The following is a 57,069-nucleotide window of genomic DNA, read 5'->3' as shown; positions in this document are numbered from 1 at the left end:
GGCATCAACTTTCACATGTTCCAGCCGAACGCGGCGCAGGTGGTTGATCTCGCGATCAAGCATCGGCTGCGCGCGGTGAGCTACGGCCGCGGACCCGACGCGAAAACGATCCGCCGGTTCAAGGATGCGGGCGTGATGTGCATCCCGACCGTCGGCGCGCCGAAGCATGCGGCCAAAGCGGTCGAACTGGGCGCCGATGCGGTCACGGTCCAGGGCGCCGAAGGCGGGGGCCACACCGGTTCGATGCCGACTACCTTGTTGCTGCCGCGCGTGCTCGACGCGGTCGGCGTGCCGGTGATCGCAGCAGGCGGTTTCTTCGATGGACGCGGTCTTGCGGCGGCGCTGGGTTATGGCGCTGCCGGCATCGCGATGGGCACGCGCTTTCTGATGGCCGAGGAGTCGCCCGTGCCGCGCGCGACGCTCGAGCGTTATGTCGCTGTCGCGGACCCGGCGCAGATCCGCGTGTCGGCGGCACTCGACGGGCTGCCGCAACGGATGATCGACAACCCCTATCTGCTGCGTCTCGAAGCCTTCGGGCCGCTGCGTCGGACCCTGTTTGCGCTGCGCACTGCCGACGCCTGGCGGCGTCAGAGCGGCATGAGTTTCGCGCAGATGCTCGGACTCGGTCTGAAGGCTTTGGGTGAGCACGACTATACGGCGAGCCAGACGCTGATGGCGGCGAATGCGCCGTTCCTGATCCAGCGCGCGATTGTCGACGGCATGCCGGACGAAGGCGTGTTGCCTAGCGGACAGGTCGCGGCCGTGATCGGCGCGATCGAACCGTGCGAGACGTTGATCGCCCGCATCATCGACGAAGCCGTGGCGCGGCTTGACGCGCTCGCGGCGTTGCGAACGATACCTGCATGCCCGAATAAAAATCAACGGTAGTACTAAGCACGTAATCAACTTCATCCATCAGGGACGGGACCATGACAGAACCACTCAACCGCGTGCGCCAGCTGCCGTTCAGGATCGAACGGGAACACGGGATCGGCGAACTGGTGATCGACCAGCCTCCCGTGAATGCACTCGATTCTTGCGGCTGGCAACAACTGGCCGACGCCATCGATGAACTGGGCCGCGACGAGTCGGTGCACGTCATCGTGTTGCGCGGCGAAGGGCGGGGCTTTTGCGCGGGCGTCGATATCAAGGAACTGGCGGCACACCCGGAGCGGATCGTCACGGTCAATGCAGGCAACTACGCTACGTTTCGCGCAGTGCACCGCAATCCGAAGCCGGTGATCGTCGCGGTGCACGGCTTCGTGCTGGGTGGAGGCATTGGTATTTGCGGCGCAGCGGACGTGATCGTCGCGTCTGAATGTGCCCGCTTCGGTGTGCCGGAAATCGATCGCGGCGCGATGGGCGGTGGCGCGCACCTGCAACGGATGTTCGGCGTACAGAAAGTACGCGCGATGTATTTCACCGGCGACATGGTGGACGCGGCAGAAGCGTATCGCCTCGGCGCCGTCGAACGGGTCGTGCCGCGCGCGCAGTTGCGCGACGCCGCACTGGAGATGGCCCGCAAGATCGCGGCGAAGAGCCCGGCCATGCTGCAGCTCGCCAAAGAAGCGCTGAACGGCGTCGAAGACGGCGACCTCGAGGACAAATACCGCTGGGAGCAGGGTTTCACGCTGCAGGCCTACATGACGAACGACTCGGCCGAAGCGCGCTCGGCGTTCGTCGAAAAGCGTGACGCGCATTTCGACGCGCCGTTTGAGGCTCCATTAAACACCGCCGCCGTGGGGCACGCATGAAGCTCGACTACACGCAGGCACAACGCGCGTTCCGTGCCGAGATCCGCCACTGGCTCGCCGAACACATGCCGTGCGAGCCGCTGCCGAGCTTCGACACCGAGGCAGGCTTCGCCGCGCATCGCGCGTGGGAACGCACGCTGCACTCCGGCCGCTGGAGCATGGTCACGTGGCCGCGCGAGCTGGGCGGACGCGGCTGCGATCTGATCGAGTGGCTGATCTTCGAGGAAGAGTACTGGCGCGCAGATGCGCCGATGCGCGTCAACCAGAACGGCATCTTCCTGCTTGGCCCGACGCTGATGGATTTTGGCACCGATGCGCAAAAAGCCCGTTTCCTGCCTGCGATGGCCGCAGGCGAGCACGTGTGGGCGCAGGGCTGGTCGGAGCCCAATGCCGGCTCCGACATGGCGGCGATTCGCGCCAGCGCGATCCGCACCAAAGGCGGGTCCGGCGACGAATACATCCTGAACGGTCAGAAAATCTGGTCGACCCGCGCCGTCTGGGCCGACTGGTTGTTCGGTCTTTTTCGCAGCGATCCGCAATCGGTGCGTCATCACGGCCTGAGCTTCCTGATGGTGCCGTTGTCGACGCCGGGTATCACCGTGCGCCCGATTCGTCAATTGAACGGTCACACTGGTTTTGCGGAGATTTTCTTCGACGACGTGCGAGTACCCGTGGACAACCGTCTCGCGGGTGAAGGCATGGGCTGGCAGGTCGCGATGGCAACCGCCGGCTTCGAGCGAGGCCTGATGTTGCGCTCGCCCGCACGCTTCCAGCGCACCGCTGAGTTGTTGCGCGATCTGTACCTCGCGCACCGCGCCGATGCCGACCGCGATCCGGGGCTGCGCGAACGCGTGACCGGCGCGTGGATGGACGCGCAAGCCTACGCACTCGCCACTTATGCCACCGCGAGCCGCCTGCAGAAGGGCGGTCACGTAGGCGCGGAGTCGAGCACTAACAAGGTGTTCTGGTCCGAACTCGATCTGCGCATGCATCACACCGCACTCGACATTCTCGGCGCGCGCTCGGAAGTCGTACCGCGCAGCCCGATACAACACACGACGCTCGGCAATTGGCTCGACGGTTTCCTGTTCGCGCAGGCTGGCCCGATCTACGCAGGCACCAACGAGATCCAGCGGAACATCATCGCCGAACGGATGCTCGGGATGCCGCGCTCGTGAAGCGCGCATCCGGATGAATAGCGGTTTCAACGTTAGAGGCCGCACGGGACCGTACGGGACCACACGCAAGCAGTCAAAGGATTGAGCGAGAAACTATGGATTTCGTATTCAACGAAGACCAGGAAGCGCTGGCGAGCACGGTCAAGCGGTTCCTGATGACCGAGATGACGCCGGAGCTGATTCGCGAACTGTGGGCCACGCCGACGGGACGCTCGGAGCCCATGTGGGCGATGTTCGCAGCGCAGGGGCTGACAGCCGTGTCCGTGCCGGAAAGTCACGACGGCATGGGCCTGTCGGAGATCGAGTGGGCGTTGCTCGCGCAGACCTACGGTTATTTCGCCGGGCCCGAGCCGCTGCTCGATACCGCACTGGTTGCGGTTGGCATGCTCGACAGCTTGCCGGCGAGCGCGTGGCGCGATGCGCTGTTGCGTGATATTGCAGCGGGCGCGGCGCGGGTGGCGATCGCGCATCCGGTGAATCCCTATGTCAGCGACGCGCACGTGGCGCAGGTGCTGCTGTGCGAACGGGAGGGCGAACTGCACCGGCTCGCGCCGCACGCGTGCACCTGGCAGGCGGTTGAAAGTATCGACCCGTCGCGGCGGCTGTTCGAACTCGAATGGCAAGCGTCGGCGAGCACACGGGTTGCATCGGCAGATGAAGCCGCACCGCTCTTTGCCCGGGCACTGGATCAGGGCGCGTTTGCCGTTGCCGCGCAATTGCTCGGCTTGACGCAGCGGGTTCTTGACGTCGCGATCGACTACAGCGCGCAACGCAAGCAGTTCGGCAAGCCTGTCGGCTCGTATCAGGCAGTGAAGCACTTGCTCGCCGATGTCGCGATCCACTATGAATTTGCGCGGCCGGTGGTGTATCGGGCCGCGTGTGCGATTGCCGCCAACGACCCGCATCGCGCGCTCTACGCCTCGCACGCGAAACTCGCCGCGACCGCTGCGGCGCAGCTCGCCGCCCGTCATGCGATGCAGGTTCACGGGGCGATCGGCTACACGTGGGAACTGGATCTGCAGATTTTCATGAAACGCATCTGGGCGCTCTCAGGCAGTTGGGGCGACACCACGTTTCACAAGGCTCGGGTAGCAGACACGTTAATCGAGGCCCGCGCACCGATCGGCCCGGCCCGTACTTTCGAACTGGAATAATCATCATGAAACAGGCCTATATCGTCGATGCATTGCGCACGCCGACCGGACGCCGCAAGGGCGGTCTCGCCCACGCGCACGCAGCCGACCTCGGCGGCTTCGTGTTGAAAGAACTGGTCGCGCGCAACAGCATTCCCGCGCACGAATACGACGACGTGATCTTCGGTTGCGTCGATACGATCGGTCCGCTTGCGGGCAATATCGCCCGCACTTGCTGGCTCGCAGCGGGCTTACCGCTGAACGTGCCCGGTGTGACGGTGGACCGGCAATGCGGTTCTTCGCAACAGGCCGTGCACTTCGCGGCGCAGGCGGTAATGAGCGGCACGCAGCACGTCGTGATCGCAGGGGGCGTGCAGACCATGACGCAGATCCCGATCTCGTCAGCCATGACGGCGGCCGAACCGCTTGGTTTTATCGACCCGTTCTCCGGCAGCATAGGCTGGCGCGGGCGCTTTGGCGACGCGCCGGTTTCGCAGTTCCATGCGGCGCAGCGGATCGCGGATCGCTGGAACCTGTCACGCGAAGCGATGGAGCAGTACGCGCTGGAGAGCCACCGTCGCGCACTCGCGGCGATCGAAGGCGGCTATTTCGCCCGCGAGATCGTGCCGTTCGCCGGAGTAACCCATGACGAAACGCCGCGCCCCGACACAACACTCGCGAAGATGGCGACGCTCCAGCCGCTGGTGCCTGGCGGCGCATTGACGGCTGCGGTCTCGAGCCAGACGTGCGATGCGGCGGCCGCGCTGCTGATCGTGTCCGAAGACGCATTAGGACGCTATGGTCTGACGCCGCGCGCCCGCATCCATCACCTGAGCGTGCTCGGCGACGACCCGTTGTGGATGCTGACCGCGCCGATCCCCGCGACGCAGCACGCAATGCGCCGGGCGGGCCTCGCACTGGCCGACATCGATGTTGTGGAACTCAACGAAGCGTTTGCGTCGGTCGCGCTGGCGTGGCTTGCCGAGACCCGTTATCCGCACGAAAAAACCAACCCGAACGGCGGTGCGATTGCGCTTGGGCACCCGCTCGGCGCCACCGGCGCGCGCCTGATGACGACGCTGCTGCACGAACTGGAACGCACGCAAGGCCGCTACGGCTTGCAGGCGATGTGCGAAGGCGGCGGTCTCGCCAACGTCACGATCATCGAGCGCCTGTGAGCGCATCACTGTCAGCGGGCACTTTCAACAAGCATTTTTCAACGAGGTAGGCATGGGAATCTGCAACGACCGCACCGTGATCATAACCGGCGCGGGGGGCGGTCTCGGTCGCAATTATGCGCTGGCGTTCGCCGCCGAGGGCGCGGCGGTAGTGGTCAATGATATCCGTCACGAAGCAGCGCAGGCCGTTTGCGATGAGATCGCAGCAGCAGGCGGCAGGGCGCTCGCCAACACGAACGACATCACGCGTATCGATACCGCGCAGCGCATTGTCGACGCCGCGCACGAGGCGTTCGGCGAGATTCATGTGCTGGTGAACAACGCCGGTATTTGCCGGGACCGCATGTTCACGAGCATGACCGAAAGCGATTGGGACGACGTGATGAACGTGCATCTGCGCGGACACTTCTGCCTGGCGCAACTGCTTGCGCGTGAATGGCGCGACGCGTCGAAGGCGGGACGAACGGTGGATGCACGCATCGTCAATACAAGTTCGGGCGCCGGCTTGCAAGGCTCGATCGGGCAGGCGAACTATGGCGCAGCTAAGGCAGGCATCGCCGCGCTCACGCTGATGCAAGCGGCGGAACTGTCCCGCTACGGTGTGCGCGTGAATGCGCTGGCACCAGCAGCGCGCACATCGATGACTGAAGGCGTGTTTGCCGAGATGATGAAAAAACCTGCGGACGGCTTCGATTACTTCGATCCGGCCAACGTCGCGCCGCTTGTCGTGTGGCTTGGTAGCGTGCAGTCGAGCGCCGTGACGGGGCAGGTGTTTGAAGTAGCGGGCGGCATGATCGCGATCGCCGAAGGGTGGCGCACCGGGCCTTGCGTCGACAAGGGCGCCCGCTGGAACGCAGCCGACGTAGGCGGCGCGGTGGCGGAACTGATCGCGCAGAGGCGGCCTGCTCAGCAGGTCTACGGAAGCTGATGCGATGAACCTCGCGCTCTCGGAAGAACAAACCATGATTCGCGACGCCGCGGCCGAGGTGCTGGCCGAGCGCAGCGCATCGGCTGCGGTGCGGCATGCGATCGAACATACCGCGGGACGCGACGAAGTCCTGTGGCGCACGCTTGGCGGGGAACTCGGGTGGTGCGGGCTGGGCGTGCCGGAAGCGGCGGGCGGCGCCGGACTTGGCGCGCTGGAACTGGTTCTGCTGATGGAGCAGATGGGCCGGCGCCTCGTTTGCGTGCCTTATTTCAGCACGGTGTGCCTCGCAGGTGCAGCGCTCGCGCAATGCGAATCCGGGCAGGCCGACGCGCGGCTTACGCGGATCGCGGAGGGCAAGGTGAGCGCGACTTTGGCTCTGCACGCGACAGTACGCTTTGAACTGCGTTCGCACCTGTCGGACGCGGTGCCGGTGCTCGCAGTGCAAACCGCCAACGGATATGTTCTTTCGGGCACGCTGGATCAGGTATTCGATGGCGCAACCGCCGACCTGTTGATCGTGCCCGCGCGGATTGCCAACGGGGCACAAGCCGAAGCGCAAGCCGTGGCGCTGTTCGAGATCGATGTGACGTCAACCGGACTCATTCGCACGCCGCTGGTCACGCTCGATGCGACGCGTCCGCTGGCGCGAGTCGAACTGCACGCCGTGGAGGCGCCATGGAGCGCGGTTCTTGCAACCGGCCGCAAGGCTGAACTTTTACTGTCTCGCACCGCGTGGTTCGCCGCACTCGCGCTGGCCGCCGAACAGCTCGGCGGCGCTCAGCACTGTCTCGACCTGACGCTCGCCTATGCCGCCGAGCGCGTGCAGTTTGGCCGCACGATCGCCTCGTTCCAGGCGGTCAAGCATCGCTGCGCGCAAATGATGGTGGAGATCGAGGCAACCCGTTCTGCAGTGTTCGGCGCGGCACGGGCATGGGACGACTCGGGTTGCTCGACCGGCACTGTGCCGAGAGACGTGCTCGCCGACATTGCCACCGCCAAGGCCACGGCTAACGACACGTTCCGCTTTTGCGCGCAGGAAGCGATTCAATTGCACGGTGGCGTCGGCTTCACGTGGGAGTACGACCCGCAGCTTTACTTCAAACGTGCGCAGGCATCCAGCGCGCAATTCGGCTCGACATCGCAACTGCTGTCGATGCTGGCGGAGCAAGTGATCGATCGCACCGCGCCGCGCGCTGACGCATCAATGCTGGAAGGAGCCGCGCGATGAACAGCGAAACACGTGAACAGCAACTACGTATCCAAGTCTCCGGCTGGATGAAGACACACCTCGCGGGCGAGTTCGCGTGCCTGAAATATCGCGGCGGTCCCGGCGACGAAGAAGCCTACCCGGCGCTGCGCAAGGCATGGGAACGCGAACTGGCCGCTGGTGGCTGGACCGGCCTCGGCTGGCCCGCGGAGGCGGGTGGCCGCGCATTGCCCGTGGCGGAGCAGGTGATTTTTCACGAAGAATATGCGCGCGCCGGCGGTCCGGGGCGCATGGGCCATATCGGCGAAGGGTTGCTCGGCCCGACGTTGATCGCATGCGGCACGCGGTCGCAACGCGAGCGCTTTCTGCCCGGCATTCTGGCGGGCACGCAGTTCTGGTGCCAAGGCTACTCGGAACCGGGCGCCGGCTCCGATCTCGCCAACGTCCGCACACGCGCTGTACGCGAAGCCGACGGTGCATGGCGCGTAGCCGGCCAGAAAGTCTGGACTTCGCTCGCGCACGATTCCGAGTGGATCTTCGTGATTGCGCGCACCGATCCGGAATCGCGCGGCAATCGCGGACTGTCGTTTCTGCTGATGCCGCTCGACCAGCCGGGCATCGAGATCCGGCCGATCAAACAATTGAACGGCGGCGCGGAATTCAACGAGGTGTTCTTCGATGGCGCGCTCGCAGCGGCGGACGATCTGGTCGGCGCACCCGGTGACGGCTGGCGCATCGCGATGACCTTGCTTGGCTTCGAGCGCGGCATGTCAACGCTAGGCCAGCAGATGCAGTTCATTCGCGAACTCGACTGGGTGATCGACACTGCGCACGAAGCTGGCGTCGCCGACGACCCGGCGATCCGTCAGCGCATCGCCCGGGCATGGGCCGGACTGCGAGTGATGCGCTACAACGCGCTGCGCATGCTGGCTGGCGCCGACGACGCGAGCGCCGCATTGAGCCGTGAGGCGCTGATCTACAAATACTACTGGTCGAACTGGCACCGCGATCTGGGCCAACTGGCGATGGACGTGCTCGGCCCGAGCGCGAACATTGTCGACACCACCGATGAAAAGCGTACGCGTCTGCAAGGCGTGTTTCTGTTTTCGCGCGCCGACACGATCTACGCCGGCACTAACGAGATTCAACTGAACATCATGGCCGAGCGCGGGCTCGGCATGCCCAGGGAACCCCGAGGAACCTTATGAACGACCCCCAAACGGTGAATAGTGCGCCTGCGTATGTGCCAGGCCATCAGTTGCTGGCTGACAAAGCAGTGCTGATCACGGCGGCAGCCGGCGTGGGTATCGGCTTTGCCGCAGCGAAGCGTTGCGCGGAAGAAGGCTGCCGGGCGCTGTTTATCTCCGACATCCACGAAAGGCGCCTCGCGCAAGCGGTCGACGCGCTTCGTGCGGAAACCGGCCTGCAAGAAATCCACGGGCGCCTGTGCAACGTGTCGGTCGAGGAAGAGGTGCGTGCGCTGGTTGCCGATGCCGAGCAAAAGACCGGAGGCGTCGACGTGCTGATCAACAACGCCGGACTTGGCGGCGCGTGCCGCATCGTCGAAATGGACGATGCGCAATGGTCCCGGGTGATCGACATTAGCCTCACGGGCACCTTCCGCATGATGCGCGCGATGTTGCCGCACATGCAGCAGCGCGGCCGTGGCGTGATCGTCAACAACGCGTCGGTGCTCGGCTGGCGCGCGCAGGCGGAACAGGCGCACTACGCGGCGGCGAAAGCCGGTGTGATGGCGCTCACGCGTTGCACCGCGCTCGAAGCGGCGCCTTATGGCGTGCGGGTCAATGCAGTAGCGCCCAGCATTGCTCTGCACGATTTTCTGAAGAAGTCGGCTTCGGCCGATCTGCTCGATCAACTGGCGTCGCGCGAAGCATTCGGCCGCGCCGCTGAAGTCTGGGAGGTCGCTAACGTGATGGTGTTTCTGGCAAGCGACTACGCGTCGTATATGACCGGCGAAGTGCTGTCGGTGAGCAGTCAGCACGCGTGATGGAACGCCTCATTGCTGACTCGCAGGAGAGCGTCGAACACAGCGCGACAGAGAGCGCGGCACCTGCGCGCGTGTTCGCTCATCCGGACCAATTGATTGCCGCCGCCGGTGAGCGCCTTGGCGAAAGTGCGTGGATGGTCGTCGATCAGGCGCGCATCAACCGGTTCGCCGATGCGACGCTCGATCATCAATGGGTCCACGTCGATAGCGCGCGCGCGCAGCACGGCCCGTTCGGCGCGTGTATCGCGCATGGCTTTCTCACCCTTTCGCTCGTCAATTTCTTCCTGCCGCAGATCGTGCGGATCGACGGCGCGCGGTTGGGCGTCAACTACGGTTGCGACAAGATCCGCTTTCCGGCGCCGGTGCGCGTCGGCGCGCAGTTGCGCGGCGTCGCGCAACTGCTGCGCGCCGAAGCGATCGACGGCGGTGTGCAGGCGTGGATTCGCGTGAGCGTCGAGATCCACGGCGAGAACAAACCCGGTTGCGTGGCCGACACGATCAGCCGATATTACCTGTAGAACTACTAAAGGATTGACTAATGAACGAAGCGGTCATCGTCTCGGTTGCGCGCACACCGATCGGCAAAGCGTACCGGGGCGTGTTCAACGACACTGAAGCGCCGGCCTTGGGCGGCCATGTAGTGCGTGCCGCCGTCGAGCGTGCGCAGCTCCTCCCCGCCGACATCGACGACGTGTTGATGGGCTGCGCCGCGCAGCAGGGCACGCAAGGCTACAACATTGGCCGCCTTGCGGCGATCGCGGCGGGTTTGCCCGCATCGGTGGCGGGTATGGCGATGGACCGGATGTGTTCATCGGGCTTGATGACAATTGCCAGCGCGGCGCAGAGCGTGATGTGCGGCGATGCGCGCATTGTCGTGGCGGGCGGTGTCGAGTCGATCACGCTGACGCAAAACAAGCACAAGAACGCGTACCGCGCGCGCTCGGACGCGGTGCTCACGCATCAGCCGGCGGCGTACATGGCGATGATCGAGACGGCGGAAGTGGTGTCGCGCCGCTATGGCATCTCGCGTGCGGCCCAGGACGAATACGCGTTGCAAAGCCAGCAGCGCACGGCGGCGGCGCAGGCGGCAGGGCGCTTTGACGAAGAGATCGTGCCATTCGATGCACAGCGTGCGCTGTTCGATAAGGAAGGCACGCCGGTGGGCAGCGAAAGCGTGCGTGCCACGCGCGACGAATGCAACCGTGCGGACACGACGGCTGCGAGCCTCGCTGCACTGAAACCTGTGTGGGGCGGCGGTGAAGCGGTGGCTCAAGGCGAGTTCATTACAGCGGGCAATGCGTCGCAACTGTCGGACGGCGCGGCTGCGGTGGTGGTCATGAGCGCCGCTGAGGCAAAACAGCGAGGGCTTGCGCCGCTTGGTATCTATCGCGGCCTCGCGATGGCCGGCTGCGAAGCGGACGAAATGGGCATCGGCCCCGCGCTTGCCGTGCCGAAGCTGCTGGCACGCCATCGCCTGACGACGAACGACATCGGCCTGTGGGAGATGAATGAGGCATTCGCTTGCCAGGTCATCTACTGTCGCGACCAGCTCGGCATTCCCGCGGATCGCCTGAACGTCGACGGCGGTGCGATCGCCGTCGGCCACCCGTTCGGCATGTCGGGTACGCGAATGACGATGCATGGCTTGCTTGAGGCGAGGCGGCGTGGCGTGCGTTATGTGGTCGTGACCATGTGTATCGGCGGTGGCATGGGCGCCGCCGCACTCTTCGAAGCAGCGGCTTAGACCGCGGACGGAGGAGACAACCATGAAAACAACGATTCCCGGTTTGCTGATGTCGGCAGCGGTCCTGGGTGCGGCGCTGTTTGCGTTCGCGCCGCGTCCGCTGCCTGCATTCGCCGCGACGACCATTCAGGCTAACCATCTGCAGATCAACGGTCTGGCCAAGGCGGGCACGCGGCTTGTGGCGGTCGGCGAGCGCGGTGTTGTCCTGCTGAGCGACGACGCAGGCGCTTCGTGGCGGCGCGCAGCCGTTTCGCCCGACGAAGCATCAACACTCACGGAAGTGTTTTTTGTGTCGCCGCGTATCGGCGTTGCGGTCGGCCATGACGGCTGGATCGTGCGTACCGTTGATGGCGGTGAGCACTGGACCGAAGTGCATTTCGAACGTAAGCGTTCAGACCCGTTGCTGTCGGTATGGGGCAATGCGGACGGGCAAGTATTTGTCACGGGCAGCTTCGGACAACTGTTCGAATCGCGCGATGCCGGTGCAACGTGGACTGAAACCAAGACCCCGGCGGGCGATCGTCATTTGAACGCGATCACGGGCGACGGACATGGGCGTCTTCTGATCGCGGGCGAAACCGGCACGCTGCTGCGCTCAACCGATGGGGGCGCCACCTGGCAGAAACGCCCGGTGCCGTACGAAGGGTCGCTATTCGGTGCGCTGATGCTCGCCGACGGCGACTGGCTCGTGTACGGGATGCGCGGCAACGTGCTGCGCAGCACGGATCAGGGGGACACGTGGACTCACATCGATAGCCGCGTCGGGACGTCGTACTTCGGTGCGACCCAGCTTGCCGACGGCGAGCTGGTGCTGGTCGGACAGGGCGGTGCGATCGTGACGTCGCGCGACGGCGGGCAAACCTTCGCGGTGCGCAAGGTGGGCGGTGTGCAGAGTCTTGCCGCCGTGCTCGATGCGGGGCACGGCGAACTGGCGCTTGGCGGCGAGGCAGGAGTGGCCTTGTTGCCGCTCACGCCGACGGCGGTTCCTACGCTGCCTACGCCTGCCGCGCATGGCGTTGCGCCCTCCTGAGACTGTGCTGCTTGCCCCAGCCGATCTTCCGCGGTGCATCGTAGCCTTTGCTTCGCTACGTGTGCCGCGCTCCCGTTGCCTTGTCGTGAGACGCCCATGAACGCTTCGCCCCGTCCTTCGCTTTCCCCCGCTCGGCCCACCCGTTTGTCACGCTTCGTCGAGCGAAGCGCTGACGCCATCATGCGCTATCGGCGCATTCTGCTGGTGCTTTGTCTGGCGCTGACCGTCGCCCTGGGCTGCTCTGCGACGCGGCTTCGCCTCGACCCCGGGTTCAACAAGATGATCCCGATGCAGCACCCGTACATGCAGGTGTTCAACCGCTACGCGAGCGCGTTTCCCGGCGCGAATACGATTCTCGTGAGTCTGCGCTGGAAGGGCCACGGCGATATCTACAACCAGGCGTTCATGGACGACCTGCGCCACGCGACCGACGATGTGTTCTTCATCCCCGGCGTGAATCGCTCGCGCGTGTTTTCGCTATTCACGCCGAACGTGCGTTACACCGAAGTGACCGAAGCCGGTTTTCGCGGTGATGTCGTGGTGCCCGGACAGTTCAGCAGCGCGAATCCCGACGATCTGGCAAAGGTGCGCCGTAACGTCGCGAGGTCAGGACAGATCGGGCGTCTGGTCGGAAACGATCTGCACTCCGCACTGATCCGCGCGGAGCTGCGTGAGACCGATCCCGCCACCGGTAAACATCTGGACTATGGCGCGGTAGCCCGGCAACTGGAGCAGATTCGCGCACGTTATTCGAATCAAGAGGTCGAGGTCGACATCATCGGCTTCTCGAAGCTCGTGGGCGACGTTGAGGCGGGCATCAGCGGCGTGGTCGGCTTCTTTGCGCTCGCGTTCCTGATCACCGCGGCGCTGCTGTTCGCCTACACGCGTTCGGCGAAGACCACCGCGCTCGCGCTGTTCGTCGCATTGCTGCCGGTGGTGTGGCTGCTCGGGGCGTTGCCGATCATTGGTCTGGGCATCGATCCGTTGTCAATACTCGTACCGTTCCTGATTTTCTCGATCGGCGTGTCGCACGCGGTGCAGATGACCAATGCGTGGAAGCAAGCGCTCGTGACCGGCATGTCGTCTACCGATGCCGCGCGTGACGCATTCCGCAACCTGTTCGTGCCCGGTACCGTGGCGCTGCTGACGAACGCGCTGGGGTTCATGGTGATCATGCGCATCCAGATCGAGATCGTGCGTGAACTGGGCGTCACCGCCTGCCTCGGCGTGCTGTTGATGATCGTCACTAACAAGGTGTTTCTGCCAATCCTGCTGTCGTACACCCGTCTTGAAGCGGGCACGCTGGCACGCGCGCAGCGCCAAGCTGCGGTGGGCGGCAGCCGGGTGTGGACGCGCATCGCGACCTTTGCCCGGCCTGCGCCTGCACTAGGCGTATTCGCGATTACGCTGGTGCTGCTCGCATTCGGCGCGAAAGCGTCGCGCAACCTGCAGATCGGCGATATTGGCTCGGGCGCGCCGGAATTACGCAGCACGTCGCGCTATAACCTCGACAATGCGCGCATCACGAGCCAGTACAACATCGGCGTGGATGCGTTGGCGGTGATCGTGGAGACCACGGGTTTCGACGATGCCTGCCTGCACTATCCGGTCATGAGCGCGATCGAGCGCTTCGAGATGGAGATGCGGGGCGTGGCTGGCGTGCAGTCGGTGGTGAGCGTACCGTCGCTCGCAAAGATATCTATTGCCGCGTTCAACGAAGGCAATCCGCGCTGGGGCGCGCTGCCGCGCTCGAGCGACGGCCTCACGCAAGGCGCGAGCGCGTTCGATCCCGATAATGGCATGAACACTGAGAACTGCCAGGCGATCCAGGTGCTGATCTATACGGCGAATCACGAAGGCAAAACGATCGCGCACATTGTCGACGAGATCAAAAGGCTGTCCGCCGAGAACCGTACGCCGAACGTCGCATTCAAGCTCGCAGGCGGCAACGTTGGCGTGATGGCGGCAACCAACGAGGCGGTAGGAGACGCCGAGGTGGCAATGCTGCTGTCCATCTTCGCCGCTATTACGCTGCTGTGTCTCGTGACGTTCCGCTCGTGGCGGGCGGTGCTGTGCATCGTGGTGCCGCTGACGGTCGTGTCAATTCTGTGTAACGCGGTGATGGCTTCGCTCGGCATCGGCCTGAAGGTGGCGACGTTGCCGGTCATCACACTCGGCGTCGGGGTGGGTGTCGACTACGGCATCTATCTTTATGAACGTCTTCAGCATGAAGTGCGCTCGGGCGCCAGCTTGCCCGACGCGTTTGCCGCGGCGATGCGCCAGCGCGGCACGGCGGCGCTGTTTACTGCGGTGACGATGTTCATCGGCGTGGGGACGTGGGCGTTCTCCGCGTTGAAGTTTCAGGTTGATATGGGCGTACTGCTCGCGTTCATGTTCCTCGTCAACCTGTTCGGCGCGGTGTTCCTGCTGCCGGCGCTTGCCGCGTGGCTCGGTGTCGAGCGGGCAGAGCGGGCAGGGCGGCGCGCAGGCGGGCGTGTAAGCGTTACACCGGCCACGGCAGTTATGCGTGGCGCGGTTCCGGGGGCTAACGACCAGGCCACCGAGCCGGCCACGCTGGAACATGGCAATCCGGTGCGTTAGCACCTAGTCCGTCAGGACGATGAACAGGGCGCGGGCCGCGTCTATCGTCAGGCATGAAACATCGGCAATACCGACAGCGGCGGCCATCACAAAGATCCGCCGCTTTTTCCATTGGAGGAGAGAAGACATGTCCGCACGTCCCTACAAGATCGAATCGCAGCCGCTCGTGCAGCGCTATGCGCGCGGCTGGCACTGCCTCGGGCTCGCCAGCGACTACAAGGATGGCAAGCCCCATACGCTGAATATCTTCGGACGTCGTCTTGCCGCGTTCATGGATTCGCACGGACGCGTCAACGTGGTGGACGGCTACTGTCCGCACATGGGTGCCGATCTGAGCACCGGGCGCGTGGATGGCGATACGCTCGTGTGTCCGTTTCACGGCTGGCAATGGGACGGTGACGGCAACTGCCAATCCATTCCGTACTGCAAACGGATTCCGCAGAAAGCGAAAATCGGTACGTGGCATACGAGAGAGCAGAACCAGTTGCTGTTTATCTGGCACGACTCTGAAGGTAATCCGCCGCCCGACGAAGTGGCGATTCCGCGCATCGATGCGTGTTTTGGAAGCGAATGGTCCAACTGGGTGGTCGACAAGATGGTAATCGGCACCAACTGCCGCGAGCTGGTCGACAACATCTCGGATATGGCGCACTTCGCGACCGTGCACGGCGCGCCGGTCGATTACTTCGCGAACCTGTTCGAGGCGCACAAGGCGACGCAACTGCTGGTGGGCCGCAGTGAACGCCTGGGCGGCGATGAACTGATCGCGCTGTCGACGTATTTTGGTCCGGCGTACCACATCACCGAAATGACAGGGCAAAGCGGCGGTCATCCGATTCACTCGATTCTGCTGAACAGCCATGTGCCGATCGATATAAACAGCTTTGAGCTGCGCTATGGGGTGATGGTCAAGAAGATTCCGGGGCTGTCCGACGAGCAGAACATGGAAATCGCGCGTGCGTATTCAAAGCAGGCACAGGCCGCGTTTTATGAGGACGTTGCGATCTGGGACACCAAGACGCGGATCGACAACCCGTTGCTGTGCGAAGGCGATGGTCCGCTGTATCAGATGCGTGACTGGTATTCGCAGTTTTATCTCGATACCGCCGAAATCCGGCCGGCGAGTACGGTACGCAGAGTGTTTGAAATCAAGGTCCGCGATAGCGGGACGCCGCCGGCGCTGCATCACGTGTTTGAAGGGTAAGGGGGGAAGCGGTGGATCCACCGCTTCGCACAGGCTCGCGATCCGGTCCCTGGCTAGGGCTGCGCCGCGGCCCCGCCCACCGTAGCTGTCCCGGGACCCAGATAGTTCCGTCGAATCCGCTCGACATCAATGTGCAGCACATCGGCCAGATAGTGTTGCATGCCACCGTATTGCTGATCGATCACCTGCATCGCCGCGCCGATGTAGTCCGGATCGACCGCCAGCAGCGGCGCCACCACATCGGGCACCACGCCGATCTTCTGCAACTGCGCGGTGGCCTGTGCATTGCCCGCCGCGTTAAACCGATTTGATTCGAGATAGTTCGCTATCACGCTTGCCCGATCCACCCCGAGCGCCGAGAGCAGCAGCACCGTTGCAAATCCCGTGCGGTCCTTGCCCGCGGTGCAGTGGTACAGCATCGTCTTGTCGTCTTCTGCAAGCTTGAGAAAGCGGGTGAACTGCGCCTGGTAGGTGCCTGGAAATTGCCGGTAAAGCTCGATCATGAACTGATGCATCTGCGCGGGCGTCGAGCGCTTGAGCATCGGCACGATCGCGCCGGGCGACAGATTTCCCGCCAGCACCGGATCGGCTTGCCAAGGGAACAGGGCGGCAAACGCCTGCTCGGCAGGTTGCTTTTCGCTGTCTGCGCGGAAGTCGAGCACGACATCGAGATGCATCGTCTGAAGTCTTGCAATGTCCGACGGCGTGGCGAACGCGGGGTTACCGCTTCGATACAGGCGTCCGGGCACAATGCGTCGGCCGTCCTCAGTCGTCAAACCGCCGAGATCGCGCGTGTTCTGCACGCGTTCGAGCGGGACATACTGGTCAGTAGTGAGCGGCGTAAGCGGCGTGAGGGTTTGCGCGCCGACGGCGACACTGGTGGCGCTGGCAGCGCTCAGCAGCATGCCCGCCGCCAGTGTTCGGGAAAAGGAAAGTCGCACGGGTGAAAGATCCTCCAACGTTAAAACGATCAAACAAAAACAGCGGGCCGTGCAGCTTACGCCACGCCCGCTGTTCAGAAGTGCGCACTATGTCACGCCACAACAGCACGCGCCTTGAGCAAGGTCAGCGCTGTGTCCTCGATCATATCTTCCTGACCACCCACGAGCCGCTGCCGACCTAGTTCAACAAGGATGTCGCGCGCCGGGATCTTGTACTTCGCTTCCGCGCGTTTCGCAAACAGCAGGAATGACGAATAGACGCCCGCGTAGCCCAGTGTCAGTGCATCGCGATCGATGCGGATAGGCGTGTCCATGATAGGCGTCACGAGGTCTTCGGCAACATCGGAAATCTTGAAGACATCGACACCGGTCTGAATGCCCATGCGTTCACACACTGCAATGAACACTTCCATTGGCGTATTGCCCGCGCCTGCGCCCAAACCCGCAGCGGCGGCATCGATGCGGTTCGCGCCCGCGGCGATGGCGGCTACCGAATTGGCCACGCCCATGGCGAGATTATGGTGCCCATGAAAACCGACCTCGGTATCAGGCTTGAGCTTGTCACGCACAAGCGCAATTCGCGCCGTTACATCGTCGGGCAACATATAGCCGGCCGAATCGGTGATGTAGATGCAGTTCGCTCCGTACGACTCCATCAGTCTCGCTTGTTGGAGAAGCTGATCGGGTGGCGACATATGCGCCATCATCAGGAAGCCCACCGTATCCATGCCCAGCTTGCGAGCGAGACCAATATGCTGCTCGGACACGTCCGCTTCGGTGCAGTGCGTCGCGACGCGGATCGTGTGCACGCCGAGTTCATGCGCCATGTGCAGATGATCGACCGTGCCAATGCCAGGTATCAGCAGCGCGGACACTTTTGCATGGTCGAGCTCGGCCAGGACTGCGCTCAGATACGCTTCGTCGGTATGCGCGGGAAAGCCGTAGTTCACCGACGCGCCGCCCAGTCCGTCGCCGTGTGTGACCTCGATCAGCGGCACGCCCGCTGCGTCGAGTCCGCGGGCAATCGAGCGCATCTGTTCGAGTGAGATCTGGTGACGCTTCGGGTGCATGCCGTCGCGCAGGGTCATGTCATGCACGGTGATGCGGGTTCCAGCAAGAGACATGGTCGACTCCTTCATGCCGTCGCTCGCGCGGCGGCGAGCATCTGTTGGGCAAAGACTTCAGCGGTGCGGGCTGCGGCCGCAGTCATGATGTCGAGGTTGCCGGCGTATTTCGGCAGATAGTCACCGAGCCCTTCGACCTCCATGAACACCGACACGCGCCTGCCATCGAATACCGGTCCGTTCTTGAGCGTATAGCCGGGCACGTACTGCCGCACCTCGTCGACCATCGCGTGCACCGACGCGGTAATCGCGTCAATGTCCAGATCGGCTTCGGTCAGGCAGTGGATCGTGTCGCGCATGATGAGCGGCGGCTCGGCGGGATTGATGACAATGATCGCTTTGCCGACCTGTGCACCGCCGATCTGCTCGATTGCCAGCGCCGTGGTGCGCGTAAATTCGTCGATGTTCTTGCGCGTGCCGGGGCCGACCGAGCGCGACGATACCGTCGCCACGATCTCGCCATACACGACCCGCTGCACGCGCGATACCGCATGAACCATCGGAATGGTTGCCTGACCGCCGCACGTGACCATGTTGACGTTCATCGCGTTCTGGCCGACCTGCGCGCCAAGATTGACGGGCGGCACGCAGAACGGTCCTATTGCTGCCGGCGTCAGATCGATCACGCGCACGCCGCGCGCGGTCAGTTTGTCGGAGTGCTCGCGATGCACATAAGCGGAGGTTGCATCGAAGGCTATCCGGATGTCGTCGACTTCGATATGCGCCAACAGGCCGTCGATACCCTCAGCGGTGGTCTTCAGGCCCAATTCACGCGCTCGTGCGAGGCCGTCCGAGGCCGGATCGACGCCGACCATCCAGACCGGCTCGAGCACCGTGCTGCGGCGCAGTTTGTAAAGCAGATCGGTGCCGATATTGCCCGGTCCGATCAACGCGCATTTGATCTTGCTCATTGAAAGCTTCCTTATAGTCAGTCTGCCAGACGGTGAAATGGTCGGATACTTAGGATTACTTAGACAAAATTAACCGAACAGCCGCCGATACCTTCGATATGCATCTGCAAATGGTCGCCACCGGCAACGGGAATCAATGCCGCGAGCGAGCCCGACAACACGATTTCGCCGGCCAGGAGCGGCACGCCCAGCTCGCCGAGCGTATTCGCGAGCCAGGCGACCGCGTCGGCCGGATGCCCCAACGCTGCCGCGCCGATGCCTTCGGCCACACGCTTGCCGTTCTGGTCGATCGTCATGCGGCACGCGGCGAGGTCGAGCGTGTCGGGTGCAACGCGCGCTTCGCCGAGCACATAGACGCCGCACGACGCGTTGTCAGCCACCGTGTCTCCAATGCGGATCGCCCAGTCGCGAATCCGTGAATCGACGATTTCGAAGCACGCGCCGACCGCTTCGGTGGCGGCGAGCACGTCGGCGCGATCAATGCCGGGCCCGCGCAGATCGAGCTTCAAATAGAAGACGATCTCGCCTTCGGCGCGTGGCTGGATCAGCGTTGAGACAGAGACGTCCGCGCCGGCTTCGTAGTGCATGCCGGAGAGCAGGATGCCGAAATCGGGTTGACGGACATCGAGCATGTCCTGCACGGCCTGGCTCGTGACGCCGATCTTCTTGCCCACCACGGTTTCGCCTGCAGCGATGCGGCGGGCAACGAAACGTTGCTGCACGCCATAAGCGTCCGCGAGCGAAAAGCCGTCAAAGCCGTCTTTGCGCGCGGAGAAGGGGGGAATCGGCGCGCGGTCGCGCCAGGCGTTGTAAAGCTCGTCGCCGAGGAGGGTGTGAAGAGTCGAAGTCATGGCAGACGTAAGGGGTGAGTGAAGAGTGCATAAAGGGTGCATGAAAGTCCGGAACGCGGTGGGTCATGCGCCTGCGTGAGCGCGCATGACCTGGTTTCAGACGCACAACGTAAATCAGTTACCTGCGCCGCGAATCGCATCCGGCGAGAAATACGCCTCCGTCAATTGCGAGCCGCGCGTGAGCACCGGCATGGGTTCCTGATTCGCGAGACGGTCCGCGTAATACGCGCCGGAGATCAGGTCGTGATAGAACACGGCGGTCGAGTAGAACGATTTCGCGTCATACGCATAGAGCGTTGGCGCAAGGTTGGTGCGCCACAGCGTGCCGCGTGCGTCGTAGTTGTCTGCGGCAACCGCGTTCCATGTGTCCTCGTCGAGATACAGCACACGTTTGGCGTACTGATGGCGATAGCCCTGCTTGAGCGTCGCCTGCAGCACCCACACGCGATGGAGCTCGAAGCGCATGTACTGGGTGTTTTCGTGACCCTTCGTCAGCAGATCGGTGTACTTGATCGATGGGTCCATCAGCTTGTAGTTGTCGTACGGCACATAAACTTCGCGCTTGCCGACGATCTTCCAGTCGTAGCGTTCACCCGAACCATTGAAGAGCCGGTCGTCATCGACCGTGCGAAAGCCACCGGGACCTTCCGGTTGATCGAAGCCAAATTCAGGCGCCTGCCGCACGCGCCGAGTGCCCGGGTTATAGGACCAGGTACGGCGCGTGTCGGAGCCTTCCTGATCCCACATCTCGAAGCCGGTGATGATCGTGCCGCGATCGGACAGCGGTAGCATGGTCGTCTGGCGGAAGAAGCTCTTCGCGTTCAATGCGCTCTTTGGATCGAAGCGATCGGCACTGCGTGGCCCGTAGATCGCGTACTGCACCTTGCCCCACGCGATATTGCCGTCCGGGTAGACAACGGCCTGATCATAGGTAGCGGTCTCGCCCTCGATCGCCGACGCGAAACGCAGATTCCACATCGCTTCGACCCCGCTTTTCGGCACCGGGAACGGCGTGACGGGCGGGAAATCCTTCAGGCCGTTCTGGTCCTTTGTCATCGTCGTGCCTGGCGCATACAGGCGGATATCCTTGTAGACGTCCTCGCCGTAGCGGAAATCGCGGTGACTCGGGTAGACCGGAATCGTGAACGTGTCCGGGTACTTCTTCAGCAGCGCTTTCTCGCCGTCAGTCAGGCGCGCGTCGTACTGCTGCATGTTCGCTGCGGTGATGACGAAGAGCGGCTGTTCGCTCGCATACGGGTCGGGGAAGCGCTGGCCCTGCTTGTAGTCGACGCCGGGCGGCGTGCCGAACCATTTGCCGCTCCATGCCGGGATGGTCCCGTCGGCGTTGCCCGCACGCTCGGCGCCCATCGGCGTGAGCGGACCTTCGAGCTTGGCCAGGTCCTCGGGGCTGGTTTTGGCGAACGATGCGATGGCGAGCGCGGCACCTGCCGTGAACACGCAGACACGTAATGCTGGATGGAAAATTCCACTCATGACCAAATCCTCTTGCAGTAAAAGACGGCTGATTCAAAGGGCGATGCGTTTGGGTACTCCGCGTACGAGGCGTACGAGGTGCACGAATTGCACGAATTGCACGAAGCGTCAGAACGAATAGGTCGCGGTGGCGAGCACATAGTCGCGATCCGCGAGCGGACGGTTCGTCGGGTCAGGTGTACCGAGGAATTTCGCGTAGACGAGCGCGAGCTTGAGGTTGCTGAGACGGGTGAAATTGACGCCGACTGTGACCCGGTGGTCACCCACGCCGGTCATCGAGCCGAGGCCGCCCGCGAGTGCGGACTTGCCGGTGAAATCGTCTGCATAGGTCAGGGGCACATCGAGGTCCCAACCGTTAAAGACGTTCTTGTAGCTGAGCGTCCACGCGACCTCGAACGCGGCCGAATTGCGGGTGTTGGTCAGTTGCGCCGATCCCATCTCCGGCGTGATGTTGCCGGCATGCACGTATGAAATTTCGCCGACGAGCGTCTGCGACGCAGCCAGGAAAGTGGGCCCAAGCGAATAGATCGCCGACAGGTTCGACTGCCACACGTCACCGCGTGTAGCGGTGGGGCCGGCCGGGGTGTTCACGAGCACGGCGGCGCCTTGCCGGTAGGACGTTTCGCCGGCGACGTTGACGCCGTTCAGATCTGTCGAGAAGCTCAGGCCGGTAAGCTTGATGTTGTCGAAGTACTTCTCCTGGTATTGCAGTGTCGGGAAATAGGTCGTCACGACATTGGGGTTCATGTCGTTGTAGTGCAGGTAGTACGCACCGACCTCAGTGTCGCCGAACACGCGCCAGCGCGCGCCCAGACCCCATTGGCCGCTGTTGCCGGGGCGGATGTCGTTGCCCTGCGGAATGTGGATGCCGCCCGGTCCGATGATGTATTCGGCGCCGGGGCCGACCACGTCCGTATAGCTCATGTAGCTGCCCGGCGCAGTCAGGTCGTTTGGCTCGAAGGCGAACTGGTAATAGCCGAGCAGACTGAAATTAGGTGCGATCTGCCATTGCGTCGAAATTTGCGGAACTGGCAAGAGGATGTCTTTCACTTCGGCACCGGCGACGAACGATTTAGTCGCATCAGCCGGGCCTTGCGCGCCGGCAATGTTCGGGAAGAACACGCTCTCGCCCCACGCAACCACCTGGTCGCCGACCTTCACGTTCAGACTGGTGCCGCCGAACCGGAACGTGTTGTATGCATACGCGGCCAGCAACTGGGTGTGGCCGCCGGACCAGTATTGCGCCTGCTCGGTGAAGTCGTTGTAGGTGCCCCCGTGGTTCACGGTGCCCGGCGCGTTGTTGTAGTTCGAATGCTGATAGGCCTGATCGTAAAAGGTATCCGCACGCACGAAGACACCCCAGTCGTCGTGCTTGAGATTCACTTCGCCAAGCAGGCTGACCTGATTTTCGATTAGTTTGTTCTTTGCGAAGTTACGGTCGCCGTCGTCGCCGTTGATGTTTTCCGGCGTCAGCAGATTGCCGCTCGGCGCACGCGTGCGCATGCCCAGGCCGTAGCCGAGCGTGAAGGTGTAGTCGAGCGTAGTGTCGACGCCGAGATTGATGGTGTCGCCGGCGCAGGCCGGTGACGCAAGCGTCGCCGCGCCTACCGCCGTTACCGCGAGCACGGCGAGCCTGCATGCCGCGCACATCGTGCGCAGTGCCGGCGCGCGCTCTTGTGTTCCGCTGATCTGCATCCTGTCTCCTCTGGTCACGTCCGAATTTGTTGTGATCAGAGGTTAGGGGGCGCGTGCGGCGCGAGAATCGTCAAAACGGACTAGTCGATTGCCCTAAGACACGACACAAGCGGGCGGCACGGGTTGGGGCTTCGTTGTGAATGCTTCATGGAGATTGGTTGCTGCCAGGAACGCAGGCACTTCGCCGCCGCCTTCGAGTACGAGATTGCTGCCCGATGCATAAGCCGCATGCGGCGAAGCGAGGAACAGGCACGCGGAGGCAATGTCGTCCGGCGTCGCGAGCCGGCCTGCCGGGATCGTCTTGGTGATGGCCTGGATCGCGTTGGCGTCTTCGGATTCGCCGAGATGACCGCTTGTGGCCGCATCCGTTTGCACGAGGCTTGGACTCACCGCGCACACGCGTACCTTGGGCGCCCATTCGACCGCGAGCGAGCGCACCGCGTTAAGGATGCCCGCCTTTGCCGCACCGTATGCCGCTGTTCCCGGCGACGCACGTAAGCCGCTGATGCTGCCGATAAACAGCAGCACGCCGCCTGTTGCCTGTCGTTGCATCAACGCGTTAGCGCGCTGCGCGAGCTGCAGCGGTGCGAGCAGATTGAGGCGAATCACGGCTTCGGTAAAGCGCGGCGACGCATGCGCAGCGAGAGCGAATGGCGCACCGCCAGCGTTGTTCACCACCACGTCGAGCCGGCCCGTTTCGCGTTCGATGGTTGCCAGCATCGCGTCGAGACAATCGATATCGCGGACGTCGACTGCGATGAAGCGCGGCTTTCCACCCGTGTCTCCAGTCTCGCCAGCGGGCGGCGTACGCCCGCAAACATAGACGGTTGCGCCCGTATCGAGAAAGGCTTGCGCAATGCCGGCGCCGATGCCCTTCGTGCCGCCCGTCACCAGCACGACCTTGCCGCTGAAATCGAATGTTGCCATTGCTGCCGTCTCCGTCTGATCAAGTGTGCCCGATGGTAGGAGAAATGCCGGTTTGCCTCGTAGTCTGAAAAGACGATGCCCGGGCGCAGGTTCAGATGGATCATGTTTTCGCTGGCGAACTTCATACCATCTGCCGCGCCGATGAGCGCGGCGCGAGACAGGAGACAAGCGCGCATGACCGCAACGCCCACCGAGTCCACTGCCCGCGCACCGAGCGCGCCGATAGGGGCTTTCACCGAGACACCAGGCGGTCTCAGGCTCCACCATTTCGAAGCCGGCAGCGGCGCGCCGGTCGTATTCATCCACGGCAGCGGGCCGGGTGCGAGCGGTTTCAGCAATTTCAAACACAACTATCCGCAGTTTGCGGCGGCGGGTCTCCGTGCAATCGTGGTCGACCTGCCGGGTTATGGCGCATCGTCGAAGCCTTCGGATGTCGCTTACACGCTCGACTTTTTCGTCGACGCATTGCGCGCGCAACTCGAAGTGCTTGGTATCGGCCGTGCGACGCTGCTCGGCAATTCGCTCGGCGGCGCGATCGCGCTGCAATACGCGCTCGACTATCCGGCCGACGTCGACAGTCTGATCATGATGGCCCCTGGTGGGGTCGAAGAGCGCGAGACCTACTTCCGGATGGAAGGAATCCAGAAGATGGTGTCGCTGTTCACGAACCGCCAGATGAACCGCGGCACGATGCGCGAATTGCTCGAACTGCTCGTGTTCGACCGCGGCCTCGTGACCGATGCGCTGGTCGACGAACGCATGCGCGTCTGTGAACACCAGCCGCCGGAGGTACTGTCGACCATGCGCGTGCCGAACCTCACCGAACGGCTCGCCGAACTGCGTTGTCCGGTGCTCGGCTTCTGGGGCACCGACGACCGCTTCAATCCGGTGAGCGGCGCATCACGCTTTCTCGAACATTGCGCCGACGCGCGCTTTGTCCTGATGAATCGATGCGGCCATTGGGTGATGGTCGAGCATCGGGACTATTTCAACCGCGAATGTCTGGAATTTCTTGCGCGTGCGCGTGCCGCTTAAGGCACGCTTCGGTTTGCAATTCGCGGTATGTAGTATCTGAAGCTCAGTTGAAAACAATCATCACGCAGACGGCATGACATTTCCCCAACACCTGTTTGACCTAAGCGGCAAGGTGAGCGCGATCACGGGCGGCGCACGTGGCATCGGCGCACAGACGGCGCGCACGCTTGCGGCGGCCGGATCGGCGATCGCAGTGCTCGACATTCTCACGGAAAGCGGCGAGCAGCTCGTCGCGCAGATCAACGAGGAGGGTGGCAACGCCGCTTTCTGGAAGCTGGATGTCACGCAGGAAGACGACGTGCAGCGCGTGTTTGGCGAGATCGGCGCGCGCTTTGGGCGGCTCGACGTGCTGGTGAACAACGCCGGCATCGAAGGCGTGAACCTGCCGACGCATGAAATGACGCTGCAGCAATGGCAGAAAGTCATCGACGTCAACGTGACAGGCGTGTTCCTGTGCACGAAGTACGCGATTCCGCAATTGATCGCGGCGGGCGGCGGTTCGATCGTGAATCTGTCGTCAATGTACGGGCTGGTCGGTGGCCCGGACGTGCCGGCGTATCACGCATCGAAAGGCGCAGTGCGCCTGATGGCCAAGACTGAAGCGATGTTGTACGCGACACAGAATATCCGCGCCAACTCCGTGCACCCGGGCTTCATCCGTACGCCGCTGCTCGAAGATGCCTTTGCGAAGCTGGGCGACCCGGAACAGATCTTTGCGCATATGAAGACGCTCGTGCCACTTGCCACGATCGGCGATCCGCAGGATATCGCAGCAGGCATCCTGTATCTGGTGTCGCCGGCCGGACGTTATGTGACCGGCACGGAACTGGTGATCGATGGCGGTTATACCGCGCGCTAGGAGACACCATGAACACCAGTCAGAACATGAAAGCGAGCCTGCTCGACTATATCGACGCCTTCAACGCAGCGGACGCATCCCGCGTCGTTGCGCTGTTCGCCGACAACGCGAGCGTCGAAGATCCGGTTGGCACGCCGAGGAAAGAGGGTAAGAGCGAGATCGAGGCGTTTTATAGCTTTGCGACGTCGGTGGGCGCACGTCTCGAACTACTGGCGCCGCCGCGCGGCTCGCACGGCAACAGCGCGTCGATCAGTTTTCGCGTGCACATCGTCGCGCAAGGGCAGGCGGCCCATATCGATGTTACAGACGTCATGGATTTCGACGCCGCCGGCAAGATCAAGCGGATGCGTGCGTATTGGGGCGCCGACGATTATCACGTGCACGACAACGCGAGCTGATCAGGCGCGGCGGCCCGATGCGCATGGCCACCAAAACGAAGCGTGACTTATCGCCGCAATGATATATCGGGCATGCCTTCGTCGCTATGGGCTGGAAATATTGACGGTGATACGTTTCGATCCGTCACAGTGGCATTGTTCCGACCGGCGCGCGAAAGCCATGGGACGACGTCACAACGACCCGAAAAGCAGCAGCGCAAACCAACGCGAGCACCGAGACATGAGGCAGCCCATGCGCTTCTACTACCGCAACGCGATTCGCGAAGTCAGCGACGCAGCCATCACGCGCATCGTCAAGTTCAAGGCGGTCAACGTGTGCATTCAGTTCCTGCCAACGCCTGGCGGCACAGCGCTGTTCGCCATCGAAGATCTGCGTCGGGCTCACGAGCGCCGCGGGTGTCAAGCTGTCTGCGCTCACAATGCCAATTGCAATTAGAGTCGATACCGAAGCTACGATGCAGATTCGCAGTTTCGCCCGAAGCATGGGCCAAATCGTGCTGCAGAGAAACGCCGCGACAGGCGGGATCATCGTCCTCGCTTTGTTGTGCTTCAGCCCGCGCCTTGCATGCGCATTGTTAGTAGGCACGCTGACGGGCAATGTGCTCGCGCACATCTTCGATGACCATAGTTCGCCGGCAACGCGCAACGACTTGCATGGCTTTAATGGAGGGCTCGCGGCACTCGCTGCGTTTACGTTCATCCATGACAATTCGCGCGCGAGTGCCGTCGCAATCCTCGCGGCGGTGTTAGCCACCGGTTTGTCGGACATGCTCACCCGGGCGCTCAACCGTTGGAATCTGGCGGCCTATTCGAGTCCCGCGGTGCTTGTGACATGGGCTTGGCTACCTTTATTCGCCGACCCATCCTCCGCAACTGCGGCAGTGAGCGTTGCTGCCCCGGCAAGCGCGGACAGCGGTGTTCATTTGATTTTTAGCGTGGCCCCTGCATTCTTTCGGCCGTGCCTCGAAGGTATTGTCGCGGGCCTGGCACCGATCGCTTTTGCTGCGGGGCCTGCTGCGGGAGCTTTGATTCTCGTCGGCCTCCTGGTGGCGAGGCCATCGCGTGCTGCATGGGCACTTGGTGGTAGCGCACTCGGACTTGCGCTATTTACGGTTTTCGGCACGTCTGCCGGCGTGCTGCAGAGCGGTGCATGCGGCTTCAATCCAGCACTAGCGGCGCTTGCGACGTGCCGGTTCGGTGTCAAAGCGCCGATTTCAGCCATTGTTTTGACCTTGCTAATCGAGCTCGCTGCGACAGCAGTTGGGATACCCGCGATGACCGCCCCTTTCGTACTGGCTTCGTGGGCGGTGCAGTTGCTTGAGCAGCGCTTCAATGCCCGCGTCAATAGTGGAGAGTCCGATGTGGCTCACCCATAAAACTGATCGCGCGCATCGCGCCGTCTGGACCCAGCGCTCCTGCGTAGGCTTCATCGAATTGATTTGTCGAACCGCGCGTGACGATCTTTGCGCGTTCTCTTCCATCCACTCTTGAATTTAACAGGAACCCACTATGCCGACTTTCAATATTCAGTTATTCGAGGGCAGGACGTCCGAACAAAAGAGCAAGTTCGTCGAGGCCATCACGCGCGCGACTTGCGAATCGCTAGGCTGCGCGCCGGACGCGGTCGATATCATCTTGACCGAAGTTAAGCGGGAAAACTGGGCCACGGCCGGCAAGCTGTGGTCGAACGAGTAGGGGTGGATCAACCACGATAGTCAAGGCGTGCCTTTTTTATCGCGGCAAGTGTTGCGGGCCTAAGTGGCTCGATAAATCCGTTGCCCTGCCAACTTCACTTGCCACCTGGTGGATCAATGTTGACGATCTCCGCTAGCCATATTCGGCAAGGGTGATTTTTCGGCGAAAGAAATCATTCAGAAGCGCCGCTTCTTGGGCAACGAATTCCGAACGTCAAGTAGACGCGAAGTTGGCGGGGCCGGCTAGAAATACTCCAAATGGATGTTGTCAGGGTATATCCATTGTCGAGCGTGAGCGACGACAACGTCCATAAAAGCCGTCGGTCCGCAACAGTAGGCGTGGGTATTGGATGGTGCCGCCTCGACGGCATAGCCCACCGCACGTTCAGTTGCCTCAGGCGTGAGCCCATAGTGATAGTGGACGTGTCCGCTATGTTCCATGGTGCTCAAGCGATCCTGAAACGCAGCACACTCCGTCGATCGCGCGAAATAATGCAAGTCGAACGGGCGCTGATTAAATGCCAGCTCTTGAGCCATCGCGAGCAACGGCGTGATTCCAATACCTGCAGCGAACAGGAGCGCCTTCTGCGAAGAGTCAGACAATTGAAAATTGTTACGAGGCGGCCCTATGAAAAGTTTGTCCCCTTCAAGAACGTCTCGATGAATCGTGGCTGACCCTCCCCGGGATCGGCTATCTTCCTTGATTCCCAATACGTAGGCATCCCTGTCCGTTGGAGCGTTGCAGAGCGAATACTGGCGAACGACGCTTTGAGCATCCTCAGGCTGAGGGATGTGCACATCAATGTACGCACCCGCCGTGAATGCCGGGAGTTTGGCGCGGGTCTCAGCGACTAGTTCCAGGCCGATAACGTCCTGCGTTACGGCCCATTTCCTCCGAACAACAACACCAAACGTATCCATTTCGTCATCCTAATCGGTTAATGTCAGAGATCAAGAATTAAGAAGTTCATTACATTCCGATCTAAAGAATATCTAAAGATAACTCAGCGCAAAGCTCGCTTCCGGGGCCGGATAGGAGCGAACGTGAATATCGTTGGCACCACTTTAAATAGCGACCTGAAGACACTCATTAGCGATCGCAGTGTTCCTCAAAATGTAGCGGTTTATAACGCTCAGGGATGTGGTCGCGACGAATTGCAGGTATACAGAAATGCCGTCTTGCTTGTGAGCCTGGAGTGCCTTAAGGAGCGCACTTCGAAATGGACCGTCAATTCGTTGGCGGGGGTAGCGCTTTTGCAAGCCTGTTTTGCAGGCCTGTTCGAGTAGGAAACGCTGCGTCGGTTCAAGATCAACTGAGGCGTGCCGGGAAAGTTGGAACAAGGGGCTTGGCACCTTCACGCCGCACTAAGGCGGCGCGCAAATCAATGTGATAGGGAACCACCGTCATGGTAAACCAGGGTTCAGAGTCATGCGCAAACGTAATGACTTTCTCTTAAAAAGGCAATATTCATGATGTACGGGGGTTTGGATAATCATGTAACGGATAAAGCGCTCACTCGCTGGATTTTCAGGAGGCAATTGCATGACAGGCAGCACCCCGCAGCAGGCTATTTCAGGCCGCAATCAACCCGCGCGCATTACGGTCCGCGACGCCGTGATCGATTTCATGCGACGGGTGGGAATGACGTCGGTATTCGCGAATCCGGGGTCAACAGAGTTGCCGATGTTTCGCGATTTTCCCGCCGATTTCCGCTACATACTTGGGCTTCAAGAGGCCGTTGTGGTCGGCATGGCCGACGGTTATGCGCAGGCAACGGGTAACGCCTCGCTGGTGAACCTGCATTCGGCAGCGGGTGTCGGTAACGCGATGGGCAATATTTTCACCGCATTTCGTAACCGGTCGCCGATTGTCGTGACGGCCGGACAACAGGCCCGTTCAATCCTTCCATTCGACCCTTTCCTGGCATCGACGCAGGCAACCGAGTTGCCCAAGCCTTACGTGAAATGGAGTATTGAACCGGCGCGGGCTGCCGACGTGCCGCTGGCAATCGCGCGCGCTTATCACATAGCCATGCAGGAGCCGCGGGGGCCCGTGTTCGTCTCTATTCCTGCTGACGATTGGGATCAACCGGCGGACTATGTGCCGGTGAGCGAGGTCAGCACGGTGACACGGCCCGATCCGGTCATGCTGGCGCGCATGGGCGACGCGCTCGATCAATGCGCGCGGCCTGCGTTTGTCGTCGGTGGCGGCGTGGATCGCGCGGGCGCGGTGGACGAAGTCGTGCGCCTCGCAGAGCGTCATCAGGCACGCGTTTTCGTGGCTCCCATGTCGGGAAGATGCAGCTTTCCTGAGGATCATCGGCTGTTCGCCGGTTTCCTTCCTGCCATGCGCGAGAAGATCGTCGAGATACTGGGCGGCCATGATCTCATCTGCGTACTCGGTGCTCCCGCGTTCACTTACCACGTGGAAGGCGGCGGTCCACACGTTCCCCCGGGCGCGCAACTATTCCAGCTTGTCGATGACCCCGGCGTGGCAGCCTGGACCCCAACCGGCACCGCGACGGTCGGGAACATCCGGCTGGGCGTCACGGACTTGCTGACACGGCCCGCACCCAGGACGCGTCCGCTGCCAGCGGCTCGCCGTGCGCCTCCGCGCGCGGAGGCTTCACCGCTGATGTCGGTGGCATTCGTGCTGCAAACGCTTGCCGAAGTACGCAACCCGGCCTATGTCGTGGTTGAAGAAGCACCGAGTGCGCGGCCGGTCATGCAGGAATATCTGCCGTTCACCCGTAGCGGCACCTTCCTGACCATGGAAAGCGGCGGCCTTGGATACGGCATGCCCGCAGCAGTGGGCGTCGCGCTCGCCAAGCCAGGCACCCAGGTAATCGCGCTGATTGGCGACGGTTCCAGCATGTATTCGATTCAGGCTATATGGAGCGCAGTGCAGCTCAACCTGCCTATTACATTCGTCATCCTGAATAATTCACGATACGCGGCGTTGCAGGATTTTGCACCGGTGTTTGGTTTCGCACCGAGCGATCCGGTGCAGGGAACCGACCTTCCGGGTCTGGATTTCGTGACGCTTGCTGCCGGCATGGGATGTCGCGGTGTTGCGGTCAGGGAGGCCGCCCGCTTGAGGGACGTATTGAACGAAGCTTTGCACAGTGCCGGACCGATGCTGGTGGAAACCATTGTGGCTTAGCGCGCGTCGCAAATTGACTACTGCTCACATAAAAATCATCAGGAGACAAACGATGAAAACCATTGCCATGTTGATCAACGGCGAGCCTGTACGAGCCGCCAACGGCGCGATCTTCGAGCGCAGGAATCCACTGGACGGCGAGGTCGCCACGCGCGCACCGGCTGCATCGGTGGCTGACGCGCTCGCCGCGGTCGATGCCGCAGCCACCGCGTTCCCTGCGTGGTCCGCTACAGGACCAGGCGAGCGACGCGCGCTGTTGATGCGTGCCGCGCAGGTCCTCGAAGAAAAGCACGCCGCCTTTGTGTCCGCCATGGCGGCGGAAACCGGGGCGTCGGCTATTTGGGCCGGGTTCAATGTGCATCTGGCGGCGTCCGGATTGATGGAGGCCGCGGCGCTCACCACGCAGATCGCTGGCGAAGTCATTCCATCCGATGTACCTGGCAGCGTGGCAATGGGTGTGCGGCAACCGGCGGGTGTCGTGCTCGGGATCGCGCCGTGGAACGCACCCGTGATTCTTGCGGTTCGTGCTATCGCGCTGCCGCTCGCGTGCGGCAACACGGTCGTCCTCAAAGGGTCCGAGATATGTCCGGCAACGCACGGCCTGATCATCGATGCGTTGCAGGAGGCTGGGTTGCCTGCGGGGGTAGTGAACTTCGTGACGAACGCACCAGCGGATGCCGGCCTGATCGTTGAAGCGATGATTGCTCATCCCAAGGTGCGGCGCGTCAACTTTACGGGTTCGACCCGCGTCGGCAAGGTCATTGCTGCAAGCTGCGCGAAATACCTCAAGCCGGCGGTGCTGGAGCTGGGTGGCAAGGCGCCGCTGCTTGTGCTGGACGACGCCGATCTTGACGCCGCAGTCGATGCAGCAGTGTTCGGTGCGTTCGCCAACTCGGGGCAAATTTGCATGTCGACTGAACGCATAGTGGTGGATCGCAAGGTGGCCGACGCGTTCGTAAGAAGGCTCGTTGCCCGGGCCGTCGAATTGCCGCTGGGCGATCCGCGCAAAGGAGCGGTCGTGCTCGGCTCGGTTGTGGACATGAGTACTGTCGCGCGATGCAATGCATTGATCGATGATGCCCTCGCGAAAGGCGCGACGCTGTTATGCGGCGGCAAGGCCGACAACACGCTAATGCCGGCCACGCTGTTGGACCACGTCAGCGCCGACATGCGGATCTACCACGACGAATCGTTTGGACCGGTCAAAGGAATCGTCCGCGTGGACGGTGACGAAGAGGCTATCGCTTGCGCTAACGACAACGAATTCGGTTTGTCTTCAGCGGTGTTCAGCCGGGACATCGCGCGCGCGATGAATGTTGCCAGGCGCATTGAGTCGGGCATCTGTCACATCAATGGTCCGACGGTACACGACGAGGCGCAGATGCCTTTTGGCGGTGTCAAGGGCAGCGGATTCGGCCACTTTGGCGGCAAGGCAGGCATCGCGGAATTCACGGATCTACGCTGGATCACCGTGCAGACCGCGCCGCGTCAATATCCGTTCTGATGGGGAGACATTAGGGCGCGCTCAGACGCGTGCATCTGAGCAGTAAAAGTAGTAAGCGATCCTAAAAATAATCGATCGGAAAGCGGTATTGGATGCCATGCGAGTAAACGAGTGACACTCGCTCAAATAATTCGCTCAAGAAAATAAAGATATGCGGTGAGAACCCGCGCAACAACCAGGAGACAGTCATATGCCAAGCTACGTCCCTCCCGCTGTGTTCAAAGGGTCTGCGCAGACGAAACATGATCAGGAGATGGAACTGCAGGACACGAGCAAGACAGTGGACATTGGGAGCGTGCTCGACGACGGCCCATTCACTACCTTCCAGAAGCTCATTGTCCTGCTGGCAGCGCTTTCGATCATTGTCGATGGTTTCGACAGCCAGTTGATCGGCTTCGCCATCCCCATGCTGATCAAGGAGTGGGGTATCGCCCGCAACGCATTTGCCCCGGTGGTTGCGGCAGGACTGATTGGCATGGGAATAGGCAGCGCCTGCGCGGGTTTATTCGCCGATCGTTTCGGCCGGCGCTGGGCCGTGATCGGTAGTGTGCTGGTGTTTGGCGTGGCGACCTGCGCGATCAGCATTGCCCCGAACCTTGCGGTGATTGCCGCACTGCGGTTCGTCGCTGGACTGGGAATAGGCGGGGCGTTGCCGACCTCCACCACATTGACCGCGGAATATACGCCCGCGCGCTTGCGCACCATAGCGGTCACGGTCACGATCCTTTGCGTGCCTCTGGGTGGCATGGTGGCGGGACTGTTTGCCAGCGTGATCTTGCCGGCTTATGGCTGGCGCGCGTTGTTTCTGATCGGCGGTGTGTTGCCGCTGGTGCTGGCAGTGTTACTGCTGTTCGCGCTGCCTGAGTCTCCACGCTTTCTGTCGCGTCGTCCGCACCGCTGGGCCGAATTGGTGACGCTGCTGGGCCGCATGTCGCGCCCGGTCGCCAAAGATGCAAGCTTCACAGATATGCGCGAGCGAGATTCAGAGAAGCACGTGGGATTCACCGCGCTTTTCAAGGACGGCCGCGCGTTGGACACCGTGGCGATCTGGTGCGCGTTCTTCATGTGTTTACTGGCTGTCTACGCCGCGTTCAGCTGGTTGCCGACCATGTTGGCCAACGAGGGTTTGTCGGTGCAGTTTGCCGGCTACGGGCTGACGGCCTACAACCTGGGCGGTGCAATCGGGGCGTTGGCATGTGCGGTCACCATCGCGCGATTCGGTTCTCGCTGGCCGTTGCTCATTTGTTGTTCAGGCGCCGCTGCCAGCGCGTGGCTACTGCTGACAGTCGATGTTTCCCGGCACGTGAGCGTGCTGATGTTCGGACTTTTCACACACGGCCTGTTCGTCAATGCAGTGCAGTCCACCATGTATGCGCTTTGTGCCTACGTCTACCCGACGGGAGTGCGTGCGACCGGAACGGCGTCGGCGCTCGCATTCGGGCGGATAGGCGCGATTGTCAGCGCGTTCGCCGGTGCCGCGGTCATTACCGCGGGTGGCGCGTCTTCGTACCTGGTGATGTTGGGCGCGGCAATGACGGTGGTGATGATCGCGCTTGCGCTCGTGCGGCGGCACATACCCAGTGCGATCCGGTAGACCGCTGGACATACTTGCATTGAACCTTCTGGTGGGGGCGAGCGGTCCCCTCTGACCTAACAGAACCGGCGCAGGTCGACCGGCAGGATTTGGGTTGATCAAAGTGCCAATAAATAAGGATACCTATCAAATAACAAGCGTTAAGTTAAAAGCAGGACGATTGAGACCAGGAGGGTTGAGTGCGCAACACGCTTGACTATCGTCGGAACAAGAAATTTTCAACCTGCATTCCAAAGCGCAGGTCAGGGGACTCGGAGACCATGAAATACAAAACAGCATTATTGGGTGCGCTGCTCGCGATCAACGCGGTGCCGTCGTTTGCGCAAAGCAATGTGACGCTTTACGGGATTATCGACACGGGCGTTGAGTTTGTAACGCATGCCGATGCATCGGGCAACAGCGTGGTACGGATGCCGGGCGTGACTGGTGAACTGCCATCGCGATGGGGCATACGGGGCACTGAGGATCTTGGCGGCGGCTGGTCGACCATCTTCACGTTGGAAAGCGGTTTCAATACCAAAGCTGGGACGCTGAACCAGGGTGGCCGCCTTTTCGGCCGGCAAGCGTTGGTCGGTTTGACGGGACCGTATGGCAGCCTGACGTTCGGGCGCCAGTACACCATGACGTACTGGGCAATCCTTGACGCTGATCTGCTCGGCCCGGACATCTATGGCGGCACGGGTTCCTTCGATCAGTATTTGCCCAGCGCGCGTAGCGACAACACAGTTGTGTACAAGGGAACTTTCGGCGGCCTGACCGCGGGTGCAACCTATTCCTTTGGACGTGATTCAGCCGGTACCGGAAATTCACCGGGGCAGGGCACGTGTGTCGGCGCGGTGCCGGGCAGCCCACAAACCTGCCGCGAGTGGTCGGCCATGCTGCGTTATGACTGGAGCGGTTTCGGCGCTGCCGCAGCCTACGACGAACAACGCGGCGGCCCCGGTGCATCGGCGAACCTGTTCGACGGTACGCCTACGTTCGCGTTGACCAACCCGGGCGATAAAGATATCCGCATGCAGTTGAACGGCTACGGAGCGATCGGAAAACTGAAGATCGGGGGTGGGTGGCTTGGGCGAAGGGTGGAGACCGTTTCGGCCGCCACGCCCAACGTGAGGTCGGATCAGTTCTATCTGACGGCCGCGTATCCGGTTACGCCTGCGTTCCTGGTGGATGGTGGTATCTACCGGATCGTCAACCGGCAGGACGACACTCGCGGGACGATCGAGGTGCTGCGCACGACCTATTTCTTGTCGAAGAGTACGGCTGTGTATTTACAGGGCGCGTATCTGGCGAACAGCGCGAAAGCCGCCTACACGGTGAGTCAGGGTGGCGGCGGCACCACGCCCGCCGCAGGTGCTGGGCAACTCGGCGTAATGGCCGGATTGCGGCACAGTTTCTAGCTGCCCGAGATCTCGCGCGCTCATCTTGCTCATTAAATCTTGCTAAGTACCCGCTCGACGTCTGAGCGGGTAAGCGGTCTGATGATAAAGACACTGCGTCCTGGCGGCGGGTCAATCACTGGCGCTCTTTAAACGAGCGCTAATCGCGATGCTCCGACACAACACGAGCTATCAAGGAGAACGCTTTATTTTCCCGAAAATCCGCGATTCCGCATTAATTTTCCATTTTTTTAACGTGCACCATAAGGCCGCCAGGCGCGCTGGGGCACGCGGCGAACCCAATGAACGATGACAACAGTTGCAAGAAGGCCAGTCATTCCCGCGTTAACCGGCGTTCGCTTCCTGGCAGCGTTGAGCGTTGCGCTCTATCACCTGTCGCCAGATGTCGCCGCGTCGTTAGGGATTTCGCCATTTTATTTCTATGAGAATTCGGGTGACCCCGTCGAATTATTCTTCGTTCTTTCCGGGTTCATCCTCACCTACACTCATCCGGAAATGAGCGGGGCAGAGGCGCTTGCCGTACGACAGTTCTATTTTTCCCGGTTCGCCAAAATCTACCCGATCTATTTGTTGGGCTGGATCGTATTCGCGCCGCTCGTCTATTCGAATCTTGCCGCCTTGCACGGTCACTCGGCCGGTCTCTATGCGCGGCTTGCGTTTTACGGTGTGATTTCCCTGACGCTATTGCAAGCCTGGACGCCGGCCACCGCGAACGCCTGGAATACGCCCGGATGGTCGCTGTCCGCGGAAGCGGTCTTCTACGCGTCGTTTCCCTTCCTGTTTGCGTTCCTGAAAAATCGCAGCGTTGGCGTGCTGTTGAGTTTGATCGGCGCGTGCTGGTTATTTTCCGTTCTCCCCACGTTGATGCTTTCGTTCCTGCCATCTTCATTGGGACAGGCGTATTGGCTGCGAGAACTGGTCAACTTCATGCCGGTGCTTCGTATAGGCGAGTTTATTGCCGGGATATGCATGGCGCGTCTTTATTTAAGTCAGGGCATGGCTAAGGCATTTATCTTCGACGTGGCCGCTTTCGCGGCTTTGGCTGCAGCAGTCGCGGTCATCGTGCTTGCCAATCACGTGTTGGCCAAGGCGTTGCTGTTCCCCGCCTTTTTCCTGCTTTTATACTGTCTGGCACGCGCGAAAGGGCTGCTTAGCGGCTGGTTGGGGAGCAAGCCCATGGTCCTGCTTGGGGAGTCGAGTTTCGCGTTCTACATCCTCCATGTGCCGCTTTTCAAGTATGCAAAGATGCTGTTCCCGAGCGTTGCTACTGCTCCTGCGCCATTCGTGGGATTTTTGCTCGTGCTAACGGCCGTGTCGATCTTCAGCTTCCTGTCCATCGAAAAGCCCTTGTGTGCGTACCTTCGCAAAGCGTATAAGACCTCGCGCTCACCGCGTCCGATTCGGCAACCTGAGCACGCGCACTAGGTGCCAGCGCGGCGAGCTCAAGGTCCGACTCCGAGCGCGATGAAGATCAGAAGTCCGATTGCTGCGGATCAGGAGGCGCGCTGAACGCCTCGTCAGCAGGCAGGGTTACGGATCGGTTTCTGTCACGCCTGCGGGTCGCAGCGGGTGGGTCGTAAAAACACATCGCCGATACATTTTTATAGGCTCGGTTAGCTCAATGTTGTTTCCATTATTGGAAATCTGTTTCTCGACGTGCCGACTTTGCTGGGCCATTCGCGCCACCTAAGATACTCGATGAAGGCTTGAGATATTCCGGATATCAATAGGAGGCGCGGATGGTGCATCCTGGTCGTGATGCCGAACAGATCGAGGTTGAAGGCGACGCCAACGAATCGCTGTATCGGCACACATTTCCGGAGTACGGTATTGGGCCAGCCGGTGTGTCGAGCGCGGGCGCGGAACTTGGCTTGACCGGCGGCGCGACCGAGGCAAGCGATCCAAATCCGGCATCCGTGGATGCGAGAGTCGAAGCAAAGAAAATCGCGTACAGTCGAATCGGAAACGGCGACAAAATCCTGATGATTTCAGGGTTTCCGCAGACGCGCGTTTCCTGGAACAGGTTAATTCCGTTCCTTTCTGGCCAGTTTCAAAGCGTGCCCGCGGACCTACCGGGTTTCGGCGACTCCGGGCTGCTTTCAGCGCCTGCGACAACTGAGAATGTCGCGAGAGTCTTTCACGAATTTGTCGCCACGCTGGGCGCTCCGCTGCACGTCGTGGCTCACGATTTCGGCGCATGGGTGGCGTATAGCTGGGCGCTTCTCTTCAAACAGGATTTTAAGTCTCTCACGCTGATCGATGCAGGAATTCCCGGCGTCACGTTATTGGACGATATCCAACTGTCCGACTACAAGAGAAAGTGGAATTTCATTTTCCAGATGCTTCCTGACCTGCCCGTCGAACTCACTAACGGCAAAGAAGACCTCTATGTCGGATGGTGGTTCAAGAACAAGGTTTATAAGCCCGGCGCGATCCCGCCGGCCGATGTTGCCGCCTACGTGCGGGCATATGCGCGAGAGGGAAGGATGGATGCTGCTTTCGACTACTGTAGGCGAATTGTCGAAGACATGGATTTCAATAAGAAGCGGTTCAGGAGCAAGCTCGATATTCCTCTGTTGGCAGTTGGCGGCGCGCATTCAATTCCGAATATGGGGGATTCGCTGAGCCCTTATTTCGAGAACGTCGTCTCCGTAGTGATCCCAGACTGTGGCCACTTTGTTCCAGAGGAACAGCCCGAGGCGCTTGCAAACGCTCTCAAGGCCTTTCTTTGAGCAAAGAGACAAGCTTCGCCCTGCAATCAATCGATAAGCCCTTAGCCAGGCGAAGCCTGCACCCGGTTTGACTGAAGGGCGCTCGACCCGCGGACGGGCCGATCTACAATATCTTCGAGGTGCTCTGACTGGCGATCCCGGGTCGAGCGAGGAGGCGCAATGAGCAAGCTGACCAGCTTCGAGACCGATATCCGACCGCTTTTCACGCAGCGTGATATTCAGGCAATGAGCAAGGCGTTCAACCTGGCAAGTTATGACGACGTCAAGACCCATGCCACTGAGATCTTCGACCGGATTCGCGGCATTGGTGGCGCTGTCATGCCGCCCCCACCGCCTAAGGGAGAAGGCCCCTGGGTTCAATCCCGAATCGATCTGTTTGCCAAATGGGTAGGGGAGGACTGTCCGCCTTAGGCGGCCTCCGGAGGCCGCCGGAGTGCGTCGATAGACGTTCTCGGCCGGCGGCCACTTGCCCCGGCGCAGCGGATGTCAGAGGAGCTGACGATGACCAACATGAAAGCAGCAGTAATCTACGAAGCGGGCGGCCCTGAAGTATTGAAGCTCGAAACCCGCCCGGTGCCAACGCCACGCAGCGGCGACGTGCTGATCCGCGTGAGAGCGTTCGGACTGAACCGCTCCGAGCTATTCACGCGCCAGGGGCTCTCACCCGGCGTGAAATTTCCCCGCATCCTTGGCATCGAAGCGGTCGGCATCGTCGAGGCCGCACCCGGTGGCGAATTTCGGCCGGGCGATGCTGTCGCAACGGTGATGGGCGGCATGGGACGGCAGTTTGATGGCAGCTATGCCGAGTACACCTGCGTGCCGGCCAGCCAGGTGCAGCCGTTCAAATCGTCGCTGCCATGGGAAACACTTGGGGCGATGCCGGAAATGCTGCAAACCGCATGGGGATCGCTCGTGAGAGCGCTGCGGCTCACTGAAGGCGAGCGTCTGCTGATTCGCGGCGGCACGACCTCGGTAGGACTCGCGGCGGCCGCGATCGCGAAGCATCATGGCGCAGTCGTCATAGCGACCACGCGCAACCCGGCGCGCAGCGACCTGCTGCGGGAAAACGGCGCGGACCAGGTCGTGATCGATATCGGCGCCATCGCGGAACAGGTCCGCGAAGTCTCGTCAGGCGGCGTCGACAAGGTGCTGGAACTGGTTGGCACATCGACGCTTGCGGACTCGCTGCGTTGCGCGCGACCACGCGGCATTGTGTGCATGACCGGCATGGTGGGCAACGCCTGGTCGTTCTCCGAGTTCAGCCCGATGGAGGTGATCCCAAGCACGGTCAGTCTCACCACCTATGACGGCGGCACGAGCGAGTTCATGATGATGCCGCTTGCAGAGCTCACCCAACTGGTCGAAGCCGGCACCTTGCGCATCAATCCGGGCAAGATCTTCAAGCTTGACGAGATTGTCGAAGCGCACCGCTGCATGGAGGAGAACCGTGCGGCCGGGAAGATCGTCGTGCTCACCTAGCGGTGAGCACGGGGGCTAAACGTGGCGTCTTTTCCGACATCCTCGGGCACCGCGACAGGCCAGAAACTGCGAGCGGCTAGATCGTCTCGAAGCCCCCGCCGAGCGGCGCAGCATGACCCGAAATTCGCAGTGAGTCGATCGCACCGTGCATTTCGAGCGGCGCAACACCCTGACCGTGCGTCAGCAGGCCACCGTCGATTTCGACCGCGCGCACCGACGCCCCTGGCTTGATGCTCAACGCACTCGCGGCCAGCTTCATCACAACGCCTTTGACGAGCGAATCGCCCGCAGCACCATACGTCTCGACACCGCGGCGCACGACAATGCGTCCGACCGGCTGGCTGATCTGGATGCCGACCGCGCCGTCCGCATGCGTGACGACGCGCTCGAACTCGGCGAGGCGCACGGTGCCGCTGTAGACGTTGAAGCCGCGCGCGCCCTGCCCAAATGTTTCGATCGGCGCCTTGATGTCGAGGTGGTTCAGGACACCGAAATTGACGAAGCCGATCCCACTTGGTCCGTATGACGTAATCCGGTCTTCCGCGACCCAGAGATCGACGAGGCCCCAGTTGTCCAGCACCATGTCATTCGGGCCATAGGTGGTCACCGGGCCGGTGTTGCGCACGCAGTCCACTACCGCGCCGTACACGGTGAAGACGCCGCCGGAAATGCGATCGGGCGTGCCGCGCGCGATGCCGCCGTCGCTGTACACGGCACCCGTCTCGAGACGCGTCACGACGACCCGGCCGCCTACATCGCCGGCACCGCCGACGAAGATGCCGCTGCCGCGCACCGGCGCGCCTGGGCGCCCGGCGGACAGGCCGGTGAGATCCGCGGTGAGCGCGAGGGCCGGATTCGTTTGCTGGTTCCAGAGAGTGAACGCGCCTTGCATGACGCCGACACCATATCCTTGCGGCCGGTCTTCGAAATGACGTGCATCTGCCGCTACGATGTCGATACCGTGGGCCTCCACATGTCCCTCGCGAACCTTGTCGCGCGCGAGGATCTGCACGACGCCCGTAATGCCGAGATTGCCTAGAACAATGCGGCCGAGGCTGTCAGTATCGGTGCGATTGAAGATCGCACGGCGTTCCGGATCCGTGATCAGCTGCAGGCTGTCAACCTCGTTGTCGCGCGAGAGCATCAGGCCATCCTGCCCGTTCGCAAAACGCACGGTGACCGGTGTTTTGACACCCGCGATGCGTTGGCCCGGCAACAGGTTGAGCGTCGGAACATCGGCGAGGTCCGCGTCAATCAGGATGTGGCGCACGGTTGCGCTGGCGAGCGCATCGACGAGTTCGTTAGTGGTCGATACCACACGACGGTTCGAGTCCATGACTTCCATTCCTCCGATTCGATGGCGGCGGCGACAACGTTCGGCGCCGCGCCGTTTACATCCCGCTCCAACGCCGCGTGCGAACGCGACGCACTCCCGGTATCCGAAACATCAAGCGGTCCAGATTTGGCTTGCCGCGATTTTCGGCGTCAACGCCAACCTCCGCCGAGTCTCTTGAAGACGCCGATCTGATCCTGGATCAGATCGGCGTCCGGGTCCGCGACGACGCGGTCCGCTCGATCATCGTCTCCTCGCTCGTCAACAGGTCTGGCTCGCTCAGCTAACCGGCCGCGCCGGCGAGCGATCAGGGAAGGGAAGCCGCGAAGCCGCGCTCGCTAGCCTTCCCCCTGCTTTGGGTCGGTGTTGAACGTATACAAAACGATCTTCCATGTGCCGTCGATTTTCCGCAGCACGAAGACTTCGCGGTTGAAGTCCGTCACTTTCTTGCCCTTCTCGATGACCGCCGCTCCGACGTGATGGTGTGTACGCACGACAGCCGTATCGCCATATACGTTGATCGCATCGTAGTCGAAGTGGGTGGTGAAATTGGCAATCTTGAAGAGCGCGTCATAGCCCGCTACTTTCTGCTCATGCGTCGCATACGTTCGCTTGTTGTTCCACTCGGCGACGCTGTCGTCGGCGAATAGCCTGACAATCGCGCCGGTGTCCTTCGCATTGAGCGCCTCCTGATAACGGTTGACCACGCCATACACAGCCTGCTGCTCGGCGCGTACAGACACATCGGACGAATACGGAAGGTTGTCCTCTTCAGCCGCGGCTAAAGGCACTGAAGAAACAAGCGCCAACAGTGCAGCGAACATCACTGTTGCAATGTAGGCAATAAGGGCACCTTGTTTCATTTGAATCCTCCGGTTGCTAAGTCGAGCATGTCTTGAGACAAGACGTATTTCAGTGTGAAAAAAAACCAGCCGGCATGTACCCACCGCCTTCGGCGCAGTCCACCTCGCCGCCAGCAGTGGTCCGGAAATCAGTGCGTTCGCATGCTTGCATGTCCATGCAGGTCGCGAGCTCTATCTCGCGTCGCGGCCAGAAATTCGTGAACATTGGCGACGACAGCTGCGCCTTCCCCGGCAGCGGCCGCAACCCGCTTGATCGAACCGGACCGCACGTCGCCAATCGCGAACACCCCCGGCACGCTCGTTTCGAGCGACGCCCGGACAAGTCCGGTTCGCGCTCTAAGCGCGGGACCCGTCAGCACGAAACCCTTTTCGTCCGTCATGACCTCACCGTTGCCGAGCCAACCTGTGTTGGGCGTCGCGCCGGTGAAGAAGAACAGATGCGACGTCTTCAAAACGTCCTCGCCCTCCGGCCTCCGGCTGCGCACCGCAGTGATCGACCCACGCTCATGCTCGATGCCGACGACCTGGGTCTGCATGTGCAGCGTGACGTTCGACAGGGCACCGATCCGATCGATCAGATAGCGCGACATGCTGGCGTCCAGATCGCTGCCTCGAACCAGCACGTGCACGTGCGCGACGCGTGATGCCAGATACACGATCGCCTGGCCAGCCGAATTGCCTCCACCGACCAGCACCACTTCCTTGCCCTTGCAGATTTCGGCTTCGACGGGAGAGGCCCAGTAGTACGTCCCGCGACCTTCGAAACCGTCAAGACCGTCGATCCGCGGCCGTCGATACGCCGCGCCGGTGGCGATCACGACGGTGTGGCACTTGACGAGCCGGTCGTTGTCCAGTTCGAGCTCAATCGGCGAACAATGGCAATCGAGCGAGCTGATACGCGCGGGAACCACGATCTGCGCGCCGAATTTCTGCGCCTGTACGAACGCCCGTGCAGCAAGCGCCTGGCCCGTGATGCCGGTCGGGAAGCCGAGATAGTTTTCTATCCGCATGCTTGCACCGGCTTGGCCGCCAGGTGCGCGCGCGTCGAACACCGCGACTGACAGCCCTTCGGATGCCGCATACACGGCCGCGGCCAGCCCCGACGGGCCAGCTCCTATCACGGCAACGTCATACACGCGCTCGGCATCGAAATGCGCGAGCCAGCCCAGCTGCGATGCGAGTTCGGCCTCGCTAGGCGCGCGAAGCACCGAGCCGTCCGGGCAAATGACGAGCGGCAAGTCCTCTTCGGACTTCGTTACGCGTCGCAGCCATGCCGCGCCGTCGGGATCGCCGAACGCGTCGATCACCGTATGCGGATGCGAGTTGCTGGCGAGAAACTCCTGAAGTGCGACGACGCGAGCTTCGTCGGGTCTGCCGACGATGACAGGTCCGCTACCGCCCTCGATCAACCTCACGCGACGCAGAATCATCGAGCGCATCAGACGCTCGCCCAGTTCAGCCTCCGCGATCAGCAGTTTCCGGAGCCGTTCTGGAGGGATCAGGATGGCCTCGACGTCGTCGATAGCGTGCACGTCAACAAGCGACGGACGTCCTGACAGTTGTCCGATTTCGCCCACTGTGTGGGCGGGCTCCTGCTCGACCAGCACGCGCGCGCGGCCCAGTCCGTCGCGCCGCGAAACGCGGGCACGTCCAGCGAGAAGAACAAACATCGCGGGAACCGGCTTGCCGATTTCCATCATCTGCTGTCCAGCACGATAGGTGCAGACGCTGCCGTACTTGTGCATCTTGCGAATGTCCGCGTCGGACAGGACGGGATGCAGTTGACGGTCGCGGCAACTCGGAGGATCGGGGAGGGTCGCCAGTTCGTCTTGGTCTTGCTTGACAAACGCGGCATATGCTCCCTGAACGATCGACGTGGTTGGGGTACCTCGTTCCAGTAACGTATCCATGATCACCTACCTCTAGTTCAACGGCGCGTCCCATCTGTAAAAACCGTTCATCACGCGCCTCACTCCGCAGCGGGATAGGTGGTCGAAAACGCGTAACGCGCGATCTTCCACGTCCCTGCCACCTTCTGGAACAGGAACAGTTCCTGATTGGCTTCCGCCTTTCTCTCACCCGTCGCATGCACCTTCACCGACCCCGCGGAATTGGTTCGCGCCATCACCCAGTCAGGCGAGATCTGCCGGATTTCCTGCACCGCGAACTTCACAGTCAACTGGATTGCGTCGAAGACGGTGTCATACGCGCTTCTGATCGCCTCGACGCCGATGCTCGACTGGAAGTTCTGCGGCATGAACACGCCGTCTTCGGCATACAGCGGCATCACCGCGCTGGTACTGGACGCATTCAGTGCGGCCTCGTATTGATTCAACACGTCCGCAATGGCTTTTTCATCTGCATTCATCTCGCTTCTCCTTTTGAACGAAAATACGTAGTATTAATTAAATCGTATTCCTAATCACCTGCATCTTGATCAATAGCGGGTTTGCGCATCGCCGCACTCCTCAATCGTAGTAACGTTCGGCTATGTGTTCGGCCGTCGCGATCGTCGTGATGTTGGTGGCGGCGGAGATGGCATCCGGGAAAATCGAAGCATCCACCACGCGCAATCCTTCCAGTCCATGCACGCGGCCTTCCGGGTCGACCACGGCGGCCGGGTCTTCGGCGAGGCCCATTGGCGCTGTCGAGGTCGGGTGGTGATAAGTGTCGAGTGTCAACCTGATCGAATCTATGATCTGTTCGTCACTCACCGCCGCCGGACCGGGCGAGAGTTCAGAATCGATCAACGTCGACAGGGGGGCGGTCCGGCCAATTCGGCGCGCCAGCTTCACACCCTCGAGCAGACGCGCCCGGTCTCCCGGAGCCGCGAGGAAGTTCAGATCAATTCGAGGCGCCATTAGCGGATCGCGGCTGGCGAGACGCAGGGTGCCAGTCGATTCGGGCCGGGTCAGGGCCACGGCGAGCACGAACCCCACGCCGGTCGGACTCTGGTCGTGCGGGAACAGATGCGTTGCCGTGATGTGAAGGTCCATGTCGCCGTTGCGCGCCGTCGAGCTGTGGGTCCAGAGCTTCGCGCCGATCACGGGCGACTGCCGACCGACCCGCTCGGGGCGTGCGGCATAGGCGTTGTAATAGAACGGGTGATCCTTGAGCCGCCGCCCAACCGGCAGATTGATAACCTCAGGAATGGATAGCGTCCTGAGGTCCGCGCCGGGACCGACACCCGAGCGCAGCAGGATCGAAGCGCTTCCGTAGGTGCCCGCGCTCAGAATGACTTCGTGTGCGTGGAGTTGCTCGCCGTCGGCAAGCTGTACACCGATTGCGCGCGTGCCGTCGAACAGCACCTTGTCGACCACCACGCCCGCTCGAATATGAAGATTATCGCGGGAGCGCGCACGGTCGTTGAGGTACGCCATGCCGGTGTTCACTCTCACGCCGTTCACGATATTCATCGAATACGGACCGACGCCATTCGCGTCTGGAGCGTCGAAGTCATCGATCAACCGAAAGCCGTTCTCCAGCACCGCATTGATGAACGCCTGTTGCATCGGCGTTGTCTCGTCCCGGGTCAACTGGCGCACGGGCAAGGGGCCGTCGTACCCGTGCAGCGCAGCACACCCGTTGTCGCGACGCTCCAACCGCTTGAAGGACGCGAGCATGTCCTCGTAGCTCCAGCCCGGCAGCCCCCAGTTCCTGAAGTCCTGAGGCCTTGCGCGGATCGCTACCGCACCGTTGACAGCGGAGCTGCCGCCCAGCACCTTGCCGCGGATTGCGTTGATGGTGTGAGGGACATAACCTGCCTCGCTGCGAAACCCCCAATCGTGCTCGGAGTCGCCTCCAACGGTGTCGCTGCTGGCAATGACGGGAGGATAAGCCCACGCTGGATAGGCGCGTCCTGCTTCAAGCAGCAGAACATTGCGCCGTATTCTTTCGCTGAGGCGCGAAGCCATGACTGCTCCCGCCGAACCGCCCCCCACGATCAGAACGTCCACAACCCGCTGCGCCAACTTCGAGGTGGCTGTGTTTCGCTGTTCCATCACGTTTCTCCGTTCAGGATCTCTGCATGCCTAGAACAATAGTCACGGCTCGCGTCGCCGAACAGGTAGCGGATGTCGAACTCAGGGTTCGATTTGTTCGAACGCCCTTGCGCGGCGCTCAGGCCGCAAGAGAAACGCTGATCAGCCCTGCGGCTACCAGATCGGCGTCCCAATGCGCAGGGTGGCCAACCTCTTCGGCGAGGAACTCGATCAGCGCGTGGATCTTGGGTGGAGTGCGAACGGTCTTACGATAGACCGCCGATATCTGTCCGCCGGAAGGCGAATAGGCTTGCAAAACGGGTACGAGTTCGCCGGCCAGCATAGGTTCGGCAGCAAGAAAGGTCGGTAGAATCGCCAGACCCAGTCCCGCGCGCGCGCCCTCGAGCAGCAGGTGGCCGGAATCCGTGCGCATGCGTGTAGTGATGCGGAACGACTGGCGCTTGCCCTCGAATGGCAGGCTCCACATGCCGTTCGGTTCACGGTTGTAGTAGATGAGACCATCGTGGTGCACCAGGTCGCAGGGATGGGCCGGTGTACCGCGCTGCCCGAGGTAGGCCGGACTCGCACAGATCAGGTGACGGTTCGCGGTTATCGTCCGCCCCACCAGGCTCGAGTCGGACAGCTCCCCCATGCGGATCGCCATGTCGTACTGACCATCCTGCAGGCTGACCACCCGGTCCTGAGCTTCCACGTCCAGACACAGATCTGGATGTAGCGCGGCGAACTTCGAGAGTATCGGGCCGAGATGGCGTGTCATGAAGGCCATGGGGACCGCGAGCCGGAACATGCCGCGAAGACTCGACTGAGCCTCCTGCACTGATTCCTCGGCGCGCTCCACGTCGTCCAGAACGCGCGAAGCGCTTTCGTAGAACACGATTCCGGCCTGCGTCATACGCAGCGGCCGGCCACGTTCGAGCAATGCGCATCCCAGCCGCTTTTCCAACTGCTGCATGCGTTCGCTGACGATCGACTTGGTCGTGCCAAGGCGCCGCGCCGCCTCGGAAAAGCTTGCCGCTTCCACGACGGTCACGAACGTGCTCATGTCCGAGAACTTGTTCATACGGAATCCTCACGTACCGTATGCAACCCCGTCGAATTCGAGCCTGGTTTCCTGTCCGTTCGCGTTCACGCTGCTGCCAACGGCCGCGCCAGACAACCGATGCGTCTGCCAAAATCGGTCGGACGAGCGCAGATGCGCTGTTGCGACAGCGACTGTCTGTTACGGAAGGGTATCTCACCCGGCATTGCCCAGTTAGACGACAGAGCGGGAATCAGATTTCCATTTCTGGAAAGATCGCAGCGGCGCGCGGGGCGTTCCCGGCGCCCACCCGTAGCCGGGAGCGCGCGCCTCCTTGTGCGGCAGCGGGGGCTGTTGCAAAATAGGCTCAGAAATGAGCGCACAAAAGCAGGGCGCAAATTGAGCTTTCCATATTTGGAAAAGCAATGGCGGATCTCAACTCGCTGGCGGTATTCGCAAAGGTCGTTGAAGCGAACAGCTTCTCGGAGGCGGCACGCCGCCTCAACATGCCGGTCTCCACAGTCAGCCGCCGCATAGCCGAACTGGAGGATCAGCTCGGGGCGCGGTTGCTCGAACGCTCGACGCGCAACCTGCGGCTAACCGACCTGGGGCGCGAAGTGTTCGAACACGCCCTGCGCGGCACCCAGCTCAGAGACGCGATCGAAAGCGTTGTTTCAAGCCGCCTTTCCGATATATCCGGTACCTTGCGGCTTTCCGCTCCGCCGAGCCTTTCCGACACCTTGCTGACACCGCTTGTGATCGCCTTTCAAAGGCAGTATCCCAATCTGCGCATCCAGATCCTCGTCACAGAGCGCTTCGTCGAGCATATTGCCGACGGGGTGGATCTGGTGTTCAGGCTGGGTGCCTTGCGCGACTCGTCGTTGGTCGCGAGGCGGATTTTGACTTACCGCCACCAGCTCGTGGCGAGCCCCGCGTATCTCAAGGGTTGCAAGCCGCCGAGGTCGCCTCAGGATCTGCTCGATCACCGGCTCCTGTCCTTTTCTCACTGGAAGCCGGATAGCACCTGGACCTTTGTTCATAAAAATGGCAGAGACAAGGAGACGCTCACATTTCAGCCGTCTCTTGCGATGAACGATTTCGCCGGCCTCGCGCCTGCGTTGCTGATGGGCAGAGGTATCGGCGAACTTCCACCGGTAATACAGCCGCATCTCATCTGCGAGGGCCGGCTTGTCGAGGTCATGCCCGACTGGCACTTTCGCACCTTCAATCTTTCCCTGGTTCATTTGGGGAACCGGCATGTTTCAAAGCCATGCCGGTTTTTCAAGGAATTCGCCGCACAGATGGCGCCAACGCTCTTTCCCAACCTGCCGGGCTGAGAGACCCTAGTGTATTAAGAATGGATTGAAATCGGTGCCGTAGTCGTAGTGATCGATGTTCTCCGAAGTCTTCAGGAACCTGACAACCCGGTATGTCACGGGAAGCATGACGACTTCGACGACCACCTTCGTGGCCCAACCGGCAGCCATTCCCTGGAGTAACAGGCTGCCGGGCAATACGTTATGCAAGGCGATGCCATAAAACAGGACCGTGTTGACGCCTTCCCCCGCCACGGTCGAGCACACGAAACGGGACCAAAGGCGCCTGCCCTTGTCCCAGATTTTCATCTTCGCCAGAACATATGAATTGCAGATATCGCCGGCGAAGAATGCTACGAGTCCGGCAATCGAGACTTTCACGCCCGGTGAAAATATGGTCTGAAATGCGGCATCGTGGACGAAGAAAGCCGCAGCCGGCACGAAGAGTTGTCCTCCTGCAATGGCAGATCCCGCAATCGAGCAGAACATCGATATCCAGATCACACGGCGCGCCTGAGCATAGCCGTAGACTTCAGTCAGGATGTCGCCGATGAGATAGGTAAACGGAAAATACAGCACCGTGACCGAGACGCCCACGCGTCCGGCGGCAATGATCCTCGATCCTGTAAAGTCCGATACCAGCAGACATGTAATGTTCAGAGCGAGCAGCAGGTCGAGATACCTGGGCGGTCGTTCAAGGCGCAACATCCGGATACCTCCATCTCTCACCTGCGCGAATGGTCACGATGCCTTCAGGCGGGTTGTCCGCTCAAACCGGCAAGGAGTCGAACAGGCTGGGCACCATTTGAGAGGCAAACTCCTTGAAGACACGCACCTGCCGTGGAAGATATCGGTCGCGCAAATGCGCGATGGTGAGATCGAACACCGGAAGGTGCCATTCAGGCATCACTTCAACAAGCAATCCCTGGTGCAAGAGTTCAGGCTGCACGATAGGGGGCAGCTCTCCTATACCGCAGCCTTCGAGCAGAGCCACGACGAGTCCCGCATAATCGTTCATGGCGATCGCTGGGTGGAAGGAAAGCGTCTCGGCGTCCCGCCCATTCGAATGAATGAAGCTCCAGCTATAGTTCGGTCTCCAGAACGAAAAAGCGAAGAGCCGATGCGCGAGCAAATCCCGCGGCGTTTTCGGCGGCTCGCAGGTGGCCAGATACGCCGGGCTCGCCACGACCTGATGCCGGTACGTCAGCAGCTTGCGCGCGACGAGTGCCGGGTCAGTGAAGACGCCGACCTTGAGCGCGATATCGACATCTTCTGCTATCTGATCAACGATACGTTCGGTGACGAATACCTGCACCCGGACGTTCGGATAGGCAGCCTGAAACGCGCTGACCACTGGAACGATCAGCGAGTCGGAGATACTTGGAGGTGCACAAAGACGCAACGTACCGGAGACGTCCGAAATCCGGTTCGAGATGATGTTGTCGACCGCTTCACTGACTTCGGCGGTATGCCGTGCGAGCTCAAAAACTTCGGCGCCCAGGTCAGTGAGCCGCAGATGGCGGGTCGACCGATCCAGCAGCCGCACGCCTAGTTGATTTTCGAGCTCACCGACGCGGCGACTGACAGTAGAAATCGGCATCTTCAGACGCCGCGCTGCCTCTGAGAAGCTGCTGGCCTCGGCGACCTTACTAAAAACCAGCAGGGAGTTGAGGTCTTTCATCGTCATTGCGCCCCGCCGGAGTTCGCCCCTTGTGCAGCCGTAGTGAGGGCAACATTGCGCCGACCACTGTGATGATTCCAACCTGCACGTCAGGCGCAGGCCGGGCGCAGGCCAAACGCGAGAAGGTTGTTGTCTGGTATAGCTTATGGGTCTGACGAAGTAAACCCGCGTCGGCTGATCGAAGACATGGGAAGGCGCGCCCGTACCGGTTCGCCATTGCCAGTCAGGGCCGCCTGACATATTTGCTATCACGAATATGTCATTTGACATCCTTGCTCGTGGCACCAAGAATGGGCTTCATGGTGCGACGCACCACGTCCGCACCATGTTTTCGAATTAGCCGCCAGTGTCCGCACGTGTCCGTCCCGTCTACCCAGGAGCATAGAGATGACCCAGTTTTCTCCGGAACAGTTCGCCGCAGCACAAAAAAGCCATGTCGACACTTTCTTCAGCCTGACAAACAAGGTGTTCGAGGGCGTCGAAAAGCTGACCATCCTGAACTTGCAGGCCGCGAAGTCGATATTTGCCGAAACGCAGGAAGCTGCTGAGAAGACGCTGTCCGGAAAAGACCCGCAAGATCTGCTCAAGCTTCAAAACGGCCTGGCGCAGCCGGTCGCCGAAAAGGCCCAGGCATACAGCCGCCACGTGCATGAGATCCTGGCGGGCACTCAGGCGGAATTCCTCAAGGTCGCCGAAGCTCAGTTTGCGGAATACAGCCACAGCACGCAAAACTTCATCGACAATCTCACAAAGAATGCGCCCGCCGGCGCCGAAACCGCCGTGGCCCTTCTGAAGTCGACTATCACCGCTGCGAATACCACGTACGATACCGTTCACAAGGCAACGAAGCAGGCCGTCGAAATTGCCGAAAGCAGTTTCGACGCAGCGACGAGCGCCGCGTCGAAGGCCGCGAAGGACACCGCCACACAAGCGTCACGAGCCGCTAAGGGCGCCTGACACAACATCGTCCGGCGAGTGACTGCGCCGGGCTGCACCGACCGCCGGGAACTGAAAGGGCTACAGCGCGCTGTCGACTTCCTGGCGAGTCGGGATGGAGGGTTGCGCGCCGGCGCGTGTAACAGAAATGGCGGCGGCTCGCTGGGCGAGGCTGATCGCAGCTTCTATGGGTTGGCGCGCGGCCAGCTGTGCAGCGAAGACGCCGATGAAGGTATCGCCGGCAGCAGTCGTGTCCACCGGTTCCACCTTGGGAGCGGGGTAGTGCGTGCCTTCTTCTGCTTCGGGCAACAAATACGCGCCTTGCGATCCCAGCGTCACGATAACGTTACGCGCTCCCGCTCGCTGAAGTTCTTTCGCCGCCCTGCGCGCGCCGCTTTGCGATTCGACCGGCAATCCGGCGAGGATCGCAGCTTCGACCTCGTTCGGAATCAGATAGTCGACCAACGGCAGCCACTCGGGCGGCAGCGGGCCGGTAGCCGGCGCCGGGTTCAATACGGTCAGCTTGCCGAATCTCCGAGCGGTGACAAGCGTGGCATAGACGGCATCCCAAGGGGTCTCGAGCTGGCACACCACCACGTCAGCGGCTTTGATCACCGCCTCGTGGCGCTTGACCATCTCGGGGGTAACCTGACCATTGCTGCCGGGCACCACCACGATTGTGTTCTGGCCGTCGTCCGCGACGGTGACGATCGCCACGCCGGTCGGCACGGACGGGTCGGTTTCGACCGCGCTGCAATCAATCCCTTCGGCTTCAAGTCCTGCCAGCCGCAATGCGCCATTGGCGTCGCCGCCGACGCATCCGGCCATGGCCACCCGGCCGCCAATACGGGCAGCCGCAACCGCCTGATTAGCGCCCTTGCCGCCGGAGATCTGCGAGAACTCATGGCCGCTGATCGTTTCGCCCGGACGGGGCAGGTGCGGCGAGCGCGCGACCAGATCGGTATTGATACTCCCCATGATGAGGACAGAGCCTTGCTTCGTTTCTTTGGACATTCTAATTTCTCCTGCTGGCGAACCGGTCGGTCACCGGCTTGATTTATTGCTAAGCACTTCGAATGAGAGCGTTAAGCCAAGCCCGAGGGCGACCGATATCGCCGAAAATAGGGACGCGTTTTCTCCAGCCACCCGCGATTCGCATCGGCCAAGGGCGAATCAACCATCCAGGGCGCGGTTGCACGAGCGCTTGGGACTGGGCGCCACCAACGCCTACATGATGCGCCGTTTACTGCGGTAGGTATCCAGCACGACCGCCACCACAATTACCGCACCGGTGATGATCCGCTTGGTCGGCTCGTTCGCCCCGATCTGCGCGAGACCCGCCGCAAGTACCGAAATGATCAGGACGCCGAAGAACGTGCTGATGACGGAACCACGTCCGCCCATCAGGCTCGTGCCGCCGATCACAACCGCTGCAATCACCTGCAGTTCGATCCCCGAACCTGCGTTGGGGTCGGCCGCTTCAAGCCGCGAAATCTGGAACAGGGCGGCAAGACCCGAGAGCAGACCCATCAACGCAAACACGATAACCTTGTACGGCCGTGGGTTCACGCCTGCCAGCCGCACGGCTTCTTCGTTGGTGCCAATGCCGATCAGATAGCGGCCGAAAACCGTTCGGGTGAGCACAAGCTGAGCGACAACCATCACGCCGATGGCAATCAGGAATGAAGGAGAAATGCCGAACGCGATGGGGTTCGAGAGAAAGTCGAAGGCGTCGCCTATGTACGCCGTGCGCGAGTTCGTCATCTGGTAGGCAAGACCGCGTGCCGCTTCAAGCACACCCAGCGAGACGATGAACGAAGGAATGCGCCAACCCACCGTCACGGCCCCTGTCACGCACCCTGTGAGCGTTGCTCCGGCCATGCCAAGCAACGCGGCCGGCAGCGCCCCCCAGTGCCATTGCAACGCGGCCACGCTGGTCACTGCAGCACCCAATGCCAGCACCGAACCCACCGACAGATCGATACCCGCAATAATCAGCACGAACGTCATGCCGACCGACATCACCACCAGATCGGGAATCTGGTTCGCGATCGTGCTAAAGGTATCGTAGGTCAGGAAGTGCGAGCTCAGCACGGAGAACAGCGCGATCATGGCAATCAGCGCGCCCATCAGGCCCAGGTAATTCGAGAAACCAAGTCGCGTGCCGATCGGCTTCGCGCTCTTGGGCGGTTCCGTCTGCGATTTCGGCGTAGTTGTTTGTACAGTCATGACTGGTGCTCCGTGATAGGGGTGTCCGGCGTCTCGGCGCCTGGTTCAATATGTTCGCTGAGGATTTTATCGCGGCCTGCATAACCGGCGAACGCCGCAGCCAGCAACGCGTCCTGTGACCAATTATCGCGTTCGAAGACGCCGGTCATGCGCCCCGCCGACATCACGCCGATCCGGTCGCAGATCAGCATCAGTTCGCGCAGGTCGCTGGACACGACCACCAGCGCGCGGCCTTCGCGAGCCTGGGCGCCCATCAGTGCATAGATGTCGAACTTGGCGCCAACGTCGATGCCGCGCGTGGGTTCGTCGAAGAGCAGGACGGTGCAATCGCGGGCGAGCCAACGGCCGATCACCACCTTCTGCTGATTGCCGCCCGAGAGTTCGGACACCGGTTGCGCAGCGCTCGATGTGCGAATCCGCATGGCATCTATCTGTTTCTGCGCAAGGGCGTTCTCGCGGCGCGCATCGATAAAACCGTGCTTCGATACCGCGCCGATATTGCCCAGCGAAATGTTCGCCGCAATCGGCTGGGGCAGCAACAAGCCTTCGCCCTTGCGGTCTTCGGTAATGAGCGCAATACCTTGGCTCACTGCATCGGAGGGCGATTTGATGCTGACGGTCTTGAGCGTCGCACCCCGATGCGCGATCGAGATGCTGCCGCTATCCGCCCGATCCGCGCCGTAGATCAGCCGCATGAGTTCGGTCCGGCCCGCGCCGATCAGCCCGCTGATGCCGAAGATCTCGCCGGCTTTTACTTCAAACGATACGTCGCGCACGGCGTTGCCGCGCGTCATGCCTTGCACCTTGAATGCGGTTGCGCCAATCCGGCGTTCGCCGAGGTCGATACGCTCGCCAATATCGCGTCCGACCATCAGCGTGACGAGCTTGTCGCTGGTGAGGTTGCGCATGGCATCGACGTGAACCAGCCGGCCGTCGCGCAACACCGCCGCGCGTTCCGCGATCCGCGCCAGTTCTTCCAGCCGATGCGAGATATACACCAGCGCAACGCCGCGCGACTTCAGGCGGTCGACTTGCTCGAACAGCAGGTCGACTTCGCGAGCCGTAAGCATGGCGGTGGGTTCGTCGAGGATCAGTACGCGGCAATCGCCGATCAGGTTGCGCGCGATCTCCACCATCTGCTGATGGCCGATACCGAGTTCGCCCACGAGCGTATCCGGGTCAATAGCATCGAGCCCGACCTGGGCCATCGCCTGACGCGCGTCTTCGCGCAGCGTCGTGCGGTCGATCCAGCCGAGGCCGCGTTTGGGCAGGCGATTAAGGAAGAGGTTTTCAGCAACGGACAGCGTGGGCAACAGGTTCAGTTCCTGCATCACCATGCGCACGCCGAGCGCTTCGGCGTCGCTGCGGCTTGCTGGCGCGTACTCGACGCCACCGAGCTGCATTGAACCCGTTGTGGGCGCCACAAGACCGCCTACGATCTTCGAGAGCGTGCTCTTGCCGGCGCCGTTTTCACCTGTCAGCGCGAGCACTTCGCCGGGGCGCAGGTGGAGCGAGACGTCCGCGAGGACCGGTTCGACGTAGGTCTTGCCGATCCCGTGAATGGTCAGCACCGGCGCTATGTCGGCGGAAGGGACGATTGAACTTGGCATCGCTTATGAAAGGCTAGGGCAGGTACTTGAATGCGAGGTGCGCCCCGGCCATGAAGAGCCGGGGTGCACTAGGGGGGCACTACGCGTTTGAACACTTGAAGCCAAAGCGGGCGCGTCGGGATACTCTACGCCGCTTGCAGTATTCCGGCATGCACGCATCGCAGCGGCGCATTGTGCTGCGGCGCATTGTGACTAGCCGCAGCGATGCGTGCCGGCTCCGGCTTGGGGCCAGCAGCCTTACTTGGTGATCAGGTTGACCGGCGTTTCCACCACGCTCGACAATTCCGATTGTTTCTTATGCTCGGAAAGTGCCTTCAAAGCGGTGTCGATACCAAATACCGCTTGTTTCGCGGCGTATTGATCCGCGGTCGCGAGCACCCGGCCGTCGGCGAGCATCGGCTTGATGGCGTTGATGTTGTCGTAACCGACGACATACACCTTGCCCGCCTTGCCTGCCGCCCGCACGGCAGCCACCGCGCCAAGCGCCATGTTGTCGTTGCCGCACAGCAGCGCTTTGATGTTCGGATTCGCGTTCAGGATCTGCGATGCCACCGCGTTGCCCTTGTCGATTTCCCAATCACCCGATTGCAGCGCAACAACCTTCATGCCACCCGCCTGCATGGCGGCCTTGAAGCCGGCCGTGCGTTGCTGCGCGTTGGTCGTGGTCGAGACGCCTTCGATAATGCCGACTTCATCGCCAGCCTTGAGTTTCTTGGCCAGGTAATCACCGACCAGCTTCGCGCCCTTCGCGTTATCCGGGCCGACGAACGGCACGTTCAGGTCTTTCGACTTGAGCACGTCAGGATCAAGCTGGTTGTCGATATTCACCACAATGATCCCTGCATCCACGGCCTTCTTGATGACCGGAACGAGTGCCTTCGAATCAGCGGGCGCGATCACGAGCGCATCGACCTTCGAGACAATCATCTGCTCGACAATGCGAATCTGGTTCGCGGTATCGGTTTCGTCCTTGATGCCGTTGGTAATGAGCGTGAATTTGTTCGGGTTATGAGCCTGGTAATCCTTGGCGCCGGTTTCCATGGTGAGGAAGAACTCGTTGGCGAGTGACTTCATCACGAGGGCGACGGTGGGCTTTTTCGCCGTTTGAGCGAACGCCGACGAGACAGGCAACAGCGAGAATGCAGCCGCTACTGCGGTTGCTGCGGTTGCAGCGAGTACGCGGCGTCGTGCTGGGTTGGCCTTGCGGGTCATAGAGTCTCCGTTAGTTAGTTCGCTCTTCGGTCTACTTAGGGAATAGCCGGCGAGTCGTTTAGTCAGTTAGTCGATTAGTCGCTAAATCAATTTGAATGACGTGCTTGTTGTGCCGCATCGCTGTAACGCCAATACGTGAAAACCCGATGCATGAGCCGTGGCGTGAGTTCAGCGGCAATCCACGAGCGGCAATCCAGCCCATCCGGGTCTAATCCTATCCTCGCGATTCGCGATATGCTACGGCTAAAATCGAAAGCGAGCGTTTCAAAAATGGAACACGTTGACTGGGACGACCTGCGGCTTTTACTCGCCATCGCCCGCGAAGGAACCATGAGATCAGCCGCCGCGGCCTGCGGTCTTAGCGCGGCGACGCTGTCACGCCGCTTGACGGAACTTGAAAGAAGATTGGGTGAACCCCTGATTGACCGCGTGCCTTCCGGCTGCGCAGTCACTGCGTTCGGGCAGCGGGTGATGTCCTGGGCCGAGCAGATGGAGGCGCTGGCGCATCAGATTGAACGGGCCGGGGACGTCACGGGTTCTCATGGTCTTGAGGGCACGGTCAGGATCAATGCGGTCGAGTGGATGTCCTACATCCTGATGAAGCTTCTCGGCTCCTTCCAGGAAAGGTTTCCCGGACTGGCCATTGAAGTGCTGACCTCGCAGCAGCCTTACAACCTTGCCCGGCGTGAAGCCGACATCGCCATCTGGTCGGAATGCCCGGACGAGGGTGACCTGTATGTGCGCCGGATCGGCAAGGTCCGTTTTGGTTTATATGCGTCGCGGGACTATTACCTTCGCCACAAGGTGGCGATCAAGAAGAAGGAGTGGAGCAAGCTGTCCTTCGTCGGTTATGACGAGCGCCGGGGCGATCATCCCGCGGCCCGCTGGCTCAAGACGCTGCCGGGTGCGCCCGCGCCGAGCCTTCGCAGCAGTTACGTGCTGGGCGTGTTCGATGGCGTGCTGGGCGGTTCCGGCCTGGGCGTGCTCGCGCAACTGGCGGGCGACACGACCAGCGATCTGGTCTGCATCGAACCGCATATCAGGGAGCTGGATCAGGATGTCTGGATGGTCCTGCACCCGGCGTTGCGCGGCAGCGAGCGCATA

The 57,069-nt window shown here is 61.5% G+C and carries 53 protein-coding genes (2 of these 53 cut by a window edge); 32 read left to right on the top strand and 21 right to left on the bottom strand.

What is annotated here, in order from left to right; translation table 11 throughout:
• From SBC1_RS19195 to SBC1_RS19135, 13 genes are all read left to right on the top strand, one after another.
• Window positions 1–888, top strand: the 3' portion of a protein-coding gene (locus SBC1_RS19195; protein WP_165099086.1) for a nitronate monooxygenase family protein. 210 nt of this gene lie to the left of the window's left edge; only the last 888 of its 1,098 coding nucleotides appear in the window; its start codon lies off the left edge, out of view; the stop codon is at window positions 886–888.
• A gap of 41 nt (window positions 889–929) precedes the next feature.
• Window positions 930–1,754 carry an enoyl-CoA hydratase family protein gene (locus tag SBC1_RS19190; RefSeq protein ID WP_165099090.1) on the top strand — a complete coding sequence of 275 codons (825 nt, stop codon included), beginning with the start codon at window positions 930–932 and terminating at the stop codon, window positions 1,752–1,754.
• Entirely contained in the window at window positions 1,751–2,932 is a 1,182-nt protein-coding gene (locus tag SBC1_RS19185) for an acyl-CoA dehydrogenase family protein (RefSeq protein WP_165099100.1), read from the top strand. Before SBC1_RS19190 ends, SBC1_RS19185 begins: the two co-directional genes overlap by 4 nt.
• 95 nt (window positions 2,933–3,027) lie before the next feature.
• Window positions 3,028–4,086: an acyl-CoA dehydrogenase gene (locus SBC1_RS19180; protein ID WP_165099102.1), complete on the top strand. Its 1,059-nt coding sequence runs from the start codon at window positions 3,028–3,030 to the stop codon at window positions 4,084–4,086.
• A gap of 5 nt (window positions 4,087–4,091) precedes the next feature.
• Window positions 4,092–5,243: an acetyl-CoA C-acetyltransferase gene (locus SBC1_RS19175; protein ID WP_165099111.1), complete on the top strand. Its 1,152-nt coding sequence runs from the start codon at window positions 4,092–4,094 to the stop codon at window positions 5,241–5,243.
• Window positions 5,244–5,295: 52 nt separating this feature from the next.
• On the top strand, window positions 5,296–6,171 hold the full coding sequence (locus SBC1_RS19170; RefSeq protein WP_165099114.1) for an SDR family oxidoreductase: 876 nt from the start codon (window positions 5,296–5,298) through the stop codon (window positions 6,169–6,171).
• Between the two features lie 4 nt (window positions 6,172–6,175).
• A complete protein-coding gene (locus SBC1_RS19165) occupies window positions 6,176–7,399 on the top strand; it encodes an acyl-CoA dehydrogenase family protein (protein ID WP_165099117.1) in 1,224 nt (407 codons plus the stop codon).
• Entirely contained in the window at window positions 7,396–8,586 is a 1,191-nt protein-coding gene (locus SBC1_RS19160) for an acyl-CoA dehydrogenase family protein (protein WP_165099120.1), read from the top strand. Before SBC1_RS19165 ends, SBC1_RS19160 begins: the two co-directional genes overlap by 4 nt.
• Window positions 8,583–9,386 (top strand): SDR family oxidoreductase, encoded by an 804-nt coding sequence (locus SBC1_RS19155; protein WP_165099123.1) that lies wholly within the window; start codon window positions 8,583–8,585, stop codon window positions 9,384–9,386. The genes SBC1_RS19160 and SBC1_RS19155 overlap by 4 nt, the downstream gene beginning before the upstream one ends.
• Window positions 9,386–9,904, top strand: a complete 519-nt coding sequence (locus tag SBC1_RS19150) for a MaoC family dehydratase (RefSeq protein ID WP_165099130.1) — start codon at window positions 9,386–9,388, stop codon at window positions 9,902–9,904. The genes SBC1_RS19155 and SBC1_RS19150 overlap by 1 nt, the downstream gene beginning before the upstream one ends.
• 20 nt (window positions 9,905–9,924) lie before the next feature.
• Complete coding sequence (locus SBC1_RS19145) at window positions 9,925–11,130, top strand: acetyl-CoA C-acyltransferase (protein ID WP_165099133.1); 1,206 nt, start codon at window positions 9,925–9,927, stop codon at window positions 11,128–11,130.
• Between the two features lie 22 nt (window positions 11,131–11,152).
• On the top strand, window positions 11,153–12,160 hold the full coding sequence (locus tag SBC1_RS19140) for a YCF48-related protein (RefSeq protein WP_165099137.1): 1,008 nt from the start codon (window positions 11,153–11,155) through the stop codon (window positions 12,158–12,160).
• A gap of 96 nt (window positions 12,161–12,256) precedes the next feature.
• A complete protein-coding gene (locus tag SBC1_RS19135; protein WP_165099140.1) occupies window positions 12,257–14,761 on the top strand; it encodes an RND family transporter in 2,505 nt (834 codons plus the stop codon).
• Window positions 14,762–14,764: 3 nt separating this feature from the next.
• On the opposite strand, the gene SBC1_RS40410 is transcribed toward SBC1_RS19135, so the two are convergent.
• Window positions 14,765–14,890, bottom strand: a complete 126-nt coding sequence (locus SBC1_RS40410; RefSeq protein ID WP_255540783.1) for a hypothetical protein — start codon at window positions 14,888–14,890, stop codon at window positions 14,765–14,767.
• Between SBC1_RS40410 and SBC1_RS19130 the strand changes: the two genes are divergently transcribed.
• Window positions 14,889–15,965: a Rieske 2Fe-2S domain-containing protein gene (locus SBC1_RS19130; protein WP_165099142.1), complete on the top strand. Its 1,077-nt coding sequence runs from the start codon at window positions 14,889–14,891 to the stop codon at window positions 15,963–15,965. The genes SBC1_RS40410 and SBC1_RS19130 overlap by 2 nt on opposite strands.
• A gap of 53 nt (window positions 15,966–16,018) precedes the next feature.
• Here SBC1_RS19130 and SBC1_RS19125 read toward each other — a convergent pair whose 3' ends face one another.
• From SBC1_RS19125 to SBC1_RS19095, 7 genes are all read right to left on the bottom strand, one after another.
• Entirely contained in the window at window positions 16,019–16,906 is an 888-nt protein-coding gene (locus SBC1_RS19125) for a tyrosine-protein phosphatase (protein WP_241202159.1), read from the bottom strand.
• A 92-nt stretch (window positions 16,907–16,998) separates the two neighbouring features.
• Window positions 16,999–18,030, bottom strand: a complete 1,032-nt coding sequence (gene dmpG / locus SBC1_RS19120; protein WP_165099171.1) for a 4-hydroxy-2-oxovalerate aldolase — start codon at window positions 18,028–18,030, stop codon at window positions 16,999–17,001.
• An 11-nt stretch (window positions 18,031–18,041) separates the two neighbouring features.
• Complete coding sequence (locus tag SBC1_RS19115; RefSeq protein ID WP_165099174.1) at window positions 18,042–18,941, bottom strand: acetaldehyde dehydrogenase (acetylating); 900 nt, start codon at window positions 18,939–18,941, stop codon at window positions 18,042–18,044.
• Between the two features lie 59 nt (window positions 18,942–19,000).
• Window positions 19,001–19,792 (bottom strand): fumarylacetoacetate hydrolase family protein, encoded by a 792-nt coding sequence (locus SBC1_RS19110; protein ID WP_165099177.1) that lies wholly within the window; start codon window positions 19,790–19,792, stop codon window positions 19,001–19,003.
• Window positions 19,793–19,906: 114 nt separating this feature from the next.
• Window positions 19,907–21,286: a DUF1329 domain-containing protein gene (locus SBC1_RS19105; RefSeq protein ID WP_165099180.1), complete on the bottom strand. Its 1,380-nt coding sequence runs from the start codon at window positions 21,284–21,286 to the stop codon at window positions 19,907–19,909.
• Between the two features lie 108 nt (window positions 21,287–21,394).
• On the bottom strand, window positions 21,395–22,936 hold the full coding sequence (locus tag SBC1_RS19100) for a DUF1302 domain-containing protein (protein WP_370469663.1): 1,542 nt from the start codon (window positions 22,934–22,936) through the stop codon (window positions 21,395–21,397).
• Between the two features lie 138 nt (window positions 22,937–23,074).
• A complete protein-coding gene (locus tag SBC1_RS19095; protein ID WP_165099187.1) occupies window positions 23,075–23,908 on the bottom strand; it encodes an SDR family oxidoreductase in 834 nt (277 codons plus the stop codon).
• A gap of 174 nt (window positions 23,909–24,082) precedes the next feature.
• Between SBC1_RS19095 and SBC1_RS19090 the strand changes: the two genes are divergently transcribed.
• The 6 genes from SBC1_RS19090 (at window position 24,083) to SBC1_RS19065 (ending at window position 27,895) form a co-directional block, all read left to right on the top strand.
• Window positions 24,083–24,943, top strand: coding sequence for an alpha/beta fold hydrolase (locus SBC1_RS19090; protein WP_165099190.1), 861 nt, complete (start codon window positions 24,083–24,085; stop codon window positions 24,941–24,943).
• 73 nt (window positions 24,944–25,016) lie between these two features.
• Entirely contained in the window at window positions 25,017–25,802 is a 786-nt protein-coding gene (locus SBC1_RS19085; protein ID WP_165099194.1) for an SDR family NAD(P)-dependent oxidoreductase, read from the top strand.
• An 8-nt stretch (window positions 25,803–25,810) separates the two neighbouring features.
• A complete protein-coding gene (locus SBC1_RS19080; RefSeq protein WP_165099203.1) occupies window positions 25,811–26,200 on the top strand; it encodes a nuclear transport factor 2 family protein in 390 nt (129 codons plus the stop codon).
• Window positions 26,201–26,432: 232 nt separating this feature from the next.
• Complete coding sequence (locus tag SBC1_RS19075) at window positions 26,433–26,636, top strand: hypothetical protein (RefSeq protein WP_206366079.1); 204 nt, start codon at window positions 26,433–26,435, stop codon at window positions 26,634–26,636.
• Window positions 26,620–27,576: an urea transporter gene (locus SBC1_RS19070; protein WP_165099217.1), complete on the top strand. Its 957-nt coding sequence runs from the start codon at window positions 26,620–26,622 to the stop codon at window positions 27,574–27,576. Before SBC1_RS19075 ends, SBC1_RS19070 begins: the two co-directional genes overlap by 17 nt.
• Window positions 27,577–27,709: 133 nt before the next feature.
• The gene (locus SBC1_RS19065) at window positions 27,710–27,895 is read left to right on the top strand and encodes a 4-oxalocrotonate tautomerase (RefSeq protein ID WP_165099221.1); all 186 of its coding nucleotides are present in this window, start codon (window positions 27,710–27,712) and stop codon (window positions 27,893–27,895) included.
• A 242-nt stretch (window positions 27,896–28,137) separates the two neighbouring features.
• On the opposite strand, the gene SBC1_RS19060 is transcribed toward SBC1_RS19065, so the two are convergent.
• The gene (locus SBC1_RS19060; protein ID WP_165099224.1) at window positions 28,138–28,815 is read right to left on the bottom strand and encodes a ferredoxin reductase; all 678 of its coding nucleotides are present in this window, start codon (window positions 28,813–28,815) and stop codon (window positions 28,138–28,140) included.
• 123 nt (window positions 28,816–28,938) lie between these two features.
• On the opposite strand from SBC1_RS19060, the gene SBC1_RS19055 reads away from it, so the two are divergent.
• The 9 genes from SBC1_RS19055 to SBC1_RS19015 all read left to right on the top strand — a co-directional run bounded on the left by SBC1_RS19055 (window position 28,939) and on the right by SBC1_RS19015 (window position 39,766).
• Window positions 28,939–29,181, top strand: a complete 243-nt coding sequence (locus SBC1_RS19055) for a hypothetical protein (protein WP_165099227.1) — start codon at window positions 28,939–28,941, stop codon at window positions 29,179–29,181.
• 256 nt (window positions 29,182–29,437) lie between these two features.
• Entirely contained in the window at window positions 29,438–31,057 is a 1,620-nt protein-coding gene (gene mdlC, locus SBC1_RS19050) for a benzoylformate decarboxylase (RefSeq protein WP_165099230.1), read from the top strand.
• Between the two features lie 52 nt (window positions 31,058–31,109).
• Window positions 31,110–32,561 carry an aldehyde dehydrogenase gene (locus tag SBC1_RS19045; RefSeq protein ID WP_165099233.1) on the top strand — a complete coding sequence of 484 codons (1,452 nt, stop codon included), beginning with the start codon at window positions 31,110–31,112 and terminating at the stop codon, window positions 32,559–32,561.
• A gap of 253 nt (window positions 32,562–32,814) precedes the next feature.
• The gene (locus SBC1_RS19040) at window positions 32,815–34,155 is read left to right on the top strand and encodes an MFS transporter (protein WP_241202276.1); all 1,341 of its coding nucleotides are present in this window, start codon (window positions 32,815–32,817) and stop codon (window positions 34,153–34,155) included.
• Window positions 34,156–34,415: 260 nt separating this feature from the next.
• A complete protein-coding gene (locus SBC1_RS19035) occupies window positions 34,416–35,555 on the top strand; it encodes a porin (RefSeq protein WP_165099250.1) in 1,140 nt (379 codons plus the stop codon).
• 288 nt (window positions 35,556–35,843) lie between these two features.
• The gene (locus SBC1_RS19030; RefSeq protein ID WP_165099253.1) at window positions 35,844–36,980 is read left to right on the top strand and encodes an acyltransferase; all 1,137 of its coding nucleotides are present in this window, start codon (window positions 35,844–35,846) and stop codon (window positions 36,978–36,980) included.
• Window positions 36,981–37,294: 314 nt separating this feature from the next.
• Entirely contained in the window at window positions 37,295–38,287 is a 993-nt protein-coding gene (locus SBC1_RS19025) for an alpha/beta fold hydrolase (RefSeq protein ID WP_165099279.1), read from the top strand.
• 159 nt (window positions 38,288–38,446) lie between these two features.
• Window positions 38,447–38,698, top strand: coding sequence for a hypothetical protein (locus SBC1_RS19020; protein ID WP_165099282.1), 252 nt, complete (start codon window positions 38,447–38,449; stop codon window positions 38,696–38,698).
• Between the two features lie 90 nt (window positions 38,699–38,788).
• Window positions 38,789–39,766, top strand: coding sequence for a zinc-binding alcohol dehydrogenase family protein (locus SBC1_RS19015; RefSeq protein ID WP_165099287.1), 978 nt, complete (start codon window positions 38,789–38,791; stop codon window positions 39,764–39,766).
• A gap of 76 nt (window positions 39,767–39,842) precedes the next feature.
• Here the strand turns inward: SBC1_RS19015 and SBC1_RS19010 are convergent, their stop codons facing one another.
• From SBC1_RS19010 to SBC1_RS18985, 6 genes are all read right to left on the bottom strand, one after another.
• Window positions 39,843–41,102 (bottom strand): hypothetical protein, encoded by a 1,260-nt coding sequence (locus tag SBC1_RS19010; RefSeq protein ID WP_165099290.1) that lies wholly within the window; start codon window positions 41,100–41,102, stop codon window positions 39,843–39,845.
• 335 nt (window positions 41,103–41,437) lie between these two features.
• Window positions 41,438–41,962: a DUF4440 domain-containing protein gene (locus SBC1_RS19005; protein ID WP_165099294.1), complete on the bottom strand. Its 525-nt coding sequence runs from the start codon at window positions 41,960–41,962 to the stop codon at window positions 41,438–41,440.
• A 128-nt stretch (window positions 41,963–42,090) separates the two neighbouring features.
• Window positions 42,091–43,872, bottom strand: a complete 1,782-nt coding sequence (locus SBC1_RS19000) for an FAD-dependent oxidoreductase (protein WP_165099301.1) — start codon at window positions 43,870–43,872, stop codon at window positions 42,091–42,093.
• Window positions 43,873–43,931: 59 nt separating this feature from the next.
• Entirely contained in the window at window positions 43,932–44,330 is a 399-nt protein-coding gene (locus SBC1_RS18995) for an SgcJ/EcaC family oxidoreductase (protein ID WP_165099332.1), read from the bottom strand.
• A 100-nt stretch (window positions 44,331–44,430) separates the two neighbouring features.
• On the bottom strand, window positions 44,431–45,963 hold the full coding sequence (locus SBC1_RS18990; protein WP_165099335.1) for a GMC family oxidoreductase: 1,533 nt from the start codon (window positions 45,961–45,963) through the stop codon (window positions 44,431–44,433).
• Window positions 45,964–46,081: 118 nt separating this feature from the next.
• Entirely contained in the window at window positions 46,082–47,023 is a 942-nt protein-coding gene (locus tag SBC1_RS18985; protein ID WP_165099338.1) for a LysR family transcriptional regulator, read from the bottom strand.
• A gap of 383 nt (window positions 47,024–47,406) precedes the next feature.
• Between SBC1_RS18985 and SBC1_RS18980 the strand changes: the two genes are divergently transcribed.
• On the top strand, window positions 47,407–48,318 hold the full coding sequence (locus SBC1_RS18980) for a LysR family transcriptional regulator (RefSeq protein ID WP_165099354.1): 912 nt from the start codon (window positions 47,407–47,409) through the stop codon (window positions 48,316–48,318).
• Window positions 48,319–48,324: 6 nt separating this feature from the next.
• Here SBC1_RS18980 and SBC1_RS18975 read toward each other — a convergent pair whose 3' ends face one another.
• Entirely contained in the window at window positions 48,325–49,005 is a 681-nt protein-coding gene (locus SBC1_RS18975) for a queuosine precursor transporter (protein WP_165099361.1), read from the bottom strand.
• Window positions 49,006–49,066: 61 nt separating this feature from the next.
• Window positions 49,067–49,984 (bottom strand): LysR family transcriptional regulator, encoded by a 918-nt coding sequence (locus tag SBC1_RS18970; RefSeq protein ID WP_165988975.1) that lies wholly within the window; start codon window positions 49,982–49,984, stop codon window positions 49,067–49,069.
• A 381-nt stretch (window positions 49,985–50,365) separates the two neighbouring features.
• Here SBC1_RS18970 and SBC1_RS18965 point away from each other — a divergent pair, with 381 nt between their 5' ends.
• On the top strand, window positions 50,366–50,935 hold the full coding sequence (locus SBC1_RS18965) for a phasin family protein (protein WP_165099370.1): 570 nt from the start codon (window positions 50,366–50,368) through the stop codon (window positions 50,933–50,935).
• A 60-nt stretch (window positions 50,936–50,995) separates the two neighbouring features.
• On the opposite strand, the gene rbsK is transcribed toward SBC1_RS18965, so the two are convergent.
• The 4 genes from rbsK to SBC1_RS18945 all read right to left on the bottom strand — a co-directional run bounded on the left by rbsK (window position 50,996) and on the right by SBC1_RS18945 (window position 55,965).
• Window positions 50,996–51,928 carry a ribokinase gene (rbsK, locus tag SBC1_RS18960; protein WP_165099373.1) on the bottom strand — a complete coding sequence of 311 codons (933 nt, stop codon included), beginning with the start codon at window positions 51,926–51,928 and terminating at the stop codon, window positions 50,996–50,998.
• Window positions 51,929–52,141: 213 nt separating this feature from the next.
• Window positions 52,142–53,143, bottom strand: a complete 1,002-nt coding sequence (locus SBC1_RS18955) for an ABC transporter permease (protein WP_165099389.1) — start codon at window positions 53,141–53,143, stop codon at window positions 52,142–52,144.
• Window positions 53,140–54,753: a sugar ABC transporter ATP-binding protein gene (locus SBC1_RS18950; protein ID WP_165099394.1), complete on the bottom strand. Its 1,614-nt coding sequence runs from the start codon at window positions 54,751–54,753 to the stop codon at window positions 53,140–53,142. Before SBC1_RS18950 ends, SBC1_RS18955 begins: the two co-directional genes overlap by 4 nt.
• A 237-nt stretch (window positions 54,754–54,990) precedes the next feature.
• Entirely contained in the window at window positions 54,991–55,965 is a 975-nt protein-coding gene (locus SBC1_RS18945; protein ID WP_165099397.1) for a sugar ABC transporter substrate-binding protein, read from the bottom strand.
• 270 nt (window positions 55,966–56,235) lie between these two features.
• Here SBC1_RS18945 and SBC1_RS18940 point away from each other — a divergent pair, with 270 nt between their 5' ends.
• Window positions 56,236–57,069, top strand: the 5' portion of a protein-coding gene (locus SBC1_RS18940) for a LysR family transcriptional regulator (protein ID WP_165099400.1). The gene runs 39 nt beyond the window's last position; only the first 834 of its 873 coding nucleotides appear in the window; its start codon is at window positions 56,236–56,238; its stop codon lies beyond the right edge, outside the window.

The sequence above is a fragment of the Caballeronia sp. SBC1 genome, from assembly GCF_011493005.1.
Lineage (GTDB): Bacteria > Pseudomonadota > Gammaproteobacteria > Burkholderiales > Burkholderiaceae > Caballeronia.
Note: the sequence above shows the minus strand (reverse complement) of the source record. Positions and strands in the feature narration are given on the sequence as shown.

Coding starts and splice junctions, on each gene's coding strand:
- SBC1_RS18975 (WP_165099361.1), bottom strand. CDS start 49,005: ATGTTGCGCCTTGAACGACCGCCCAGGTATCTCGACCTGCTGCTCGCT.
- SBC1_RS19075 (WP_206366079.1), top strand. CDS start 26,433: ATGCGCTTCTACTACCGCAACGCGATTCGCGAAGTCAGCGACGCAGCC.
- SBC1_RS19160 (WP_165099120.1), top strand. CDS start 7,396: ATGAACAGCGAAACACGTGAACAGCAACTACGTATCCAAGTCTCCGGC.
- SBC1_RS18970 (WP_165988975.1), bottom strand. CDS start 49,984: ATGACGATGAAAGACCTCAACTCCCTGCTGGTTTTTAGTAAGGTCGCC.
- SBC1_RS19085 (WP_165099194.1), top strand. CDS start 25,017: ATGACATTTCCCCAACACCTGTTTGACCTAAGCGGCAAGGTGAGCGCG.
- SBC1_RS18965 (WP_165099370.1), top strand. CDS start 50,366: ATGACCCAGTTTTCTCCGGAACAGTTCGCCGCAGCACAAAAAAGCCAT.
- SBC1_RS19130 (WP_165099142.1), top strand. CDS start 14,889: ATGTCCGCACGTCCCTACAAGATCGAATCGCAGCCGCTCGTGCAGCGC.
- SBC1_RS19095 (WP_165099187.1), bottom strand. CDS start 23,908: ATGGCAACATTCGATTTCAGCGGCAAGGTCGTGCTGGTGACGGGCGGC.
- SBC1_RS19185 (WP_165099100.1), top strand. CDS start 1,751: ATGAAGCTCGACTACACGCAGGCACAACGCGCGTTCCGTGCCGAGATC.
- SBC1_RS19170 (WP_165099114.1), top strand. CDS start 5,296: ATGGGAATCTGCAACGACCGCACCGTGATCATAACCGGCGCGGGGGGC.
- SBC1_RS19015 (WP_165099287.1), top strand. CDS start 38,789: ATGACCAACATGAAAGCAGCAGTAATCTACGAAGCGGGCGGCCCTGAA.
- SBC1_RS19065 (WP_165099221.1), top strand. CDS start 27,710: ATGCCGACTTTCAATATTCAGTTATTCGAGGGCAGGACGTCCGAACAA.
- rbsK (WP_165099373.1), bottom strand. CDS start 51,928: ATGTCCAAAGAAACGAAGCAAGGCTCTGTCCTCATCATGGGGAGTATC.
- SBC1_RS18955 (WP_165099389.1), bottom strand. CDS start 53,143: ATGACTGTACAAACAACTACGCCGAAATCGCAGACGGAACCGCCCAAG.
- SBC1_RS19155 (WP_165099123.1), top strand. CDS start 8,583: ATGAACGACCCCCAAACGGTGAATAGTGCGCCTGCGTATGTGCCAGGC.
- mdlC (WP_165099230.1), top strand. CDS start 29,438: ATGACAGGCAGCACCCCGCAGCAGGCTATTTCAGGCCGCAATCAACCC.
- SBC1_RS19180 (WP_165099102.1), top strand. CDS start 3,028: ATGGATTTCGTATTCAACGAAGACCAGGAAGCGCTGGCGAGCACGGTC.
- SBC1_RS19140 (WP_165099137.1), top strand. CDS start 11,153: ATGAAAACAACGATTCCCGGTTTGCTGATGTCGGCAGCGGTCCTGGGT.
- SBC1_RS19105 (WP_165099180.1), bottom strand. CDS start 21,286: ATGAGTGGAATTTTCCATCCAGCATTACGTGTCTGCGTGTTCACGGCA.
- SBC1_RS19005 (WP_165099294.1), bottom strand. CDS start 41,962: ATGAAACAAGGTGCCCTTATTGCCTACATTGCAACAGTGATGTTCGCT.
- SBC1_RS19190 (WP_165099090.1), top strand. CDS start 930: ATGACAGAACCACTCAACCGCGTGCGCCAGCTGCCGTTCAGGATCGAA.
- SBC1_RS40410 (WP_255540783.1), bottom strand. CDS start 14,890: ATGTCTTCTCTCCTCCAATGGAAAAAGCGGCGGATCTTTGTGATGGCC.
- SBC1_RS18990 (WP_165099335.1), bottom strand. CDS start 45,963: ATGGAACAGCGAAACACAGCCACCTCGAAGTTGGCGCAGCGGGTTGTG.
- SBC1_RS19000 (WP_165099301.1), bottom strand. CDS start 43,872: ATGGATACGTTACTGGAACGAGGTACCCCAACCACGTCGATCGTTCAG.
- SBC1_RS19150 (WP_165099130.1), top strand. CDS start 9,386: ATGGAACGCCTCATTGCTGACTCGCAGGAGAGCGTCGAACACAGCGCG.
- SBC1_RS19080 (WP_165099203.1), top strand. CDS start 25,811: ATGAACACCAGTCAGAACATGAAAGCGAGCCTGCTCGACTATATCGAC.
- SBC1_RS18985 (WP_165099338.1), bottom strand. CDS start 47,023: ATGAACAAGTTCTCGGACATGAGCACGTTCGTGACCGTCGTGGAAGCG.
- SBC1_RS19030 (WP_165099253.1), top strand. CDS start 35,844: ATGACAACAGTTGCAAGAAGGCCAGTCATTCCCGCGTTAACCGGCGTT.
- SBC1_RS18945 (WP_165099397.1), bottom strand. CDS start 55,965: ATGACCCGCAAGGCCAACCCAGCACGACGCCGCGTACTCGCTGCAACC.
- SBC1_RS19090 (WP_165099190.1), top strand. CDS start 24,083: ATGACCGCAACGCCCACCGAGTCCACTGCCCGCGCACCGAGCGCGCCG.
- SBC1_RS18950 (WP_165099394.1), bottom strand. CDS start 54,753: ATGCCAAGTTCAATCGTCCCTTCCGCCGACATAGCGCCGGTGCTGACC.
- SBC1_RS19100 (WP_370469663.1), bottom strand. CDS start 22,936: ATGTGCGCGGCATGCAGGCTCGCCGTGCTCGCGGTAACGGCGGTAGGC.
- SBC1_RS19045 (WP_165099233.1), top strand. CDS start 31,110: ATGAAAACCATTGCCATGTTGATCAACGGCGAGCCTGTACGAGCCGCC.
- SBC1_RS19115 (WP_165099174.1), bottom strand. CDS start 18,941: ATGAGCAAGATCAAATGCGCGTTGATCGGACCGGGCAATATCGGCACC.
- SBC1_RS19025 (WP_165099279.1), top strand. CDS start 37,295: ATGGTGCATCCTGGTCGTGATGCCGAACAGATCGAGGTTGAAGGCGAC.
- dmpG (WP_165099171.1), bottom strand. CDS start 18,030: ATGTCTCTTGCTGGAACCCGCATCACCGTGCATGACATGACCCTGCGC.
- SBC1_RS19035 (WP_165099250.1), top strand. CDS start 34,416: ATGAAATACAAAACAGCATTATTGGGTGCGCTGCTCGCGATCAACGCG.
- SBC1_RS19135 (WP_165099140.1), top strand. CDS start 12,257: ATGAACGCTTCGCCCCGTCCTTCGCTTTCCCCCGCTCGGCCCACCCGT.
- SBC1_RS18980 (WP_165099354.1), top strand. CDS start 47,407: ATGGCGGATCTCAACTCGCTGGCGGTATTCGCAAAGGTCGTTGAAGCG.
- SBC1_RS19060 (WP_165099224.1), bottom strand. CDS start 28,815: ATGGATACGTTTGGTGTTGTTGTTCGGAGGAAATGGGCCGTAACGCAG.
- SBC1_RS19165 (WP_165099117.1), top strand. CDS start 6,176: ATGAACCTCGCGCTCTCGGAAGAACAAACCATGATTCGCGACGCCGCG.
- SBC1_RS19110 (WP_165099177.1), bottom strand. CDS start 19,792: ATGACTTCGACTCTTCACACCCTCCTCGGCGACGAGCTTTACAACGCC.
- SBC1_RS19175 (WP_165099111.1), top strand. CDS start 4,092: ATGAAACAGGCCTATATCGTCGATGCATTGCGCACGCCGACCGGACGC.
- SBC1_RS19145 (WP_165099133.1), top strand. CDS start 9,925: ATGAACGAAGCGGTCATCGTCTCGGTTGCGCGCACACCGATCGGCAAA.
- SBC1_RS19040 (WP_241202276.1), top strand. CDS start 32,815: ATGGAACTGCAGGACACGAGCAAGACAGTGGACATTGGGAGCGTGCTC.
- SBC1_RS19070 (WP_165099217.1), top strand. CDS start 26,620: ATGCCAATTGCAATTAGAGTCGATACCGAAGCTACGATGCAGATTCGC.
- SBC1_RS19010 (WP_165099290.1), bottom strand. CDS start 41,102: ATGGACTCGAACCGTCGTGTGGTATCGACCACTAACGAACTCGTCGAT.
- SBC1_RS18995 (WP_165099332.1), bottom strand. CDS start 44,330: ATGAATGCAGATGAAAAAGCCATTGCGGACGTGTTGAATCAATACGAG.
- SBC1_RS19020 (WP_165099282.1), top strand. CDS start 38,447: ATGAGCAAGCTGACCAGCTTCGAGACCGATATCCGACCGCTTTTCACG.